Annotated in this window: 65 protein-coding genes (2 of these 65 only partly in view); 5 read left to right on the plus strand and 60 right to left on the minus strand. The window is 40.3% G+C overall.

The window, feature by feature from the left end:
• From rny to recA, 3 genes are all read right to left on the minus strand, one after another.
• Positions 1-768, minus strand: the start of a protein-coding gene (gene rny / locus ACO9K6_RS01085; protein WP_424765679.1) for a ribonuclease Y. 777 nt of this gene lie to the left of the window's left edge; only the first 768 of its 1,545 coding nucleotides appear in the window; its start codon is at positions 766-768; its stop codon lies beyond the left edge, outside the window.
• Between the two features lie 182 nt (positions 769-950).
• On the minus strand, positions 951-1,655 hold the full coding sequence (locus tag ACO9K6_RS01090; protein WP_424765680.1) for a regulatory protein RecX: 705 nt from the start codon (positions 1,653-1,655) through the stop codon (positions 951-953).
• Between the two features lie 84 nt (positions 1,656-1,739).
• Positions 1,740-2,789: a recombinase RecA gene (recA, locus tag ACO9K6_RS01095; RefSeq protein ID WP_424765681.1), complete on the minus strand. Its 1,050-nt coding sequence runs from the start codon at positions 2,787-2,789 to the stop codon at positions 1,740-1,742.
• 216 nt (positions 2,790-3,005) lie between these two features.
• Here recA and ACO9K6_RS01100 point away from each other — a divergent pair, with 216 nt between their 5' ends.
• A complete protein-coding gene (locus ACO9K6_RS01100) occupies positions 3,006-4,721 on the plus strand; it encodes a recombinase family protein (protein ID WP_424765682.1) in 1,716 nt (571 codons plus the stop codon).
• 55 nt (positions 4,722-4,776) lie between these two features.
• On the opposite strand, the gene ACO9K6_RS01105 is transcribed toward ACO9K6_RS01100, so the two are convergent.
• The 5 genes from ACO9K6_RS01105 to ACO9K6_RS01125 form a co-directional block, all read right to left on the minus strand.
• Positions 4,777-5,433, minus strand: a complete 657-nt coding sequence (locus tag ACO9K6_RS01105; protein WP_424765683.1) for a M15 family metallopeptidase — start codon at positions 5,431-5,433, stop codon at positions 4,777-4,779.
• Positions 5,430-5,855: a phage holin family protein gene (locus ACO9K6_RS01110; RefSeq protein ID WP_424765684.1), complete on the minus strand. Its 426-nt coding sequence runs from the start codon at positions 5,853-5,855 to the stop codon at positions 5,430-5,432. The genes ACO9K6_RS01105 and ACO9K6_RS01110 overlap by 4 nt, the downstream gene beginning before the upstream one ends.
• Before the next feature lie 4 nt (positions 5,856-5,859).
• Positions 5,860-6,051 (minus strand): hypothetical protein, encoded by a 192-nt coding sequence (locus tag ACO9K6_RS01115; protein WP_424765685.1) that lies wholly within the window; start codon positions 6,049-6,051, stop codon positions 5,860-5,862.
• Complete coding sequence (locus ACO9K6_RS01120) at positions 6,052-7,956, minus strand: phage tail spike protein (protein ID WP_424765944.1); 1,905 nt, start codon at positions 7,954-7,956, stop codon at positions 6,052-6,054. It lies immediately after the preceding gene.
• 82 nt (positions 7,957-8,038) lie between these two features.
• Positions 8,039-8,194 carry a hypothetical protein gene (locus tag ACO9K6_RS01125; protein WP_424765686.1) on the minus strand — a complete coding sequence of 52 codons (156 nt, stop codon included), beginning with the start codon at positions 8,192-8,194 and terminating at the stop codon, positions 8,039-8,041.
• A 51-nt stretch (positions 8,195-8,245) separates the two neighbouring features.
• On the opposite strand from ACO9K6_RS01125, the gene ACO9K6_RS01130 reads away from it, so the two are divergent.
• The gene (locus ACO9K6_RS01130) at positions 8,246-8,950 is read left to right on the plus strand and encodes a hypothetical protein (RefSeq protein WP_424765687.1); all 705 of its coding nucleotides are present in this window, start codon (positions 8,246-8,248) and stop codon (positions 8,948-8,950) included.
• A 46-nt stretch (positions 8,951-8,996) separates the two neighbouring features.
• On the opposite strand, the gene ACO9K6_RS01135 is transcribed toward ACO9K6_RS01130, so the two are convergent.
• The 18 genes from ACO9K6_RS01135 to ACO9K6_RS01220 form a co-directional block, all read right to left on the minus strand.
• Complete coding sequence (locus ACO9K6_RS01135; RefSeq protein WP_424765688.1) at positions 8,997-9,140, minus strand: hypothetical protein; 144 nt, start codon at positions 9,138-9,140, stop codon at positions 8,997-8,999.
• 3 nt (positions 9,141-9,143) lie between these two features.
• The gene (locus ACO9K6_RS01140; protein ID WP_424765689.1) at positions 9,144-9,467 is read right to left on the minus strand and encodes a hypothetical protein; all 324 of its coding nucleotides are present in this window, start codon (positions 9,465-9,467) and stop codon (positions 9,144-9,146) included.
• A gap of 12 nt (positions 9,468-9,479) precedes the next feature.
• Complete coding sequence (locus ACO9K6_RS01145; RefSeq protein ID WP_424765690.1) at positions 9,480-10,952, minus strand: hypothetical protein; 1,473 nt, start codon at positions 10,950-10,952, stop codon at positions 9,480-9,482.
• Complete coding sequence (locus ACO9K6_RS01150) at positions 10,912-11,712, minus strand: phage tail domain-containing protein (RefSeq protein WP_424765691.1); 801 nt, start codon at positions 11,710-11,712, stop codon at positions 10,912-10,914. Before ACO9K6_RS01150 ends, ACO9K6_RS01145 begins: the two co-directional genes overlap by 41 nt.
• Positions 11,709-13,646 (minus strand): phage tail tape measure protein, encoded by a 1,938-nt coding sequence (locus ACO9K6_RS01155; RefSeq protein WP_424765692.1) that lies wholly within the window; start codon positions 13,644-13,646, stop codon positions 11,709-11,711. Before ACO9K6_RS01155 ends, ACO9K6_RS01150 begins: the two co-directional genes overlap by 4 nt.
• A gap of 359 nt (positions 13,647-14,005) precedes the next feature.
• Positions 14,006-14,329: a hypothetical protein gene (locus ACO9K6_RS01160; protein ID WP_424765693.1), complete on the minus strand. Its 324-nt coding sequence runs from the start codon at positions 14,327-14,329 to the stop codon at positions 14,006-14,008.
• A 60-nt stretch (positions 14,330-14,389) separates the two neighbouring features.
• Entirely contained in the window at positions 14,390-14,983 is a 594-nt protein-coding gene (locus tag ACO9K6_RS01165; RefSeq protein ID WP_424765694.1) for a hypothetical protein, read from the minus strand.
• Positions 14,984-14,996: 13 nt separating this feature from the next.
• Entirely contained in the window at positions 14,997-15,365 is a 369-nt protein-coding gene (locus ACO9K6_RS01170) for a hypothetical protein (RefSeq protein WP_424765695.1), read from the minus strand.
• Entirely contained in the window at positions 15,358-15,684 is a 327-nt protein-coding gene (locus ACO9K6_RS01175) for an HK97 gp10 family phage protein (RefSeq protein WP_424765696.1), read from the minus strand. The genes ACO9K6_RS01170 and ACO9K6_RS01175 overlap by 8 nt, the downstream gene beginning before the upstream one ends.
• The gene (locus ACO9K6_RS01180; RefSeq protein WP_424765697.1) at positions 15,684-16,010 is read right to left on the minus strand and encodes a head-tail adaptor protein; all 327 of its coding nucleotides are present in this window, start codon (positions 16,008-16,010) and stop codon (positions 15,684-15,686) included. The genes ACO9K6_RS01175 and ACO9K6_RS01180 overlap by 1 nt, the downstream gene beginning before the upstream one ends.
• Positions 16,000-16,347, minus strand: coding sequence for a phage head-tail connector protein (locus ACO9K6_RS01185; protein WP_424765698.1), 348 nt, complete (start codon positions 16,345-16,347; stop codon positions 16,000-16,002). The genes ACO9K6_RS01180 and ACO9K6_RS01185 overlap by 11 nt, the downstream gene beginning before the upstream one ends.
• 62 nt (positions 16,348-16,409) lie before the next feature.
• A complete protein-coding gene (locus ACO9K6_RS01190) occupies positions 16,410-17,507 on the minus strand; it encodes a P22 phage major capsid protein family protein (protein WP_424765699.1) in 1,098 nt (365 codons plus the stop codon).
• A 31-nt stretch (positions 17,508-17,538) separates the two neighbouring features.
• A complete protein-coding gene (locus ACO9K6_RS01195) occupies positions 17,539-18,102 on the minus strand; it encodes a phage scaffolding protein (RefSeq protein WP_424765700.1) in 564 nt (187 codons plus the stop codon).
• 117 nt (positions 18,103-18,219) lie between these two features.
• Positions 18,220-19,140 (minus strand): phage minor head protein, encoded by a 921-nt coding sequence (locus tag ACO9K6_RS01200; protein ID WP_424765701.1) that lies wholly within the window; start codon positions 19,138-19,140, stop codon positions 18,220-18,222.
• A complete protein-coding gene (locus ACO9K6_RS01205) occupies positions 19,127-20,539 on the minus strand; it encodes a phage portal protein (RefSeq protein ID WP_424765702.1) in 1,413 nt (470 codons plus the stop codon). The genes ACO9K6_RS01200 and ACO9K6_RS01205 overlap by 14 nt, the downstream gene beginning before the upstream one ends.
• Before the next feature lie 4 nt (positions 20,540-20,543).
• Complete coding sequence (locus ACO9K6_RS01210; protein ID WP_424765703.1) at positions 20,544-21,767, minus strand: PBSX family phage terminase large subunit; 1,224 nt, start codon at positions 21,765-21,767, stop codon at positions 20,544-20,546.
• Positions 21,757-22,194, minus strand: coding sequence for a terminase small subunit (locus ACO9K6_RS01215; protein WP_424765704.1), 438 nt, complete (start codon positions 22,192-22,194; stop codon positions 21,757-21,759). Before ACO9K6_RS01215 ends, ACO9K6_RS01210 begins: the two co-directional genes overlap by 11 nt.
• Before the next feature lie 74 nt (positions 22,195-22,268).
• A complete protein-coding gene (locus tag ACO9K6_RS01220; protein WP_424765705.1) occupies positions 22,269-22,826 on the minus strand; it encodes a recombinase family protein in 558 nt (185 codons plus the stop codon).
• A gap of 518 nt (positions 22,827-23,344) precedes the next feature.
• Between ACO9K6_RS01220 and ACO9K6_RS01225 the strand changes: the two genes are divergently transcribed.
• On the plus strand, positions 23,345-24,058 hold the full coding sequence (locus tag ACO9K6_RS01225) for a hypothetical protein (RefSeq protein ID WP_424765706.1): 714 nt from the start codon (positions 23,345-23,347) through the stop codon (positions 24,056-24,058).
• A gap of 121 nt (positions 24,059-24,179) precedes the next feature.
• On the opposite strand, the gene ACO9K6_RS01230 is transcribed toward ACO9K6_RS01225, so the two are convergent.
• The 5 genes from ACO9K6_RS01230 to ACO9K6_RS01250 all read right to left on the minus strand — a co-directional run bounded on the left by ACO9K6_RS01230 (position 24,180) and on the right by ACO9K6_RS01250 (position 30,233).
• Positions 24,180-24,683, minus strand: a complete 504-nt coding sequence (locus ACO9K6_RS01230) for a type II toxin-antitoxin system PemK/MazF family toxin (protein ID WP_424765707.1) — start codon at positions 24,681-24,683, stop codon at positions 24,180-24,182.
• Positions 24,684-24,707: 24 nt separating this feature from the next.
• Positions 24,708-24,908 carry a hypothetical protein gene (locus tag ACO9K6_RS01235; protein ID WP_424765708.1) on the minus strand — a complete coding sequence of 67 codons (201 nt, stop codon included), beginning with the start codon at positions 24,906-24,908 and terminating at the stop codon, positions 24,708-24,710.
• Between the two features lie 430 nt (positions 24,909-25,338).
• Positions 25,339-26,430 (minus strand): hypothetical protein, encoded by a 1,092-nt coding sequence (locus ACO9K6_RS01240; protein WP_424765709.1) that lies wholly within the window; start codon positions 26,428-26,430, stop codon positions 25,339-25,341.
• A 305-nt stretch (positions 26,431-26,735) separates the two neighbouring features.
• Complete coding sequence (locus ACO9K6_RS01245; protein WP_424765710.1) at positions 26,736-26,963, minus strand: hypothetical protein; 228 nt, start codon at positions 26,961-26,963, stop codon at positions 26,736-26,738.
• A 588-nt stretch (positions 26,964-27,551) separates the two neighbouring features.
• Positions 27,552-30,233 carry a hypothetical protein gene (locus ACO9K6_RS01250; protein WP_424765711.1) on the minus strand — a complete coding sequence of 894 codons (2,682 nt, stop codon included), beginning with the start codon at positions 30,231-30,233 and terminating at the stop codon, positions 27,552-27,554.
• Positions 30,234-30,328: 95 nt separating this feature from the next.
• Between ACO9K6_RS01250 and ACO9K6_RS01255 the strand changes: the two genes are divergently transcribed.
• Complete coding sequence (locus ACO9K6_RS01255) at positions 30,329-30,823, plus strand: hypothetical protein (protein WP_424765712.1); 495 nt, start codon at positions 30,329-30,331, stop codon at positions 30,821-30,823.
• Between the two features lie 215 nt (positions 30,824-31,038).
• Here the strand turns inward: ACO9K6_RS01255 and ACO9K6_RS01260 are convergent, their stop codons facing one another.
• The 4 genes from ACO9K6_RS01260 to ACO9K6_RS01275 all read right to left on the minus strand — a co-directional run bounded on the left by ACO9K6_RS01260 (position 31,039) and on the right by ACO9K6_RS01275 (position 33,914).
• Positions 31,039-32,100 carry a hypothetical protein gene (locus ACO9K6_RS01260; protein WP_424765713.1) on the minus strand — a complete coding sequence of 354 codons (1,062 nt, stop codon included), beginning with the start codon at positions 32,098-32,100 and terminating at the stop codon, positions 31,039-31,041.
• Between the two features lie 299 nt (positions 32,101-32,399).
• Positions 32,400-32,627, minus strand: coding sequence for a DUF5659 domain-containing protein (locus ACO9K6_RS01265; protein WP_424765945.1), 228 nt, complete (start codon positions 32,625-32,627; stop codon positions 32,400-32,402).
• Between the two features lie 57 nt (positions 32,628-32,684).
• Complete coding sequence (locus ACO9K6_RS01270) at positions 32,685-32,918, minus strand: hypothetical protein (protein ID WP_424765714.1); 234 nt, start codon at positions 32,916-32,918, stop codon at positions 32,685-32,687.
• Between the two features lie 747 nt (positions 32,919-33,665).
• Positions 33,666-33,914, minus strand: coding sequence for a hypothetical protein (locus ACO9K6_RS01275; RefSeq protein WP_424765715.1), 249 nt, complete (start codon positions 33,912-33,914; stop codon positions 33,666-33,668).
• 170 nt (positions 33,915-34,084) lie between these two features.
• Between ACO9K6_RS01275 and ACO9K6_RS01280 the strand changes: the two genes are divergently transcribed.
• The gene (locus ACO9K6_RS01280) at positions 34,085-34,297 is read left to right on the plus strand and encodes a helix-turn-helix domain-containing protein (protein ID WP_424765716.1); all 213 of its coding nucleotides are present in this window, start codon (positions 34,085-34,087) and stop codon (positions 34,295-34,297) included.
• A gap of 457 nt (positions 34,298-34,754) precedes the next feature.
• Here ACO9K6_RS01280 and ACO9K6_RS01285 read toward each other — a convergent pair whose 3' ends face one another.
• From ACO9K6_RS01285 to dpsA, 25 genes are all read right to left on the minus strand, one after another.
• Positions 34,755-35,072 (minus strand): hypothetical protein, encoded by a 318-nt coding sequence (locus ACO9K6_RS01285; RefSeq protein WP_424765717.1) that lies wholly within the window; start codon positions 35,070-35,072, stop codon positions 34,755-34,757.
• Positions 35,073-35,110: 38 nt separating this feature from the next.
• Entirely contained in the window at positions 35,111-35,467 is a 357-nt protein-coding gene (locus ACO9K6_RS01290) for a hypothetical protein (RefSeq protein WP_424765718.1), read from the minus strand.
• Positions 35,468-35,509: 42 nt separating this feature from the next.
• Entirely contained in the window at positions 35,510-35,758 is a 249-nt protein-coding gene (locus ACO9K6_RS01295) for a hypothetical protein (protein WP_424765719.1), read from the minus strand.
• Positions 35,759-35,812: 54 nt separating this feature from the next.
• Complete coding sequence (locus ACO9K6_RS01300) at positions 35,813-36,025, minus strand: DUF3006 domain-containing protein (protein ID WP_424765720.1); 213 nt, start codon at positions 36,023-36,025, stop codon at positions 35,813-35,815.
• A 23-nt stretch (positions 36,026-36,048) separates the two neighbouring features.
• Entirely contained in the window at positions 36,049-37,086 is a 1,038-nt protein-coding gene (locus ACO9K6_RS01305) for an MBL fold metallo-hydrolase (protein WP_424765721.1), read from the minus strand.
• Positions 37,087-37,194: 108 nt separating this feature from the next.
• A complete protein-coding gene (locus ACO9K6_RS01310; RefSeq protein WP_424765722.1) occupies positions 37,195-37,344 on the minus strand; it encodes a hypothetical protein in 150 nt (49 codons plus the stop codon).
• 264 nt (positions 37,345-37,608) lie between these two features.
• Positions 37,609-38,856 carry a competence/damage-inducible protein A gene (locus tag ACO9K6_RS01315; RefSeq protein ID WP_424765723.1) on the minus strand — a complete coding sequence of 416 codons (1,248 nt, stop codon included), beginning with the start codon at positions 38,854-38,856 and terminating at the stop codon, positions 37,609-37,611.
• Positions 38,857-38,947: 91 nt separating this feature from the next.
• A complete protein-coding gene (pgsA, locus tag ACO9K6_RS01320) occupies positions 38,948-39,523 on the minus strand; it encodes a CDP-diacylglycerol--glycerol-3-phosphate 3-phosphatidyltransferase (RefSeq protein WP_424765724.1) in 576 nt (191 codons plus the stop codon).
• A gap of 278 nt (positions 39,524-39,801) precedes the next feature.
• On the minus strand, positions 39,802-40,296 hold the full coding sequence (locus ACO9K6_RS01325; RefSeq protein WP_424765725.1) for a YajQ family cyclic di-GMP-binding protein: 495 nt from the start codon (positions 40,294-40,296) through the stop codon (positions 39,802-39,804).
• Positions 40,297-40,328: 32 nt separating this feature from the next.
• Positions 40,329-41,249 (minus strand): helix-turn-helix domain-containing protein, encoded by a 921-nt coding sequence (locus ACO9K6_RS01330; RefSeq protein ID WP_424765726.1) that lies wholly within the window; start codon positions 41,247-41,249, stop codon positions 40,329-40,331.
• 18 nt (positions 41,250-41,267) lie between these two features.
• The gene (locus ACO9K6_RS01335) at positions 41,268-42,035 is read right to left on the minus strand and encodes a DUF3388 domain-containing protein (RefSeq protein ID WP_424765727.1); all 768 of its coding nucleotides are present in this window, start codon (positions 42,033-42,035) and stop codon (positions 41,268-41,270) included.
• A 190-nt stretch (positions 42,036-42,225) separates the two neighbouring features.
• Positions 42,226-42,477, minus strand: a complete 252-nt coding sequence (locus ACO9K6_RS01340; RefSeq protein ID WP_424765728.1) for a DUF3243 domain-containing protein — start codon at positions 42,475-42,477, stop codon at positions 42,226-42,228.
• A gap of 110 nt (positions 42,478-42,587) precedes the next feature.
• The gene (gene ymfI, locus ACO9K6_RS01345; protein ID WP_424765729.1) at positions 42,588-43,334 is read right to left on the minus strand and encodes an elongation factor P 5-aminopentanone reductase; all 747 of its coding nucleotides are present in this window, start codon (positions 43,332-43,334) and stop codon (positions 42,588-42,590) included.
• Complete coding sequence (gene yfmH, locus ACO9K6_RS01350) at positions 43,331-44,617, minus strand: EF-P 5-aminopentanol modification-associated protein YfmH (protein WP_424765730.1); 1,287 nt, start codon at positions 44,615-44,617, stop codon at positions 43,331-43,333. Before yfmH ends, ymfI begins: the two co-directional genes overlap by 4 nt.
• A 3-nt stretch (positions 44,618-44,620) precedes the next feature.
• A complete protein-coding gene (yfmF, locus tag ACO9K6_RS01355; RefSeq protein ID WP_424765731.1) occupies positions 44,621-45,895 on the minus strand; it encodes an EF-P 5-aminopentanol modification-associated protein YfmF in 1,275 nt (424 codons plus the stop codon).
• 149 nt (positions 45,896-46,044) lie between these two features.
• Positions 46,045-46,830: a spore cortex-lytic enzyme gene (sleB, locus tag ACO9K6_RS01360; protein WP_424765732.1), complete on the minus strand. Its 786-nt coding sequence runs from the start codon at positions 46,828-46,830 to the stop codon at positions 46,045-46,047.
• A gap of 121 nt (positions 46,831-46,951) precedes the next feature.
• Complete coding sequence (locus tag ACO9K6_RS01365; RefSeq protein ID WP_424765733.1) at positions 46,952-49,630, minus strand: FtsK/SpoIIIE family DNA translocase; 2,679 nt, start codon at positions 49,628-49,630, stop codon at positions 46,952-46,954.
• Positions 49,631-49,699: 69 nt separating this feature from the next.
• Complete coding sequence (locus ACO9K6_RS01370; protein WP_424765734.1) at positions 49,700-49,924, minus strand: YlzJ-like family protein; 225 nt, start codon at positions 49,922-49,924, stop codon at positions 49,700-49,702.
• On the minus strand, positions 49,921-50,673 hold the full coding sequence (locus tag ACO9K6_RS01375; protein ID WP_424765735.1) for a ClpP family protease: 753 nt from the start codon (positions 50,671-50,673) through the stop codon (positions 49,921-49,923). Before ACO9K6_RS01375 ends, ACO9K6_RS01370 begins: the two co-directional genes overlap by 4 nt.
• Positions 50,674-50,835: 162 nt before the next feature.
• Positions 50,836-52,515 carry a ribonuclease J gene (locus tag ACO9K6_RS01380; RefSeq protein WP_424765736.1) on the minus strand — a complete coding sequence of 560 codons (1,680 nt, stop codon included), beginning with the start codon at positions 52,513-52,515 and terminating at the stop codon, positions 50,836-50,838.
• Between the two features lie 456 nt (positions 52,516-52,971).
• On the minus strand, positions 52,972-53,847 hold the full coding sequence (gene dapA, locus ACO9K6_RS01385; protein WP_424765737.1) for a 4-hydroxy-tetrahydrodipicolinate synthase: 876 nt from the start codon (positions 53,845-53,847) through the stop codon (positions 52,972-52,974).
• A gap of 28 nt (positions 53,848-53,875) precedes the next feature.
• Positions 53,876-55,090, minus strand: coding sequence for an aspartate kinase (gene dapG / locus ACO9K6_RS01390; RefSeq protein WP_424765738.1), 1,215 nt, complete (start codon positions 55,088-55,090; stop codon positions 53,876-53,878).
• 59 nt (positions 55,091-55,149) lie between these two features.
• Complete coding sequence (locus ACO9K6_RS01395; protein ID WP_424765739.1) at positions 55,150-56,184, minus strand: aspartate-semialdehyde dehydrogenase; 1,035 nt, start codon at positions 56,182-56,184, stop codon at positions 55,150-55,152.
• 28 nt (positions 56,185-56,212) lie between these two features.
• Positions 56,213-56,803, minus strand: a complete 591-nt coding sequence (locus ACO9K6_RS01400) for a dipicolinate synthase subunit B (RefSeq protein ID WP_424765740.1) — start codon at positions 56,801-56,803, stop codon at positions 56,213-56,215.
• Positions 56,800-57,671 carry the 3' portion of a dipicolinate synthase subunit DpsA gene (gene dpsA, locus ACO9K6_RS01405; RefSeq protein ID WP_424765741.1) on the minus strand. It continues 28 nt past the right edge of the window, so the window shows 872 of its 900 coding nt (coding positions 29-900); its start codon lies beyond the right edge, outside the window — the gene reads right to left on this strand; its stop codon occupies positions 56,800-56,802. Before dpsA ends, ACO9K6_RS01400 begins: the two co-directional genes overlap by 4 nt.

The raw sequence follows: 57,671 nt of genomic DNA on the forward strand, positions 1-57,671 counted from the left end.
TCTTATCGGGTCGAACCCGGACAAAATGACCGCTTCCGGTGTATCGTCGATGATTAGATCGATACCGGTCAATGTTTCCAAAGCACGGATATTACGGCCTTCACGTCCGATGATACGGCCTTTCATTTCCTCATTAGGCAAAGTAACAACGGAAACCGTAGTCTCTGCCACATGATCTGCCGCACAGCGTTGAATGGCTAGTGAAATAATGTTGCGTGCTTTCTTATCGGCCTCTTCTTTCGCTTGCTGCTCGATCTCTTTAATCATTTGTGCTGTTTCATGTCGTACTTCCGCTTCAACATTGGATAAAATAATCGATTTCGCATCTTCCGTCGTTAAGCTCGATATACGCTCCAACTCACTAAGCTGCTGCTTGTAAATGGAGTCTATCTGCTCTTGCGTTTCATCGATCCGTTTTTCTTTGTTGGCTACTAACTCTTCTTTGCGTTCCAGCGCTTCTAACTTTTTATCCAACGACTCCTCTTTTTGGAGCAAACGTCTTTCCTGACGTTGAGCCTCGTTGCGTCGCTCACGAATGTCTCTCTCGGCTTCGGAACGAAGTTTGTGGACTTCATCTTTTGCCTCTAGCACGGTTTCTTTCTTCTGAGCTTCTGCTTCCTTCTTCGCATTTTCTACGATTTGGACCGCTGCTTGCTCAGCACTCGAAATTTTAGCCTCGGCAATCGACTTTCGAATAAAATAACCAATCCCAAAGAAAATTGCGCCAACAAAGAGACAGATCAAGATCCAAATGACTTCTGTAGGCATCTTGTTCACCTCCTTGCTGCATACCAAGGCACTGCTTGGGATGATATTAGGTTTTCAACCGGTTTCCATACCGTTTCAACAGTTACTAAATTTGACGAAAAAAATCGCATTGAATCAATTTTTGGAAGGGAAATTGATTCAATTATAGAAGGAATACAACCTCATTTTATCTTTTCATAAAATCAATTGTCAAGCATTAGCCCATCTTCTTCATTGCAAGTATCGTTTTCATCCACTTTCCCCACTTCATTTACCGCTTCTCTCACGATATCGCCAGGGAACCCTCTGCGCATTAAAAAGGCAACCAGCTTACGTTTTCGCTCCATTCGCTCCCCTTTCAAAGAACGCCATTTCTTCGTTGCGGCAAGCAGAGCCGCTTTTAATTCCTGTTCCCGATCGAGCCCGTCGGTCGCCTCATCTGCGGCTTGTTTCGACACGCCTCGCTGCCGAAGCTCCTGCTTAATCCAGCGTCGACCTTTAAGACTGTTTTTAAGACGTCCGGCTGCGAATTGACGTGCATATTGTTCATCATCCACAATATGCTCCTTCTCTAAACGGTCAAGCGCATATTGAATATTCGATTCCTCAAACAGCTTTTGTGTCAAATATTGCGCGATTTGCTTCCTTGTACGCGGCTTTATTCCTAAATAGGCTATGGCGAGCACGTACGCTCTGTAACGCTCGTCCTCCGACCGAATTTCTTCAATCTGGTCAGCTGTCAGCTGCAGCCCCTTCATCAGGCGATACCGAATCAGAATATCCTCATGAACGGACAATAACAGCTTCTCTGATTCGCCAGCAAGATGATATAGTCTCCTTTGCTTCTTATCTTGTCGTACGGATAAGATCATCCACTCTTCCGTATTATCCAAATCGATAGTAATCACCTCGTATTTCCTTTATAAACAAGCTTCGCCGCCCCTTGTGGGACGGCGAAGCTGCATGTGCGATATGGAATACTTCGATATCGATTAATCCAAATCTTCGAACTCTTCGTCTTCTTCCTCAGCCTTGAAGTTGGCTTGCGTTGCAGCAGCGGATAAGTTACTCGCTTCGCGAATTTGTTTCTCGATCACATCTGCAATATCTTTATGATCCTTCAAATACTGCTTGGCATTCTCCCGGCCTTGTCCCAAACGTTCGCCATTGTAGGAAAACCATGCTCCGCTCTTCTGAACGATATCCATTTCGACACCGATATCCACCAGTGTACCTTCCTTGGAAATCCCTTCGCCATACATAATATCGATCTCTGCCTGCTTAAACGGAGGTGCCACCTTATTCTTGACAACTTTAATCCGAGTGCGGTTACCGACCATGTCATTGCCTTGCTTCAACGTCTCAATACGCCGAACATCAAGACGTACGCTGGAGTAGAACTTCAATGCGCGACCGCCTGGCGTAGTCTCAGGGTTCCCGAACATGACGCCAACCTTCTCACGCAGCTGGTTAATGAAGATCGCAATCGTCTTCGACTTGGAGATAGCTCCGGACAGTTTGCGAAGCGCTTGAGACATCAAGCGCGCTTGAAGACCCACGTGGGAATCGCCCATATCGCCTTCAATTTCCGCTTTCGGAACGAGCGCCGCAACCGAGTCAATGACGACGATATCCACCGCTCCGCTCCGTACGAGCGCCTCAGCGATTTCCAATGCTTGCTCGCCAGTATCAGGCTGCGAAAGCAGCAATTCATCAATATTAACACCCAGCTTGCTGGCGTATAGAGGATCAAGCGCATGCTCCGCATCGATAAATGCAGCTTGTCCGCCGATTCGTTGAACCTCGGCAATAGCGTGAAGCGCAACTGTTGTTTTACCGGAGGATTCCGGTCCGTATATTTCTATAACACGTCCACGCGGCAAGCCGCCGATTCCCAATGCGATATCTAGAGCAAGTGAACCGCTAGGCACGGTCTCTACCTGCATGTGTGTGGATTCACCCAGTTTCATGATGGAGCCTTTACCAAATTGCTTCTCAATTTGACGTAAAGCCATTTCTAATGCAGCGCGACGATCCGACAAGAAACTCACATCCTTCATTATTTATAACGTTACGATATTTATAACTTTATGATACCTTGTTTCGGCCAGGTTGCCAAGCATTTTTTTCGAACATACATTCGCCTTTTGGATTCACCTCCTAAAATGAACATAAAAAAACCGCAGCAAAGTAATCTTTTATACTAAATAAGTTTTATGGTATAATCGAGCTATATATTTTAAGGGGGGACAATATTAATGAAGCAAAAAATTGTAGCTTACATACGAATTAGCACGAACCATACTGAGCAAAAGCATAGTTTAATCTCACAGCGCCATTACTTTGAGCATGAAGTTTTAAAGCAAAAAAGCGAATATTCCAATTGTGAAATGTCTGAAATTTATGCCGATGAGGGATTGACTGCAACTAAGTTTATGCGTCCCTCTTTTCTTCTTATGGTACATGACGCTGGTGTTGACATTGATTATAAAGATAATCGTAGAAAAAAAGGTAAAATGCGATTTGAAGCATCTAAAGATCGAGAACCTAAATTTAGCCGAGTTTTGGTTACTAATATTTCAAGAATGAGCCGCGATGTCGTAATTGTTGACGTTTTACGCGAACTTGCAAAGAAAAATGTTTATGTTGATTTTATTGATAATGGATGGACAACTGAGAAACAAGCAGACTGGACATTCATTACTTTGTTTTTTACACTTGCTGAACAAGAAAGTCGTGACAGGTCTGAAAAGGTCAAATCAGGTCTAGCTAAAACTGCAAGCAGAGGTAAACTATTCAGCGTTCACAACTTGTACGGATACGATTATATAGATAAGAAATTAGTAATCAATGAAGCTGAAGCTGCACATGTGCGTACAGTATTTAATATGTATGCTGATGGAATTGGAGTAAGACGAATCAGCAAGTACCTTGCAGACAATAATATACTTACTCGCAAAGGTGAAAATTTTAGCGAATCGACTATACGCTTAATGATTGCCAATGAAAAGTATGAAGGCATATTATACCGTAATAAGCATGATAATGGCGAAGTACACATGCATAAACGCACATTAAAGGATAAGTCTGAATGGATAAACGCAAGCGACATCGAACATGCTGATATGATACCAGCCATCATAACTTCAGAACTATTTGAACGAGTACAGGATATCCGTAATAACAAAGTTTCAAGCACAAGTAAGCGCGGAATGAATACAGGTACAAGCGAGTACGCTGGATTACTTATATGCGCTCAATGTGGAAGCAAGATGATTAAGAGTACACAATACAATAAAAATAAAGAAGCCTTATACCATTTCTACTTATGTAGCAATAAGAAGAATAATGGTAAAAAGGCATGTAATATGATACGTGTTCATGAAGATTGGATAAAACAAATATTTAGCGAATTTGATAATGAAGATATAAATAGTATGCTAAACGATAATAAAGATGATTGGATTATCGATTTAAATAAACTCAAAAACAAACTTGAAAGCAATATCAATAATCAGGACAAAGCAGAAGCGGACAGATTACAATTATTATTGGCTGATATATCAGAAAAGAAAAAACGTTTAGCAAAATTGTTTATTATGGGCAAATTTACTGATGAAGAGTTATACGAAATGAAACAGGAAATCGATACAGAATATGCAGAAATAGAGGAACAATATAAGCATGCGACATTATCTAATGAAGATTTACTTAAATCACTAAAGGATATTGATGATGTAATCAGCAATGTGCGTAATTTTTCGTTCAAAGGTACGATCAATAATCGAGAATTGTTACAAGAAGTGGTTATTGTTTATGCTGTTGGCAAAAATTCTGATATTCTGTCTTTCCTATTTGAACTAACTATTTTTGATAAATTATATGATATTGTTCGAAAATATTTCAATGAAGACGATAGAATTTTTTATTCTACCAAAGACTATACAATGGAACTATTAAAAACTAAATCGTAATTCATAAGGTAAAAAAAGCCGTACAGGACAATTATCCCATACGGCTCTTTACCATCTACATCCTCGACATCACAATCAGATTAAGCCAACTCAATTCGCTAATCGTCAATTGCTTTCTCTCTGCCTTTTCAATCCAACTCTTATCAGTAATAATCTTATTATCATACAGCTTCTGCAAAGAATCTTTAGCCATTTTCCATTCACTATCTGATAGTACCAAAACATCATCATCCTTTTCTTTAACCACTGGTCTTTTACCATTCTTTAAATCAACAATACTCAAACCAAATGTCATTTGAAAATGTGGATTATCCTTGAATGACTTCCAATCGCCACCCCACTCGAATCCAAGATTCTTTGCTTCGGAAACAACCTCCATCCAATCAGCCGTTTTATCATTATCAGCATCACGCTTCATATCCCAAAAGACTTGTTTGCCATCGGATGAAAGCAATGCAAAGTCGATTGCTAATCCATAGTTATGATACGATGATCCACCTTTAGCATTCGTAACTATGTTGCCTTTAGTTGTCCTTCCTTGAGCATATAAAGCATTCTGCTCAGCAATGGAGCGATAACCTTGAGTAATGAGTATTGGAACTCCCTTATTATATGAAGCAATCATTAATTGCTCTGCTGCTTCTCTAACGCCAGGATGCAAACCGAAAAAATTAGAGGCTGATTTTGCCTGTACCTGTGATAGTGTAATCATTGCTTTTCTCCTCTGTCCTTCACAATAGCAATAACCTTCTTCAAGGGTTCAGGGAATGGTAATCCCATACGAGCGTAATTTTCAGCTAGACTGACAAGTTCATTAGCTATCCAGAACCAAATAACGCCTATCATAATCCAATCAACGCCAATTGCTTGATCCGCATAGTTTGCAAGCCATAGAGATAATATTATGAAGCATTTTTTACTTAATCCCTTGAACCCCACTGAGCTGCTTAAACCTTTCCCTTCGATAATACTCGCTGCACAACCGGATAAATAATCAATAGCCATGCAGATAAACATAAAATGTAGCAATGGTGTCATGCCTCCAAGCGCATACGTAAAAATAGAACCAAAAAAAGCCGATACTCCGTAGAGACCAGCTTCCTTGGCAGTTAATATTTTTAGTTGTGTAATCATTAATTTAACCGCTCCCAACCTCAATCATATTTCCATTCTCATCCTCGTAACCTAATACATCTTCAAGATTAAAGATGCAGTTGTCATATTCGCTTATCAATACACCACTTCTTCTTACAGCAAGTGTCTCAATAAGCACATCTCTAAATCTGACATCTAATGGATCAATACTATTTCTAAATGTAATCATAAACATTTATGCCACCACCATGTAAGAAAATTCTATCGCCCAATACTTGCGCCATAATATTGACGTTGCAGACTCTAAAATATAATGGCTACCATATCCTTTTACTTCAAATGTTCCAGCAGAAGTATCAACATTAACCACGTCTAAATAGTTTCCCAAATCTACATAAGGGGCATAATAGCTATCTCCATCTCTAATAGCCATTGTGTAAGGCGCTGATGATTTAACAGATACAGAAACAGTGAAGTTCTTGTTTTGAAAGTCGGATGGCAACGTTATTACTATGTTCGGAATTCCATCACCATTAGCTGTTCCATTTGCATATCTAGTGCCTCCAGTATCAAAGTAATTTCCAGTTGATCCAGTTTCAGCCGAACCAGTAGCTGACAAATAATTATATGGTTTCTCTACACCACCCTTGAGTCTAAGGAGTCCATCGCCGCTTAATATAGTCTTACTTCCATCGGTATGATATCCGACAACACCGTATTTACCTGTCTCCCATTCACCCATGCGAATTACTTCACTTGTACCATCTGTTATATGAAAGCCATCGCCATCTATATAGGCTGATCCATCTGATTCAATTCTGACATAAGATGCTCTAAGGATACCTGTGTTGATTTCATCCGCAATAACACCGTTACCACTACTCATCGTTCTCCAATTCCACTCACCATTACCAAGTTTGTTACTTGCAAGCGCAATTATACCGCAACCAATAAATACTGCTCCAAAAGTTGGACTGTTTATATTATTGTTTTCGATGAGGAAACCTTGATCTTCAAATACTTCAGCTGTCTGATACTCACCAGAAGCGACTAATTGATTTTTAAGAGTGTTAATTTTACCGCTAAGCCATGATGTATCAACTTTGCCACTTGAGTCCGTAAATCGATCTACCCGATTACTAGTCTCATTAAGTTTAGATAAAGCATCTGTTACACTTGGTATAAAATTAGCAAGTACAACAGTTGATTTCTCAGGTTCAAATGGATAGTACTCATACTCCACAATTCTTGCGGATACACGCAAATCCAAATCTTCATCATAAATATGAATGGTATCTCCTAATCCAAAACTCTCGCTGTCATCGTACCCGACTGCATTTTTAAGCTCTATTACATCAGCTTCATAATAAATGTACGGTGTATCATGCTTTGAAAGGTACTCTATAGCCATCTGCTGAAGTGTAGTCGTATCAGTGACATCTTTAAATACGATCTCTGCTACTTTTGGTCTGGGATACAGGTTGATATTTGAACTATCAATAGGATCAATTGTAATGTCATCTTTTCCGTATGCGTAAAGTCGAGTGACGATATTATCCGATTTAACTACTCTCTTTATTGATCGTAAATTTTTTCTATAGCGAAACTGTACGCCATTATCATTTCCAGTTTGCGGTAACAATGTAATATTGAAGTTATCTCGCTTCAACTCTCCACCTGTTGCTATTAGCAATTGGTTCAATGCAGCAATCACACTTTGACGATTAACAATTAAATCATAGTTTCCAGTAATTGATACGGTATTCGCACTGAATCGTGTTCCTACCAGTAGTTCATCAATTAAAAATTGTACTGTAGCATCCGATTGCTCAAAGTTTGTTTTATATTCATTAATTAATTCATAAAAAATATGCTCACACTCTACATGAGCGATAAGCATATCATCATTAGTTCTCTCTTCGGTTATAGTGCGAATAATAAATAATTGACCATTAATCTTTATGTAATTTTCTTCTGATAAAGCTTCAAACTTCTTATCCGTTCTTGGTAAAGATAATGTAAGCAAATACTCGCCATTTAGACGTTCGAATATTCGAACATTATAGGCATTCTCTAAGATTGCCTCTCCAAATGTATTGAAGTTAGTCTCTAGCTTGTCATATATAATTGGATAATTAATACCCTCTCACCTCCATTTAAATAAGCTTATAGAGAATAAAAAAGAGCACCACTATGGGTGCTCACTGCTGAATAGTATGGTCCTAATTCAAAGCTTCTTTAAACTTTTTTAGTAGATCCTCTTTTTCTTTCTTCAATTGCAAAATTGATTCCTCTGAAATATCTGGATAGCAAAATTCTGAATCGTACCATCTTTCCAAAAGATCATGAAATATCTCTTCAATTTTTTTCGTATCCATATATTCACCTGCTTAAGGTATAATTTAATCCAGAGAGGGGGTGTGATGAACATGTCATTTGAAGAATCAAAATTACTGTTGAATCAAGCAAAAATAACTCTACAAGAAATAGAATCATCTTATGATCATTATTTATCATTAAAAGATGTTTCAGTGGAATTACAGTTAAAAATTAAAGACTTTCTTGATAAAGTAAACCCTGCATTAGATTACGCCGCTTTCAAGATTTTCACTACATACTGTGCGAAGTATGTTAGCCCTGAAAAGCTGAACAGAGCAGAATCGATAGTATATTTTCCCTATAAAAAAAACATTACTGATTTTGAAGATTATTTAAAGAAAGTTTTTCCTAACTTAGTAGCTGATAAGCCAGATATTGTAGATATATTCAAGAAGTATCAGCCGTTTCCTGCACGTTCCAAGTGGCTTTATTATTTAAGAGAACTTGTTTCGCATAATAAACATAGAAACTTTACCAAACAATCACTTAGGCAAACCACAAATATAAATTACTTGAATCTTCCTGGAGGTAATCAATTAATTGGTGTTACTTTAGTCACTGAAGGGAATGGTCAGCCAATTTCTATTAATGGTCAACATGTAGATCTTGAAAACTCACCACACAATATGGGTTTTAATGGATCTATTGAAACTGACTTTATTTTTAAAGATATCGATCAGCCGGTACTTAAGACGTTGAAACGAATTTATGCTAGTGCACCTACTGTAATAAAAGATCTTGAACAGATTATTTAGAGAGGGAGTATTCCCCTCTCTTTTTCTATTACTGAACAGTATGGTCCTACTGTCCTGTTGATGCGTTTAATTCTTGTTCGATTTCCTGCCTCTTCGCGGGCCCGTACTTCGCTTCGATTTGCGCTAAGGTTAATTCCCGACTGGTTCCCTGATTCTCTTTCAAAATCACGTAATGCGCCCAAAAACTCATAAATTACACACCTCCCAAGAGCAGATCGCCGAGCATAACCGTCATTTCGTTTAACTCTTGTCGCAATGTTTCGACTTCTGACGGTGGGTCATGAGGGCGAGCCGCCCATTCATCATCCAATTCCGCTTGCGTACGCTCAGCCATCGCGCCGTTTGTGATTTTGTACTTGTATTGCATCCGATCTGTTAATAGAGGGACTTGGAAGTGTCTTCCTTCTTGACCTGACAGTTCTAAATCGCCTGCCTTCGGCTGTTCGAACGCAGAAGAAAAGCCGTGGATGATTATCCCGGCTTCGTTGGTTTGTATATAGTGTTTGTATCCGTCCATTAAGTTGCCTCCTTATAACCTAGCATCAGCTACATATTGAAAAGATCGCCTTATACTTGTTGGGCCTGTAACAATATAATTGGACTGAAATCCATTTTCAGTGGTCCCTGTAATAAACGCACCTCCAGCTAACGTTCTATCAGCTGCTCCATCGTATACCACGTTTACTGCACCTGTCGAAGGGCTGTATATGGTTACTGTTGGAGAGGATACTCTTTTTCTTGCGGCAAAGCTTGTCCAATCATATACAGCTCCATCATTTGTTCCGTTTTCGGTTGTCTGCTGAATCGCCCCCGCAAAAGCACTAATACTACCTGGCGCGACTATATACTGGTAACTTTTCTCCCAGAAAAATTGACACAATGCCAATTCCTCCGACAACGATCGCGGCTGCGATGGAAGTGCTACTTCTCCTGCATTGACCACCACATCGGCAAAGTCGATTGTTCCCGCCGCCCGAAATGTTTCAGGCGTAGACGATCCTACTCGGGATTGATTGGATGCATCCCAAGCATATTGAAGACTAACCCTGAGAAAATCATTATTATCTGAACCGAAAGTTTTCCCCAATAATGTATTCGTTTCAAATGTAAAACTATATTTTTTCCAGCCCGAAGTAAGCGTAACATTGCTTCCGTTAATAATTTCAGGAGCGGATGGTGTACCGCCTGTACCATAATTTTGAATCAAAAACACACCAAGCCTCTTGCCTGCTACCGATGATCTCGCCCAAAAGGATACCGTTATTTTTCGTCCGTTTCCGCATAAGTAGCGTGTTCCAAACAGGATCGGTTGTGCGGTACGGAAGTCAGAAGGGTTTGTTCCTGCTCCATCAAAATTAACTCGATAATGATGGAACACTCCCGCAATTTCTCCAGCCAGGAGCCTTTGTTGAGAATGCGTTATAGTTGCTGGCGCTCCACCCCCAGTGTGCGCCTGCCATTGATCTGCAACATACTGCAAATTATTCGGATTTGTTGTCACGGTTCGCTCTTGAAAGATATTGAACAGACCGTTAATGATAGCGTTCTGAAAGATACCTGTCCGTGCGTTCACAGTTTTCTCCAACTGCGTATTAGTGCTTTCTAAATCAACTTGATTCGCCTTCTCCGCCAACTGTGCATTAAGGGATGTGTATTCAGTATCGAGTCTAGACTTCAAATCAAGATATACTTCACCCTCAACTGGCATCCTCGCGTCCGTTATTTCCAATGAATTTGCAACAACTACCTCTCGTTCCGAGTCCAGCCGATCCTTTAAAATCGGATAAGTTACGCCCGATGAAGAAAGTCGTGCATCTACGATTTCGATGTTACTACTACCTGCATCAGCAACAATATTATCGACACGTGTATTCACCTCTTGTATTGCTTCGTTTATAGATTGTCTACCAACATTTAGAGGTGTATTAATTGGTATAATCTCAGCCATTTCATCATTCCTTTTACATAAATTTTGCTCTAAAAATAAAAGAAACCGATGCATCTACATCAGTTCCAGTTATATCTATTTCGTTTATTCCAGGTATTAATTCAACAAAATCACCCGATGAATTGACAAGAAGATTAGTGTTTCCTGCCTTAACAGTCATTTTGTCATTGTCAATCTTCATGACACCTGAGAAAGCTTCGGAATAAACAAACGTTTTACCATTTGCCGAAATATTTATATTAGCAAAGCTACCATTGATCTCAATGACTGGTGATACAGACACATAACCAAAGTTGTTTACGTTTATAGTCGTTTGACCATTAATAGTAAATACAAATTCATCATCAAAAGTAATATCGCTGTCCATACTCAATTCCGAATCCCACGTTATCTCTGTTGATAATTCCGTTTGATATGCGTAAGAATCAAAAGCAACTAAAGGTAACGTAAATGTTCCATATTCGGCTATACGCTCAATAGGCATATCACCTGAATATCGAACATAGTACATCTTGTCCGATTCAGTACTAAATTTAAGTTCCAGTGTTTTTGGTCTGCCTTTATCATCAAGTAAGTGCCTTATTAGCTGTCTAATAGCTAATTGTAACTCTGCTGTCGATTTGGTTTTTACAAAGGCACAGCCGAGATCAAATTGTCTAACACCTAAGTCACTCCCGAAATCATAAGCACCATTTTTCCCCGATATTAACACAGTTCTATCAATGGTTTGAGGCAATATAGGACGTTGATTATCCTTTAATAATACTAGTCCTAACTCAGTAAATGATTTATCTCCTAACCAAACTTCTGTCATGTTAACAATCCTCCATAAGCTCTTGAACGACTTGTTGCTGAATTAGCTTGATGTCTGGATACACTGGTCGCTATCTCTTTACCGTCTAAATGAATATGCGTATGTACAACAGTTTCACCATGATTAGACACTTTATCAAGAGGTGTTACTTTTGCACCCTTAATGCCAGAAAGCAATTCAGGCCCTTTTTCCCCTACGATTACGGAACCGTTATCTAAGATGTTTCCACCTTTAGCCAGCATGGGAATAGTAGGGATATTAAATCCGAATGATCCACCTACACCCGTCAGTTCCTTCACCCAGTCAGGCACGTCAACTTTTACTCGATTCAGACCCTTGATCATGCCGTTTACGGCTCTTATTACGCCATTGACTACACCTTTAACAATGTTTTCTATACCGCCAAAGATACCCTCGAATATCTGGACAGCACCTTCCCACATCTTCTTCCAATCGCCTCGGAAAATACCATCGATGACTTTTATAACTCCACTAATAACATCTACAACAGCGGATATTACCGCTCCAATGACATTAAAAGCGGTCTCAACTATCCCTTGTATAATCGGAAAAACAGTCTGGAATATAACCTTAATCCAATTCAGCAATGTTCCTAAAGTTTGCTTAATCCCTGCTCCATTTTCATCCCAATACTTTTTAATTGCCGCTAACGTCTTCTGTATAAATGGAACAAGCCAATCCATAATAGGCTTAATAATAGTATCCTTCAACCATGTCCAGACTTTGCCGAATCCTTCAAGAACCTTTCCTGAATTACCCATTGCATCAGCAATCCATGCTTTGATCTCAGGCATCTTACCCTGTAACCAGTTAGCAAATTGATTTAGTATAGGTAACACTTTTTCACCTATCGGAATTAGAATACTCGTTTCAAATTGCCGTTTGATACCAGTCATCGCTTCGCCAAATGTGTTAAATTGAAGTTGATTTATCTTATCAAGGGTATTAGCGCTCATATCAGTTGCAGAGTTAATATTAGCAAGAGCAGTTATAGCGCCAGCTTCCAGATCCTCAAACTGCGTACCAAACAAAGCGACTCCGATTGCATTTTGCTGTAATGGATCTTTAACACTAGCTAGTGCTGTTGTCACTTGTTGAAAAGCTGCTTGAGCTGACTCCCCACCTTTAGCAAACTGAGCTGACATTTGTTCGCCATTCATAGATAATGCTGAGAAGGCATCAAGTGAGCTTTTAGACATATCCTTAGAACGAATAGTAAATTCCTTTATTGCATCTCCAACTTTATCAATAGAGAAGGAACCATTTTTAGCACCTTGAATAAGTGTATCTGTAAATTGTTCGGCAGAGAATCCTAAAGCCTTAAACTGTGGACTATACTCGTTAAGAGTGTCAAGCAGATCACCATTCTTATTCGCTCCATTTTGTGCACCTTGAGCCATAAGAGTATAAGCCTGCTTGCTCGTAATTCCAAAATTCTTCATGAGTGAATTAGCAGTTCTAGCTGTCTCATTAATATCCATATCAAAACTATCTGCAAGCATCAAAGCATTCTGAGTTGTTTCCTCAAGCTCTTTACCAGCTAATCCAGTAGTCTTTGCAACTTCAGACATTGCCATCGCTATATCATTAAAGGATTCGCCATATCCCTTTTCATAGATGGATAACAGAGAATCACGCATACCTTTGATTTCATCATCAGTTGATCCAGTTTGTTGTTGAAGCTTATTTAAAGCCTTCTGTAATTCATCAGCAGCTCCTACAGACTTAACTCCTAAAGCAACAACCGCAGTAGCAGCCATTGCACCTACAGCAAGTGCAGCAGCGCCTACAGCGACACCAATCGTACCAAAAGTACCAGCTAATCCCTTACCTTTATTATCTACTCTATCAATGCGGTTACTAGCATCATCATCATTGATGAATATTGATCCAAACAGTCTAAATATCTCCAAATCATCACTCCTTTCTACAACAAAAAACCGCTATATTTTAGCGGCTGGTTGCGGATTTTTATTAAATGCAGATATGATACTATTCACGTCTTCCATTATATCTTCTTCTGTCCTCGTATCTTTTGTTATCTTGTTAACCTTCTCTGGATTATAAAACTTATCGAATGGAATATGGGATGATTTATCCATATTTATATACTTCATTAGCCACATATTCCGTGCAATTTCTTCACGATTCTTTTCCAAAACCTTTATGATCATTTTGATTCCATGTAAGATTGGTCTATGATTAAAACTTTTGTTGATTATTCCAGATTTGCAAAGGTGAAAGAATATCTCATCATATCCTAAACCTTTGCTTATTTGAAAAAATCAACGACACCTTCCTGCTTAACAATTGATGTTAATGCCTTAACTGTAAATCCAACAGGCATTTTCTTTATTTCTTCAACAGATAATCCAGATAGACTAGAAAGTAATTGATTGATCTCATCTTTAGCCTTATATAGTTTTTTACCTAGTGCTGTAATAATCTCCATTCCATATTCCTCTTGCGATTTCTGAACAGGTTTACCTTTAACTTCTTTACTATGCGATGGAATCACGATATCCATTTTGTCAGCAATTTCACTCAATAGATACATATCATCATTAACAATCGCTCTAAATTTAATTTCACTCATTATATATTCGCTCCTTTTTTATGGAAAAATAAATAGGGTATCCGAGGATACCCAACATGTTTATACTATTGGGGCTACGACTGTTTTAGGGTAGTAGATTACAAATGGAGGATTATCTAGATTCTCAGTATCATAGTGTCCACTAAAACGAATAGGAATTACAGATTCATTCTTATCTTCTGTGGTCAATGTGAAACCATCAGTAGATAGTGCATTTAACACTTGGATAATTACAGGCTTATTATTGCCTGATAATCGACCAATCCAAGTTATATTATCGATGTAATCTGAGATAGCGATTGTATTTTTACCTTTAATAATATCGTAATCTGTATCTTTAATAGTATCTACTTCTCCACCAGTTAGAGCAATCTTCATTAAATCCGCTGACATCTCAAGCATATTGGCAAGTATCGAAACGTCCCATGAATCAATCACAGTCAGTCCTTTAGCACGTCCTTTCACCCCATCAATTTCCAGTGAACGAACCTCAGGAGTAGCTACAAATTCACCACCTCCACGAGTAGCACCTAGCAATTTTGCCGATGCTGTTTCGGGTGTATCAATCTCTACATTATAATTTTTGTAAAATGCACCAGCATCCAGAATCAATCTTTCTGCTGTTTTTTCATTAAATCCGCTGTAATTTGCCAATCAAATCATCTCCTTATTGTTGTTTATTATAATATTTAACTTGATAACGCAATTGTCTGCGTCTTATATTCACATCTTGATCGGGAAGCATGAGTCGATTAATACGGTATATTGAACACTGAAATTCGTCATTGATTTCATATGTGCGATTCATAGCCTTATCAATATTGTTAGTAATCGTCTCTAATTCCGTTGTATCTAATGGTTTATTGTCCCAGATGTCGATCTCAAGAATAAAGTCCTCTCTATACTCTGATCCGCCACTAGTTGGGAGGGAATAGGTTATATAGGGGAATACAGAGCCATTTGGAACAGTTTCGAGGAATACTTTAGGATGAATAGCTTTGAGCGTGTCAAAGATATATTGAAGCAGATTAATCAAAGCGCATCATCTCCTCTGCTAGTTGTTGTATTCTGGCTTGATTATCTTCAGCAGCTCCAGTTACCACTCTTTGTGCTACTTGTCTGCTAGTTCCCTTCTCAACGAATACAGCATATTCTACATTCGAGCCAATATGGACTGTCATATTTTCTTCATCAACTTTATGATTCCATGAACCTTTTAAGTTACCTGTGTCAACAGGAGAACGAACAACAGCTTCACCTTCAACGAATACGCCAATAGCTTCAAGCGTCCTATTGATTCTCCGCTTGATTTCCCTTATGACTTCAGGACGAAATGATTCATATCGGTTAGCCATTATTGATCAACCCCTTCATAAACAAGCAGGATTTCAAGATGATGGTTCATACCCATCGGATTATCTGGATTAAGGATTCTGTATATTTCCCCTTCACAAACAGCCCTATCTGTTGACTTGATTTCATATCCCGCTTCACTTATTAATATATGAGTGGCAGAGTCAGCAAATTGAGCAGCAATGTTTTTCTCATTGCCTGATATTTGATCGATAAGTCCATTAAGCGTAATATGATTAGCCCAATTCTCCACATAACCACCAATACCATTAGGAACGCTTGTTTTGCGCTGGATGATAACGGATTGATTGTAGTAGTCAGCAATCATGAGGTTTACCCCACTTCAATTTACGATACTGGTTCAGACCATTCATAACTTCAACAGGGTAGCCACTTGCAGCATCACCCTTTCCTCCATACGTAACGGAATATCGACTAATTGATTCAGATTGAATACCTGATTTAGATAGATTATTAATGTCATATCCAATCATCTTAGCAGCCCATAGCTTTAATCCAGCAGGAAAATTATCAGTGTATGATTGCCCTGTATATGTAAAGATAAACTCCTCAACAATTGGAATTTGAAGGGTAATCAAGGCATCTTTAGTATCATTTTTAATCTGAAGAAGCGTTTTTGCTTCCTCTAATGTGATTATAGACATTACTTACCACCTCACAAAAAATAAGAGGATATGACATTAAGCCATACCCTCTCCATATATCACTAGCCTAGTACTCGAACAGCAAGTTCAGGCTGGAGCGTCTTAACTCCGTATAGAATGTCGAACGACAACTCATTGATTTTCTTCGACATGCTGTAGCCTTGTGTAACTCGAATCGATAGCCCTTCAAAGTTAGACACGTAGCCATTTGCTCCACCAGTAGGCAAAGCAAGAGGACGAGAAACAAGACTGAACGCATTCTTATGGAATGCTAGGTTAGCAGCATGATTTGCAACAACTGTGATAGCAGCTCCAGCAGCAGTAACTGCCAATGCTGGATAAATTGCCAAAGAAGCTACAGTAGTTGTTGAAGCTGTAACATCGGCAGTAACAACATATTGTGTGCTATCGCCAGCAATGGTAAACAAATCACCTTTCTTTAGCGTACCACCAGATGGTGCAACAGCGGCAAGAGAAATTGTTTTAACACCTGCTGTACCAGTAGCATTACCTGCTGTAACAGTGCCTTTTACATGTGATTTAACATTTTGATCCATGTAATTATCCAAGCCTAACACACGACCAATCGAGCCATTACGTAGTGCATCAGTGGAACCTGATTTATCCAGTCCAACAAGAGCATCAAGCACTTGGAATTTAGCGGTAGCATTGGGATCGAAGATAGTAGAACGCATAGACATAGGTGCTTTATTTGTATTCAAAACCTTTGCAGCGTTCGCAAAATCGGACAATGCAGATGGAGTTGTTCCAGCGATACCGCTAAAGTATGGAATATCTACATAAAGCCCAAGTAAATCAGAATCAATTTTCTGTGCCAATGCTTCCATAGCTGGATTAAGAATTTGTTGCCCAAAATCATTAATATTTAGTGTCATTTCCTTAGCGGAAACTTCAACATCAACAGTAGCAATCTTATCTAGCGATACTAGGACTTTATCTTCTGTGATTCCTTGCGGGGAAGTCATACCGCTGAACTCTTGCGCTACGAATGTATTAGGAACTTTTACGCTAATCGTATCGCCTTTTTGAGCGAAATCGTTACTGTGATCCTTATAAACCAAAGAAGCAGTTACCAAATTGTTACGAAGGCGTAGAAGCCCCTGACGTGCGATATCCTGTACAGTTAAAAAGTTACTCATAATTTAAACACTCTCCAATTTTCATTTTAATTTAGTTTGTTTTTAATGCTTGTGCGAAAAATTCATCATCCGACAACTTGCTAGTATCAGGATTTGGATTTGGATTGCCTCCATTATTTGGATCGCCACCGACAATCTTTGTCTCTCCAAACAAATCCTTATAGGTTTCTGTGATTGCTTTCAATTGATCATCAATGCCACTAATTGTTCCATCTTCTTTTATCTCAAGTTTCGATTTATCGAATTTACCAGTGAGCAAATCAGGGAATTTGGCTGATGCTTTAATTAGTGCGGATTCAATAGCACTATTAATTTTGACATCTTTAATCTTGATGTCAGAATCCTTCAATTGAGCTTGCAATGCTTCCACTTGCTTAGTTAATTGTTCATTGCCAGTAACCTTTGTCTTCATTTCATCAAGTTGAGTATTGAGAGCTTTATTCTGTTCGATGTATGTCTTTTTCTCATCATTCAAACTATCGAATTTAGCTTTTGGTATCCATTGACCATCAGATACAATAGCGACTTTCTTATCACCCAACTTTTCAGATACTTGTGAAAACAAATCGTCACCTAATAGTTCTTTCAAATCCATTTATATACACTCTCCATTTAGTTTTTTTGACGTGTAACCCTCCACGCATAGGATGTTCATTAAGCTGCGAACAAACAGCAAATAGCCTAGTTTTATGTCATACGGCAGGACGGATTACTATAATCGATTCTTCTCCCACTCATCATAAGTGGTATATGGAATCAATACAGATTTACCTCTTTCATCTCTAGCTCTACGTACAGTTGGCTCATAGCTGATTATTTCAGTACGAACAGAACATCTGCAATTCACATCATCTTTAGCTGATCCAAGAGAGCCAGGTATCTTACCTTTGCCACCAGAGGGAGAAGTGAAATCATCATCAAGCCCAACTTTGACACCATCTAATTTTCTATGAGATGAACGTGTTCGACTGTCAAGAGATGCATCCCACACCTTGACCATATTGACACCTTTGGATTCAGCATGCTTCATGGATTGGAGTCTTCCTTCCTGCTGAACTCGATGGGCTTCTGTTTGAACAACACGAATAGCCTTAGATACGTCTCCCTCTAAGGTTTCCTTTACACGTTTAGCCATTTTGCTATATCCTTCACCCTGAATGAGACCTTGTGCGATATCCGACTTGATACGATAAATAATGTCAGTCCGATTCTTTTCAAGGCGTTCAGGAAGAGTTAAGCCTGATACTGGATTAATAATAGCCGCTTTAATGACATCTGGATTTAACAATGTATAGGCTAGGGCAACCTGTTTACCAGTCTCAAGAGCAAACGCTGTCCGATAATATGACTCAGCAAACTGTTCAAATAATGATTCATTCAGCGCCTTAGCATTTGCTTTATATAGAAACTTAATCTCATCCATGATAGCTTTCTCTAATGAATTGAAGCGGTTAAACTTTTGCATATCGGCAAATGAAACATCATCACCAAACTTTTCATAAATGGCTTGAAGCTGTGAACGGATATTCTTAAGGGACAATGAATATTGCTTAACTAATTCCTTCTCTGTGGATGAGATTAGTTTCTCTGATAATTTATCAGCTTCAGCAAATTTATCATTAATCTCCTGCATTACCATCACCTAAATCTACATAAGCCGCTTTTTCTTCCTCTATTCGCTGTTCCTCATCCGATGCGCTCCAAGGATGTTTCTCACGAATCGAGCGATTAGAGATAATGCCAACAGACTTATGAGCCGAATCAATGATTTCTGTATCGTTCATAATCAGAGATTTGTGGAATGTAAAGTTAACATTACGATAATCGTAGTTGGTCTTGTGCTTAAGGTTAATGTAGTGAGTCACGAACCAGAGAAATTCCTGAAGCGAACCTTTAGCTTTTGTAATCAATTCGTTAGCGTTGATATCTAGATTCGCAAACATAAATTTCAGAGCAATACCACTAGGACTATTACCGAATTTATCTGAGTTAAAGTTGACGGACATACCTGAAACGTAGATGTTCTCTTCTAGTCTGTCTAAATGGCTGTCTCTGGCTTCTTTCGGAATGGTTACAGATTTAGCTTCAGCTCCACCATTCTCATCAACTGAAATAGCTTTGTATGCTTTAAGATTCTGCATAAACTCATACAAATCCTCACCGCCATAACCTTTCAGTACCCAAATTGCCTCTTGGATATCATCAAGATTATTCGACATATCAGATACAGTCTTATCGTAATCATCAATAAGTGAACGACTTAACACAAGATCAGATAGACAATCATCGTTATTTTCCAGGATTATGAATGGGATCTTCCCCCATGAGTTGGGAATAACTGCTGATGGATTTAAAGTATTATAGGAATACCAATGATATTTAGGATTAATTAACTCTGAGTCATCAAGCCTGTAAACATTATCATCCTTTTCATCTTGAATAAAGTATGTCACCTTCTGATTGTCCCAATATTCAACCTTGTAACGCTTAATTGTCTTATTGTTGCTGATAACACGGTCAATTGTATAGTAACGGATGATACCCTGTAATTCCTCTTGATAGCTACCATCCCAAATAGGAATGATTTGCTCAGAAGGGATAACAGTGTATTTAAACTCACCTTTTGCGTTAATGTATGGATGAAGCCAAGATTGTCCTTTTATAGATGCATCAGATACCCAACGATTACTCACGTCATGGAAATAATCACCTAATGTATCATCAATCAATTGATTAAAATTATCATCATCTGTATTGAATGTAATCGGCTGTCCAGTAATATAGTTAGTCTTTAACTTAACCATTTGTCTGAAAAATGGATGGACAATTTTATTATTCGATTTGGATTTATCCTCATGCTTTATACCGCCTATGTAATAATGCTGTTTACGATTAAGGATATCGTTTTTGACACGATAATAACGCATGCCATCGTACATATCTTGTTTAGCTTCTGATTGTAAATCAGATTTAATATAGTCAGCAATTACACTGGTATCCGAAATCGGACTATCTGCTGTTAATGGATTCATTTATTCACCTGCCTTTTGGTTTAAGTACTCTAATGCCTTTACCTGTCTTCAATCTCCAGTCACTTATAGCATAACGAATAGCATCTATGACATGATTAAAAGCATCCATAGGTTCATCGATGCTGTTTCCCTGCTTATCCTTTTTATACTCATAGAATCCAAACTCCTTGATAGCCTCAACACATGAAGGATGAATATAGATTCGCCTAGCCCTCATAAAGTCAATTCCATCCTTGACGCTTCCTTTACCCTTCTTAACCCCTTTGATACGGAATCCAGCACGTTTAAACTCCTGTATGCGGTCCGCTTCTGCTGAATCAGCTATAATCTGATATTCACGAGTTACACGCTTCTTAGCTTCTTCAATGAGGTCTGTATTTGTCAATTTAGTACGATAAAACTCCTCTAGTATGTAAATATCATCACCCTTGATACCGACACGAACAAGGACGCTCGGATCATGATACCCAAAATCCAATCCATATATTATCATATTATAATCTGTAGATAGTGTAGATATTTCTTGGACAGCGTAGTTTTCAAATATGACATCACCAAGAGTACCCCACTCACCTAGAGCATAAACCTTATAATAGCGAAGATTGATTTCTTTATACTTCTCTAGTTTACGTATGTATTCGGCATCGATAAACACATTATCCTTATATGTAGTCTTGACTACCTTTGCATCTGGGTCATCGTAGTCAAAGAACCTCTTCTTTAACCAATGAGTCTCAACAATTGGGTTAAACGAGATGATGATTTGTTTATAGTGCTTTGTGTTACCTCTTAGACGAATATCCAGCTGGTCTAGATCATCGGCACTCAGTTCTGTTGCTTCTTCAACCCATATTCCTGTAATACCAGCTATAGACTTTATCTTCTCAGGATCATCCAAACCTTTAAATATTGTCTTGTTACCATTTGGTTTGAAAGTAATTTCCATGCTAGTGGTATTGATCTTGAATAAATCAGAAAGCCCCCATTGGCTTATGACATCTAGGAATAGTTGGAACACACTCGTTCTGAGCGTATCCTTTACTTTCCTGACGACAAGAAACCGATGAGGACTTTCTGTAAGCATTCGAAATACTAGCTTCTGTACAGCAAATACACTCTTACCTGATCCTCCTCCACCGTATAACACTAGATAATTTTTATTGTTACGGTATAGCGGATAATAAACTGGATTTGTTATTTTAGGAAGGTTGCTCAGGTTAATCTTCATGACCATCACTCATACCAGGTTGTAAGTCATCAGGAATCTCGATGGAGTATTCCATTTTACCATTAAGATTCAAGTTATCGGTAAACATGCCATGGTAACGACCTAGCAACTCAGACGCTTTAAGCTTGTCTGTAATCTTTAGTTTAGGGTTTCTAATCGTTTCCCTTAATCCCATAATGACAAGGCTAATATCACCTTCATAACCCTTTCTGATCTCTTCTTTAATGGCTTCGATGGCTTCTTTTACCTTCGTTTTTTTGAGTAGACCATTTCCAGAACTATATGCTGTTTTCTCTTTGTATCCAGCAGCTATAGCAGCTTGTGTAGCATTGAATCCATTCTTGAAATACTCATATATGAATACTTCCTGTTTCTCTGGCAGTTTAGTTTTCGTGAATCCCCTATTTAAATCCTTTGGATTTGCCATATTATTATCACCCCTTTCTGAAAATTAAAAAAGCCATCTCAATGAAGAGATGACTTGTAAATATAGCTGATATTCTATTGTGAAGATTTTCGTTGATTGATCGCTCTGTATAAAGTAGCTTTGCTTATTCCTGTTATCTCTAAGATGCTGGCTACATCTTCATTAGCATCGTATAGTTTCAAAGCTTGAGTTATCTTCTTCTTATCTGTCTTTGGCCTGCCTCCGCTTCGTCCTCTTGATTTACTAGCGGCTAGTCCTGCTTTAGTTCTCTCAACAATAACATTTCGTTCAAACTCAGCAAATACAGCTAACATGCCAAACATTGCCTTACCAGCTGCTGTTGTAGTATCTATATTATCATTAATCGAAACTAAATCAGCACCCTTATTCTGAATCTCATTTAACACCTGAATAAGTTTAATTGTAGAACGTGCAAGCCTATCCAATTTGTAAACAACAAGCGTGTCACTTTTTCTTATGTCATCTAAAGCTCTTTTCAATTCTTGCCTGTCGTCTTTAGCTCCGCTGGCTTTCTCTTCATAGATCTTCTCACAACCAGCAGCATTTAGCGCATCTAGTTGTAAGTCCAAAGTTTGATCTGCTGTTGATACCCTTGCATAGCCTATTTTCATACCGCACCCCCACTATTCGATAAAGCAATAGTATCATAAAGAAGTACGTTAATGCAACTAAGTTAAAGAAACGAGAAAAGAAACTATAAGTTAGCCAATAATAAGAAAAAAATGACTATAAATAAAGAGGAGAATATAGTATCATAAACAATCGTTTTTGAAACTCAAAGTGTGATCAACTATATAAATGATGGAAAAAATTTCTGGGGAGGTTATCCGTTGGCTTGTTTATCAAATATTCTCAAAATAAATTGTCATACAATTCAATGAAATCAACACTTTTTTACTCACACACTATTTTCATTCATATAGTTATACTCACATTTAACCATCAATTTTTAATCATTTTTCACTGTTTTATTTATCGAATCTGTACATTCTAACATCAGATTGAGACAAGGAAACGGAATCACTTCTTTAAAGCGTCCACTTAAAGCAACGAACAGAATTGAATAGATTGTATAAATTTAAATGATCTATTAAAATGGAAATACATTGTAATAGGGAGTTGTTTATACTTGCTTGATTTTCTCGCGCGTTTAGACATCATATGGCTATATATCATTATAACTATATTTTTGCTTATACTGGGTATAACATCTATTCTTTCGTCAATCAGAACTTTTAAAACACAACTGTATTTTTGCCGCGAATTTATTGATAAATTTACCACTTACAAAAAAAGTATCTATGATAATAACGAGAATCATGAAGTTTACTTGTGGTTAGTAGGCAACTCTGCAAAAATGCAGCGTGAAATTGGTGGGTACGGTATTATGAGTCATATGATTGATGGAAACTTCCAATATAGAAACTTTCAAATAATTCTCAATCTAATACCACGAATAAGAGAAATACATCGTGAAACATCAGGAGGATATGGGCTAAGATTTGAATATTTACAATTAGAAAAGTTCATTGCAATGATCGGTGAATGCTTGATTAGATACGATACTGAATTAAACTATACTATCGGCAATTTAACAAAAGAATTAACAAATCCTTTTGTGTGGCTCCGTAAAGGAATACAAAGCATTGTAACATTCCCTATCATATTCTTTCACTGGACTGGAGTTATACAATATAGCTCATATTCAAAATTATCTGATAATTTTTTTGTCAAGTTCATAAGTTCATCTATTGTGATAATCGGTTTTATTAGTTCAATTATTACAATCGTCACAGGTTTTAATCCTTTCGTAGATATAACAAATAAAATTTTTAATAATTAGACAATCCTCACACAAAAACCCACAACAAAAGCCTCCAACTCATCAGTTAGGGGCTTTTGTCATATTATTATTCATTTCAACATAACAAAAAAGCCACTCTGAGCGAGTGACTTAATAAAATCTATTCGGCTTCTTCAGAAACATATCCCATCTCAGCAAGTCTTTTCTCGACTTCGGTCTCAATCATTTGCTGAACTGTATCAGACAGACTTAATGTCTCAATAAGTTGAATATCTAACTTAATCATATCTTTAGGTAGTATTTCTCCAACTTGTCTTTCAAGTCTGCTGCGTGTTACCGATCTAATTTGATTTGTCATAATAAAGCTATCTTTTGCAATAGTACCGTTGTAAGGCGAAACTGACTCATCATACTCTTTGCTTTTTAGGATGACATCAGAGGAGATAGCATCTTTTAGAGTTACTCCATCAGCTTCATATAGTGATGAAATTGGAACAACTGCGACAGTATTTCTTGGAAAAGTGCTACAGAATAAAACAACCACTCTATGAGGTCCACGTAACAATCTTGAGGGTCTATTGTTGTTCGATGCTTCATCATTAAAATTTACAAAAAATACTTGACCTCTTTCAAATTCCCTACCATCGTCCCAGCTAGTAGTCATAAATCTTCTCCCCTTATTAGATGACTAACCCTCTAGAAGTTTCTCTTGGTAGTGTTTAAACTTAAGTCGTTTGTTTTCTTTCTCGTTACCAGTGATGACCGCATAATGATCAATCCCAGTCTCTTTCTTTAATTCAGAAAGAGCTTGACGAAAAAGACTTTGTTTTTTATGGTTAGTTTTTTGTTGCTGTTTTGTTGAAGCAGTCAACGAATAAACCTTTCCCATACGATCACATCCTTAAGTGGGTTGTCTTAATAATAACACAACAAGGGGAGAATTAACAGATATTATGCCCAATTCTATCCAAAAATTACTTTTTCGAAAAAACTACCAAGTAAATATTATTCGACGTTCAGGGAGGAATCTCCTGCTAAATTATAGTATAATATAGGGAATATGAAACTATTGGAGGAAAAGCAATTATGAAGGGGAAAAGGCTCACCGACATATCAGAATTCGAGCGTCTAAAGAATTTCAAACGAACCGTTCACGTATACCAGGATCAAGAGTTCCTTGACGAAATTATCATCAAGGAAATAACCCCATTTGAATCTAAAGTTGGTGGACAGTTCCTCAGCGACATTATAATTATTGGTCTGGATAGCAATAATCTAGAAAGCAGATATGTATTGGGTAATTGCCAATTTTACTACGGTTAAATATTCCGCAATAACCAATAAATCTTACCATCCTTATATGTATCAATATAACGATTAGTCCTCTGGATACTACTGACAATGACTTTATCATTGAATCTGTAATGATAAGCCAACATGTCAGCTAGTGACTTGTCTAAATTAATTACATCAAACTCAGACTTGTGATCGAAATATACAATTAATTCAACTGGATAATTGAAATCGACTTTCAAATCAAAAAGACTAGGCAATTCAGCAAAGGGGAACTTTTCGATCCAGTTCGCATATTCATCAGTCTTTGCTTTGAGAAACCTTTTAAACTCACCTGTTGAGGCCAGATCATAATCATAATACATATAGTTTTCACTGAATCCATGACGATTAATAACATTCATCTTATCAACGCTAGGAATAATAGTCTCAATTTTATCCTTAAGCTGCTTATTTTCTTTGCTCAACTCTCTTTTTTCGGCACCGTTTTTCCAGTTCTTTAACTTATCCAAATCCTTAGCGACTTGACGCAATAACTCTTCAATCTTATGTATAAATGCTACATCTTTACCATATGTATCTTGCTTGTCCAGTAGCACACGTTCAATGTGCAGTAGCGTTGTAATCTTCTCATCTGCTGTCCATTTACTGATATACGTCTTGATATCATCATACACAGCAAACACGCTATTCTTTCCATCAATAGTGGCTTCCAACAAAGCAGTACGCCTTTTTTGTGGAGTTGCGAAACGAACAGCAGCATCAATTTCCTTATCGGTAGCTGATGGATCAATATAAACCTTTTTCTTACGGATTTGAGGAATGACATCGAATGCTAGGAATTTTTGGAATGCTAAAGCTAAGTCATTCTCTCCCTTCATTGCAAGCATGTATACATATTGTTCAAGAATATAATCGCCTTTACCCACCGAATGGGCATATCCGATTTCTTTTAAATATCCATTTACTCTTTCCCACCGAACATAAGTCTTTTCACCCTGAATACGAACAAATCCAAGATTCCGCGCTACTGCTTCAACATCTAATTCAATATTCATTGCATTTTCTCGAACCGCTACTTCAAACAATTCATTTTTAAATACTTGTACATTACTCATCTTCCTCGTCACCGTATCCTTTTTCATATTATTGTTTATGCACAAGCAAAAGAGAGCCTTCAACTCATCACTGAGCGGCTCTCGTTCCTTGCGTCATCTCAACTCAACTAATAGGAGTAACTTTTATCCACTAGCCCAATATCTCATAAGGATATGGGTATTATTACTGGTCACATGCCACGTTATAGGTTAAGGTGATCTCTGTATTTCTATCCCTCCTTCACGATGAAGGAGAGCATTTCTTATTTTGTACAAACAAAAAAGAAGCCTTCAACCTAATTATAGGCGGCTTCTTCGAATGAAGATTATATTTTCATTTCAGATTGTATTAATTCGACTAGTTCCCTGGCTGATTGTTCATTTAATTGTAATGTCTGACTTGCAGCACCTTTAATTTCTCTGTTCTTTGATCCCCAAGTTGTAATTTGAAAATACTTTTTACCTTGAGAGGTAAATGTATTAAATCCAGCTTCAATTTCACCTTGGACTTTTGAATTTCTCGTGATTTCTTTAAAACTTGATATCTGTGCCATTGCTAACCCTCCCTACATTTTTCTACATAATACCATAAAAATATGTAATCAGTACTTAGCAAATTTATCGGCTGTAATATATTGATAAGCTATACGTTATTGCATATTTGTCTTACTATATCTTAGTCTCCATCTGGAGATTATCTGCAAACCACCAACACAAGGCTGGCGATTATCGGAGGAACGATAACGGTATTCTCATTGACATATAGTCGAGCGTTATCTATATCTATCCATATTTTAGCCGTGGATAGATGAGGATCTGCCATTTAGGCATAGCGCGGATAAATAATGTTAACATTTAATCATATATCTAAAATGATAATCCGTCAAATCAAAAAACTCATAAAAAATGAGATTTAGGAACGTATCCATAGTCTCAAAAATGCGATATATAGTATCACTTATATCACTGACTGTCAAATCAAAATATACAGAGGGATAACCGTCCTACTCACTCAACGGCTTATCTAGAGGCAATATTGGCACCACTTGCACTCGGTCATCCCTCTCCATATATCCATTTTCAAACATGTTAAAAAACCTATATATTTACTGGATTTTTAACATGTTTAAGAAATAAAAAACTTACTTCTTAACAAAATTATTTATAAATAATGTTTTCTTCGCCTGATACAACATGTTAAATGATTTAATTGTATTGTTATCAACCTTATTACTTACAATATTTTGAATGATAGCATACATTGTATCTTCATTAATCTTAATCTTTTCAATCAATTCTTTAGCCGTTTTCATTGTGTCAAGTTGATCAACATGTATTTCTCGCTTCTGCTCCTTATCTGCGCCCTTTTTATGACTGCTTCTAATTTTATTATTCGCATCATCCAACAACTCATTGATAATATGCTTCTGCTTGTTATTCGCTTTACCAGCCTTCAATTTTCGAATAAATAACTTAATATTCTTATCATCTTTCCTGTCTGCATTTGGCAATCCACTAAATATAGTCTGTAAATAATCCATAGGACAGTCAAAATTTACTGTGTTAACTTTTTTATCAGAATATTGCTTAACCACGTCTTTGTTTCGTATCGCCCACCAAACAGGAATCGCCTTCTCTTCTCCTAGTAACTGCTTAAGTAACTTATTGGCATCTGCTAATATCTGACTAATTGATACAGAAGGAATCCTTTTGGCGTAGTCAATAACCAATCCTTGGACAATACTTAATACGCTAAGCTTATCTAGCATATCCGTTATATCCTCTCTTTTTGCTTTAGCATCCCAAATATGTGAACAAAGTAATGCTGCAATATTGGTCACTTTGCCGATATAATCATTATTTAGTTTGTTATCTATGTCCGCCATATCTTTATTGCAGACGCTGTACTCGTTTGGTTTAGTGCCGATATTATCAGCTTTGCAAACCAGATATTGCTCGTCACAGTCTTTAGCCACTTTGGTCAAAGTTGGGTTATCCGACATCCACATTGCGTCCGAATCTGCATCTGCCCCATTTAAACGCTCAAATGTCGTAGCTCCAATATTATTAATGACGACAATATTATTGCTGAGATTCGGCATGTAAACTTCGATCTTCTTATGATATGTGTTTACCGAAAATAAGACGTTACTAGCTGATGTGTGTGGCGACCTCATGCCGATTACTTCCTTACCCCAAGTAAACGCCTTACAGTATACTTGCTTATCCCTGAGAGCCATAGTTGCACCTGCGAACTCGTTTATACTGGCATAAAGCATCTCAATAGGGTTGCTCAACAATACCATGTAGTCTGCATTAGGAATCTTAAGTTTTCCTGTCTTAACACGCTTTACATATTCACTGATCATATCAGACTTCCAATTTCGCCACATTATAGTTCCAGTAATATCATTGTTATGTCGGTACAATGCTACCATCATATCATTACCGTTTGTCATGTCAGCTTTGCTAATAAGATAATCAATAAATGTCGCATCATCATTTTTAAGTTTATTAATGTATGCCAATTCAAATTCAGATAATTCCTTCAAATCATCAAAACTGAGTGGGAGGCTGTTCAAATACTGATAGCTCATTTGATGAATTGGTTGACCGCATTCGGTATATCCTAGCTTTGTCGGCTTCTCAGTCTTCACAACTCCGAATAAGTTTCCTTCCTCGATGACTTTACCCTTCCAGTGAGAATACATATCCTTTTTTTCGCCAACAACATGAGCAATTTTCTGGAATTTTAATGCCGATGGAGTTGTTATCATATGTACGTTTTTAGCCAGGATCTCATTACCATATGTATCCTCTAACAACCAAGTTTCATAATCCACTTCTAACTCTTTTGCTCTATCCTTCATAAACTGCTGAATATCAGTTCGAAATGCTGCCGCCTTGAACCAGTGCTGACGAAGCAATTTCATCGATTTATCTGTATCAGTAAAATAATCCTCACTAAGTAATGCTTGACCATCCCATATAGTATTGGCAAATTCACCCATACCTTCATTATTAACAAGTAAACCTGTCTGTTCATCCACCGATACCAAGTTTGCTTTTCTGCTAAATGTATCAACATAATCGTCAATAATAAGAATGTTTTCCGGATGAATCTCTAATGTGTCAATTATGCTGCTGCCCATTAGACTCTCATATGCAAGGATGGATACGAAATCAACATCAGATCGTCCATCTAAATCAAGTCCCATCCGTCTCCATTGCTTCATATCCTCGTATAATTCTTTTCTGATTGCTAATACCTTTCCAATCCTACTCTTTGCAGAGCTTCTGGAACTGATTAAATACTCTACTTTTTCAACGTTTCCATTTTTATCATTGTATTCGATGAAGAATCCATTTTCATAAATAGCATATCTGAGGTCATCTATCCCCATTTCATCCCAGTGCATTGTTTTCAATTCTTCAATAACAGACTTAACTTTTTTTATACTGTTACTCCGAGTTTCAATTTTTTGTTTGATACGTTCCTCTTCTTTTTTCCCATTTGCTAAAGGAAGCTTATCAGTATACTTTATTAACTGTTTTTCGATATCACTCAATTTGGTGTTGAGCTTCTTAATTTTATCAACAACAGGTATAACTGCTGTCTTAAAACTGATATTGATGACATCGTTACTGATGCGCTTACCTGAAGGTAATACATTGAATCCATGTCTAAATAATGATTCTAACTCAAGAGATGTAGGTATCATACCAACATGTCTAATATAAAGCGGTTGATTATGATGGTTATGTAAATGGATATCGCTTGCCTCGATTGATGGAATGTAAACTGATTGGTGTAAATTGGTCAAATAGAATTCCTCCTATATAATTTTTAATATTCTATTGAAACGATTTAATATCTCTAACGTATTTCTAATTAGAATTTTGAATGGGGGAAAATACCATGAGTTCCTTAGTACAAATTATCAGCGGTTCTTTAGCTATTGGAACTTTTATTGGCGGAATATTAAAACTTATTAGCATACTTAAAATCTCACGAGTAGAAAAAAATCTTCTCACTGATTACAAAAAAACTACAACTGCTTTCTTACAAGCGCTAATGATTATTGGCTGTGTCAGTTTTATTGGCACTACCATTTATGTAATAATTAAACCTGATGCTTCGGCAGAAACAGTTGCATCGTTTATTTTAGTATCATTCCTCTATACCTCATTTTCTTTATGGATAATATATCAATTCGTTTCATTTTTTAAAAAAAAGAAGACAGTTTACTATGTTGAAGATGATGCGGGTGTAAGATACTATATCCATAAAGCAATCTCTGAAAATGAGATTATCTTCAGTCCTAGCATAAATTATAACAACGATACAACTGATATCTTGATTCGACCGAAGGAATATCTTTATGATAAAGTAATTAAAAGAACAACTACTTAACTATATCTCATCAAATAATATTAGCTGCCTAAGGAAAGATTAATATATTGGCTTTACTTTGATTTTTAGGTAAGTTGTTCTTGATATGTGATCATGATTACTATCCAATATACCTTTTCCTTTTTTCTTTTGTTTCAACATTACTCTTGATTCTGTGATTCACTCCAATTCAACAGCACATTTGGCAAGTTTCAAAGGATTTACGTTGCCTTCTCTTAACCGAACGGCAATTCCTCATAATCATAATCATCTTCAACCACACCACTTTGAACATCTAACTCTACCTGTTGTTTGTACTGATCATCATCAACAATCTCCAACTGATATGAGTCTTGCAAATACTCACGTTCCCATGTATCTAAATCATATTTACATTCAGGATCATCATTCATCGACTCAATTTTTAACTCGCATTTTTTTACGAAGGTTGTTGCTACATGCTCGTCTTTTGCTAATCGATAAACAAAATAATCTTCATATTCCAATTTTTCATATTGTCCATATTTATCCTTCTTGCCCCATCTAGATTCCTTCAGCACATTTTTCAACTCTTTAACCGTCAAGTTATCACTATAGAATGCATTGTCTCTGATAATTTCCGTATCTTTTCGTCTTCTGACTTTATTGTCCACTTTTATATTGATGTGATTTGAATGTAGTCGCTTCTTCTCGTCAGTCATGTAACGATCCGAAAAATATACATTGACCTCTTGCTCTGGACTCCCCTCAATCCTGCTTCCGCTAAAACGGTAAATAAATTTACCATCTATCTCATTAATAATGTCTTGTATTGTTCTAACCGAGTGATTTTTGATACTATTGAAGTAGTTACATTTAGATGAAATAACGTCATAGCTCAATTTGTTTCCATCAGAAAACCTATTAACATCAGCATATATGTAAAATTTCAATTTGGATCTGTCTAAATCCTCATTCAAAAACTCATCTAAAACAGAACTATCTATTCCGCTATAACCCTTTTCTAGGTTGATAACCTTACCTGTGATAATATTCGTATATTTTGTCAACTCATCAATATTACAATTGATGTATTCTTTGTTTTGGAGAGAAACAACAACATCTCTAATATAAAATTTGTTCTCGCTATCGTTACCTTTTTTAAATTTCAAAATTTGACTAATCAAATCAATTGTCGTTGCAAACTCATCATCTACATTGCGATATTTGAACAGTAATGAAAAGGTTATAGTTTCATCTGGAGACAACTTTTTATCTCCATTAATAGTAAATGCATCATTCGGAATTTTGATCATCATTATATAGAATCGTCTTCTTTCATTTTAAATTTTGAATATAGATCTAACTAATAAATAAAAATAGAAATATCAAATTTTCCTCATGTTTAAGCTGCTCTTATCTTTTGAACTTGAATTTTTCTTTTCTCAAGCGAAGCGTCAATTTTTCATCCATCACCTTGTTATAGTAGTATTAATTATCTAAATACTTATAAAGATATGTTCTTGGCACCACAGCTACATTTTTGTAGTAGATAATTGATAATGCACTACGATTATGTAGTAGATGTTGATACAATGTACTACAAATATGTAGTAGATTATTTCCCATTAAATAATGTACTACGATTTTGTAGTAGATTATTTTTGCTTAATACACTCATTAACGCTTTAACTTTAACTGTATTGTGGAATACGAATACTTTCTTAGCTGCATCGTTTAAGTCTTGATTGCATTGAACGTACATTATTCCATTGAACATTAGCCATCCAGCCATACGTACACTATGTATAATGATTGTGTTATTCAAGTTTGTTTTAACCTCCATTAGATTTATGTGAGATGACACCCACCATCAGTTTGTAGATGATGGATGTCATTTTGATTATCTAGAACAATGAGACAAGTACGCGCTTTTTCCATCAGGAGATATTAGAAACTCGCTTTCAATTGTTGGTTGATATACAAGATCACCATTCATAAACTTCTTTAATTCTTTATCTATATGAGTTAGATTGACTTGGCATCTTTTTTGAATTTCTCTAGGCGTTAACCACTCGTTATCATTTTCATATAATACTCCCAATACTTGGCATTGCGTTTTCGTTAATTGATCCATCCATAGTTCCTCCTGAGTTTTGTTTGATTAAATGAAATATGAAAAAGTGATAAGATTATTGACAACAGATAGCTAGCATGATAAATTATAAAAGCAAGGTTTACATGTATAAACTATATATCATTCCCCAATCTCTAAAATTGGGTAAGTAAAATCATAGGCAACACACTCCTTTAAAATAAAATATTAGAGAGTAAATTCAAGATTACTCCCTGCGGTCACTCTACCATTTTATTGATTGAAAAATCAATACTTTTTGTCGTTCCACAAAAATATATTTTAGCTGCTATTTATTAGTGGCTTTTTTTATTTTCGTGGAGTTTCTATTCCCTTTATTATCAGTGTAGAGAACGACCCACCCCTTCGTCAATTTACCTCTCAATTATTTTCCTTGAAGCTAGGCTAGACATGACTTTACGGCTCTCATTTGTCGTCTAAGCTGCGTCAGTCTACCTCTTATCTGAATGAGACGATCAAGGCTCGTCCTCCTGTCGCAAGCCTCTCTGATAAGTTGCTTAATTTCGCTTTCTTCTATTACTGAATCCAGTTTTGGCTTAACATCAGCTTTGCCCCTACTCTTACCTTTCCTGATTCCTTCATCGTTAAATTCTATATCATAATGTACGATATGAACGTAAGGCAGTCTAATTTGTCTCATAGTTCACCTCCCATTAAATTGCAACCTGACAGCCGATAATCCGACTGCCAACGCTCGAAGCCTAATGCGGTTTAAAGTCCCTCCGAGGACTAGTGAACCAATGCCTTATATGCTTCTGTGACTCCTACAACGTTATCCAAATCACCGTCAAACACATTGACCCATGCGTTTAGTTCCTTTTCGTTTGTAACGTTGCTGTGAAGGAATTGGAACGTCTCTGATTCCTGCTCAACTCCACAAGCTTTGATTACGAAAGTAAGGAAGTCTTGAACGTTTGTTTCCCAGGTTTCAAGAAGTGTTTCAAAGTTAGTGTTGGATTGGATGAATTGATTAGTCATTATGTATCGGCTCCTTTTCAACATCTGCCCTTTGTCAGAGTGTTGATTGTATGTTTCTTTAACTTTCTAAAGTTATTCTACACCAATATCAAATACTAAGTCAACGATTTTCTTTAACTTTCTAAAGAAATGATTTATAATATAGAAAACACCGATAAGGGGATATAAAAATGGGTTTTAGTTATAAACCGTTATTCAAGTTGTTAGTTGAAAAGGATATGACAAAGGAAGAACTACGTGAGGCTATAGGAGCTTCATCTTCTACTATTGCAAAGATGAGTAAAGGGGAAAATGTATCGATGGAGGTCATTAATAAAATATGTGCATTATTTCAATGTAAAATTGATGATGTAATTAAATATGTTGAAGAGGAAAAGACATGAATAAGAAGTGTCAGAACAATAGATAGCACAAAAAAGACTCCTTATACAATTTGTGCGAGGAGTCTTCTTCTTTTTGCTTATATCAGCATAAAAAAACTCTTTATTCGACTAGATGACCATATTTATTTAAAATCATCTCCATCCAATTCTCAACAATTAGATTAAATTCCTCCTTTGAGTTGTAATGATTATTATCGGAGTACATGACAACAATTTGCATCTCTTCTTCCGGAATACGATTTCGTATACGCTTCTTTTTATCTTCTTTTATGATGACATCTCCTTGGTGTTCTAAGATTCTTATTTACTTATACGGTATCATCATGAGCTATTGTAGGAGCTCAATATTTACATATATTATATTCAGTATATCCACCACAATAAAGTCAACTTACACCGTATAATGCTGGACATATGATAAGCAATACGATATATTCTTCTCATTGTCTTTTGTCCTTTATTTACGAATTGCATCTTTAATTAGTTCGTCAATTTGAGGATAAAACATTTTTCCTTTGTTTAATGAAAAGTATATAATATTCAGAGCAATCATCGTTACTCCAAAGTATACAAGTCTTCCCACTTCTGATTCTTTCGGAATAATAAACTCGTTTGTAAAACCACAAACAAAAAACGCAATAATAAATGCGATTATTTGAAAACCAATTGCTTCATAATATTTTTGATCCGCCTTTTGATTGCGCTCCACAATGGCAGAAGTAAGCATAAATTCGTTATATTTCTGATCAATTTCTCCTTCACTCATATTAGCCACAGTCAAAACTCCCTCCTTCCTGCTATGAAACCAATCTTTTACTGACCTTTTATTGCTCTTATCATTTGTTCGAGACTTTTTAAAGAAGGTGCGATTTTTCTGTACATTTTCCCATCAGAAGTTTTAATTCTATCCTCGCGCCATGGAATATTTAATAACCGTTTTATTAATACATCATAATTCCCCATAAGTATAGTCCTTGTTCCAGTATCTGTTGTTGCCATTAAAATACTTGTATTTTCGTCAATCATACCTTTAGATACAAATATGGAATACTTTTTATTATGAATCGCATCATGTGCAAACTTTGCAGGAAAGTAGATATACCCATTATTAGGAAATGGCATCCTAATCATATCACCTATTAATTCACTTTCGCCCAGTTGTATGGTCATAATAATTCTCCTTTCTTCCTCATTAAATCTCCGTTTTATATCCTATAGATATTTCTCTAAGTCGATAATTTTACTTTGAAGTATTTTATATACCTCTGTATCATCTCCAGTACAGTACGACTTATCTTTTTGCAGTTTCTTGCAAAGGTCAACGCAAGCTTTAATTTGTTTTTCTGACATGTCTTCTTTAATGTCAAACATCTCACCATCTGAATTCATCCAATATCCATCAACGCTCCGAATAGGTGGATATCCTGTTTTGAAAATTTGCATGTTTGTTTCATTTGACATTTCAATACCACCTTTAAATTCAGTTTTTTATAGTATTGAATCACTTACGAGATATCAATCTTCCCAGACATCTTCCATTAACTCTTTAATCTGTTTTTCCCGTTTTTCTGTTCCAATTTTATCTGTTGTCCATATTCCATCGACTAATTTAACAACATCTCCAACTTTAACGGATGAATTAACATCATTCTTGCTAACATCCTGAGACTGACCATCTACTTCTATGACCACAAATTTACCTTCAAAACGATCAACTATGCCTTTCATTTGCTATCACTCCTATTTTGTAACTACTCACAAGCAACTCCATCTCCATCTCGATCAAGCTTAGTGCTATAACCAGGATCTCCTTTACGAATTGGAGCCTTCCCAGCTTCCCTAACTGCTGTACAATTTGCATAGACAACATTGTCTTGTTGTGGCTTCTCTGATGGCTTAGGTGTAGTTTTAGGAGTCTGTGAAACTGTTGGCTTTGTTGTCACTACATTCGACTTCCACTCGGCTTGTGAAGTAGTAATTTTCTTACCATCCGTTGTGAAGATAATCGTACCTTGTTTATCATTACGATAAATCTTGGTCTTCTTGTCTGTGAGTCGTTTTATTATCTCATTTGTGGGATGACCATAACTGTTGTTACCAACTTGTATAACAGCATGTTTAGGATTGACCGCATTCAGGAACTTTTGAGACGTAGATGAATTAGAACCATGATGGCCTACTAACAGTACATCAGATTTGATATTCTCTTTTGATTTAATAATGTCATTCTCACTCTTCGATTCTGCATCACCCATAAACAAGAAGGATGTGCTACCATATGTAAGCTTAATTACTGCGCTCATCTCGTTAGAATCATCGTATGTCCCAACTGGAGCAATCATTTTAATAGTTGCGTCTTTTTCCCAATCAAGTGTTAATCCAGCTTTTGCTGTTGTTACTTTAAGATTTTTCTTTTTGATGGCAGTTAGTACATCTTCATACGTTTTGGTTGTCGAGACTACTTTGGGCATATAGATTTTACCAATAGCAAAATTAGATACAACAGCATCCATACCACCTACATGATCAGCATCTGGGTGAGTACCGATTAAGATATCAATCTTCTTTATCTTCTGTTTCTTGAGATAATTAACTATCGTTTTTTCTTCGCTGTTGTTACCAGCATCTATAAGGATTGTCTTACCAGATGAACCAATGATTAATTGAGATGCACCTTGTCCAACATCGATAAAATGAACCTTTAGAGTTTTAACCTGAACCGCAGCATATACAGGTATTGCTGATAAGACAATTACAAACATTAGTGCAAATGCAAATATTCGTTTCATTAATACTTCCTCCCTTTCCAACAATTATACGATGGAATGGGTAATATGTCTCAGTTTGTCGAAACAATTTTATACAAGCGATGCACTCTCAATATCCCTAATAGCGAATCATTCACCATCGACCATAAAGCCCTGTACAGTCAATTCTTCTAACGGATGGTACAATTGCACTCTTATCTCCTTACGATGGCTTAGAGAGTCACCTACGGCTTTTGAGATACTTTCCCACATTCCGTTACCTGTTAATTTTTTCGCCATTGAAAGCACCATCCTCATTTAGTGGTGTTTTCATTATATGCGAACGTTTGTTCTAGTATCAATCTTGACTTTATATATTTACAAACAAATAGAAAAGAACCCATTCGCGATTGAATAGGCTCTTTTCTTCGTGTTAGTATCCACACAATATAAATCTTTTGTATCAGCAAAGTAATCTTCGCCACGGTTCTTCCGATAACTATTTACAAGTATAGCGGTCCCTAGTACAATTGACAACCTGTATTTTGGTTTATTTGCAGCCTTCTAATCCCTTAACGCTAGCCATAAACGGTACAGCCCCGCCTTGACCGCACGCAGTCGGATCATATCTCTGCCTCCGCTAAGATGCATTGTATGCACGACCGTTGGTTTGCCGCGCTCCGCTAGTCCGAAATAAACAAGTCCAACCGGCTTGCCCTCTGATTCCGCAGGACCTGCTACGCCAGTCAGAGACACGCCAAAATCTGCGTCAGCAAGCTCCCGTACCCGCTCCGCCATCAGAGCAGCCGTGGAGTCGCTAATGGCGCCTGGCGCCCCTTCACCCTCAAGCTGTGTCATCGGAATGCTCAACAGATGATGTTTCATTATATTCGTGTAAGTCACAACTCCGCCCAGATACTCTCCGCTGCTTCCAGGAACGTTTGTAATGAGCTCGGCAAACAGCCCACCGCTGCAGCTTTCCGCGCTTGCCAGCTTTCGCTGTGAGGCTCTAAGTAAGCCTACAACCTCTGCTTCGAGCGGGATATCCTGCTGTGAATACAGAAACTCGCCTATTCTCTCTTTAATTTTTTTCACGGTCGCATCGATCTTCTGATCGGCTTCCGTCGCGGTGGCTGCTTTCGTTGAAATGCGAATAGCTACCTCGCCTTCCTTGGCATAGGGCGCAATGGTTGGATCCAGCTGACCATCGATTAAATCGATCAGCTTTGCTTCCAGATTCGATTCGCCAATGCCGGCAAACTTCAGCAGCCGGGAAAATAACGGCTGCTCCTCGCCGAGTATCGAACGCAGCCAAGCCGCTCCATCCCCTTCCATCATCGGCTTCATTTCCTTTGGCGGACCAGGCAGCAGCATGTACAGCGTACCGTCTGCAACCAGGCCGTTGCCTACAGCCAAACCAGTCGTATTCTCGAGCGGCTCGCTTCCTTCGATCATCAAGGCTTGTCGACGATTGCTTTCCACCATCTGAATGCCTCTTGAGCTGAACAAGTGCTCAATGCTATTCATTGACGGCTCGTGAATGATAAGCTTCCGATTCAAATAATCGGCTAGCACATCCTTCGTCAGATCATCCTGAGTCGGTCCCAGTCCACCTGTGAACACGAGCAAATCCGCACGGCTTCTTCCGATTTCAATGGCTTCCCTCAGCCGCTGGGCATTATCACCTACAACCGTCTGGAAATACACATCGACGCCTAACGCCGCGAGCTTCTGAGACAAATATTGCGCGTTCGTATTTACGATTTGGCCGAGCAGCAGTTCTGTTCCAACCGCTATGATTTCTGCTTTCATTCCATTGTTCCTTTCAATCAAATAATGTGATGCCTACATGAAACCAATAGGCAAAAGCACCCTTCCGTTTGACGGAAAGATGCTTTAATCATTACTCTACCGGAATTAAATGCTTGTTCTTCACAAAATAATCGATACCTGAGTATACGGTAATGATCGCCCCTGCCCAGCTAGCAATGACATCGAACGGGAAGTCGATGAAGGCGAACGGGAAATTGTTAATTAAGAGCGCAATAATCATCGTAATTTGAACCGCTGTCTTCCATTTTCCCCATTTGCTGGCCGCCATAACAGAGCCTTCGAGGAGAGCTACCTGACGCAAGCCCGTTACTGCAAACTCACGACTAATAATGATAATAGCGATAAGAGCATTCAGCTTGTCCATCTCGACCAGCGAAATCAGAACCGCTGCAACAAGCAGCTTATCTGCTAATGGATCAAGAAGCTTGCCCAAATTGGTGACGATCTTGTTCTTGCGCGCGATATAGCCATCTAAGCCATCTGTGCTTGCTGCCACAATAAAAATAAGTGCCGCTGCGATTTGGTTGTATGTAATGGAGAAGTCATCAAAGTTAAACGACCCCAAATCCACTTTTATAAGCAGGAAAAACATAATAACCGGCACTAAAAATATTCTGGCTAATGTAATTCGGTTCGCCAGATTCACGCAATTCCCTCCTTGGATCGTTCAAACTCATAGGTGTGCGTTATGCGAACCCTACATTTGTCATTCCTAACGATTCTCTTTGTACCAGCCGTATCTGCTACTGACTTCGTTCTCCCTGTCATTTATTTATCCCCCAGATCCTTCTGCGAACCTATCTAACCCAGTATAATACATGGTCATACACGTGTCAAAAAGCAGACTTTCTTATAATAATGCCTCATGAATTGCCATAAAACGAAAAGCCTCGTTCCATGTCTCTCATGAAACGAAGCCCCATCTTAAGACCGGTAATTCGTAAACTGCAATTCTACAGGGAGATCCGCTTCTCTAAGCATTTTCATAACTGCTTGCAGATCATCAAGGCTTTTACCCGATACTCTTAGCTGATCACCTTGAATTTGACTTTTTACTTTAAGCTTGGAATCACGAATTAAGATGTTTATCTTTTTGGAAACATCCTGTTCAATTCCCTGTCTGAGCTTAATGCGCTGCCGCACCGTTCCAGCCGAAGCGCCTTCGATTTTGCCATAATCTAAATTTTTGATCGGTACGCCACGCTTGACCATCTTGGATAATAAAATATCCAGCACGCTCTTCAGCTTATATTCATCTTCTGAAGCGACAACAAGCTCTTCTTTTTCTAATGCGATGCTGCTTTTGCTCCCTTTGAAGTCAAAACGTGTCTCAATCTCTCGCTCTGCTTGTTTGATCGCATTAGCCAATTCCTGCATATCTACTTTGGACACGATGTCGAATGCATTCTCTGAAGCCATATTCGATTCCTCTCCTTTAACCCAATTCGTTTCTATTCCGATGCGGCCTGACCGTTTGTCGTCTCTCCAGTCTCCGCATTTTCAGCAGCTGACGCTTCTGCTTCTACTGGAGCTAGCAGCAGCTTCTTGAGACTCGCGCGGTCGCCATCAGGAACTAATACACCGTCAACAGTAATTTCCGTTAAATCAGCACGTCCCGTGTTAATAAAGAGCGTTCCGGTTAGCTCATAGTTTTGAATTGAGCCATCATCCGCATTACTGGAAAACAGCTTGTTCCCTGTACTGCTCCCCTCACGGACTTCAATCCAGCTTTTGCCCCCGGAAATTTTAATTTCGACCTTATGATTTCCTGCCGGTCCGATGACGTATTGATCCGCTCGTCCAACCTTGCTGTCGAAGGTGACCGTTGTTGGAGGCAGTGTAGGCGCAGGCGTTGCAGGACTAACATCCGGTGTAACGTCGTCCGCAGCCGTATTATCATCCGTAGCCGTTGCCGGCGGCTCCGAAGCATCTGTAATATTCGTATTTTGATCTACTGTTTTCGGTTCATCTGCATCTCTGTTAATGACAAATACCCATACCACAACAACGATCAAAATGAGGAAGGACCACATCACCACATTGAAGCCTATTTTACCGAGTCTCTCAGAGGATTGCGACTTCACTCGACGCGGCGGGCGAACCGTTGCCGGCTCCGCTATTTGTTCGGCAGCAGGCGGTGCCGGCACCTCATGCTGATATAAACGCAGCACTTCTTCGGGATCAAGCCCGACCGCTTCTGAATAATTTTTCACAAATGCCCGGACATAGAATGGGCCAGGCAAGATGGTATGATCTCCACTTTCAATCGCTTCTAAGTAACGCTTTCTAATCTTAGTTGATTCTTGAATATCGTCAAGCGATAAGCCTTGTTTTTCTCTCGCGTTACGAAGCAGTTCGCCTAAATTAGACATGGGAGAGCCTCCTTCCGGTTAGAAATCGTCTGTATAATTTGTTGTGAACGTTTCATATGAAATTTCCTCGTCGGGTGTATTTCGCAGCTCAATAATAATGTCAAAATGACTGTAGTCGTATTGGGACTCCTTGATGAAAATATCCGGATGCTCGATAACCTTCGTTGAAGGCATAGCCATAATTTCCTGAAGCAAGCCGTAATGCTTTTCGTTCGACCGGATTGTGCTTACGATGCCGTCAATAATGAAAATATTATTGGGCTGCATTTCATCCTCTGAGAGCTGACTTCTTACAGTCTGACGCAGAAGTGTAGAGGAGACGAATGTCCACCGCTTGTTCGAGCATACGCTCCCGGCGATTATGGATTCAGTTTTGCCTACCCTCGGCATCCCTCTCAAACCAATAACCTGATTTCCGTCACGCTTAAAAACTTCACCTAAAAAATCAACTAAAATACCGAGCTCATCGCGGGTAAAGCGAAAGGTTTTGCGATCATCCGAATCGCGTTCGATGTAGCGGCCGTGACGTACGGCCAATATATCAACGATTGTAGGCGTTCTCAGTTTATTAACCGTTATATTATCAACCTTTTGAAGCATTTTGCCGAGCAGCTCGATCTTTTCATCATCATTGGTTTGCAGAAGCATCCCGCGTGTGCGGTCCTCTACCCCGTTTATTGTCATGATGTTGACTTCCAGCATCCCGAGCAAAGACGCGATGTCGCCGAGCAAGCCAGGGCGGTTCTTATGTATTTTATACTCCATATACCATTGTTTTGATTCCAACACGGTCACCATCCTACTTGGTCATTGCGAAGAACGTAATAATGCAAATGTTCATCATAAAACATTATTCTACATTTTTCGCCACAATCCTGCAACTCAAACGGAAACATTGCAGAAAAGCCTCCTGAAAGGGAGGCTTTCCTGCGTTTGCTTCTGTTGACGAAAATGTCGTCACCGCGCCGAGGAGCTGTTAGGATTTTTGGACGAGCTTAACCATCAAGCCGGCGATCGTTTTGCGCTCTGCCTCATCGCCCACATCCCATAGCTCCTTCAGCACCCGTTCTTCCTCATTTTTCGGATCTACCTTCTCATCGAGAAAGGTGCCGATTTCGAAAGCAAGACTCGCAATGGTATCTTCCGTCATTCCGATCTTTTTCGCTTGCGAAATACGGTCTGCCAAAAAATGCTTCCAAGTTGCAAAATTTGAAAGGACAGTTGACATGTTCCTTCGCCTCCTAAAGGTGTAGAAAAGAATCATCAACAAACCTTATGTTGCAACAAAGCGTTTTAAATTATACAGACAGCTTAGAACTCGTATTCCCTTCAGGAGCTTTAAGTGTGCCAGCCCCCATTGGGGCTTATAACTTGTCCTGTAATATAGGAAGACTCTGGCAAAGAGAGAAAATATACGAGCGATGCAATCTCATCCGTCGATCCGAATCGTCCAATCGGTATTTCCTGCCGCAGCGCCGCCCTCTCTTCGTCATTAAAGCCACCCATCATCTCGGTGTCTACCGCGCCGGGAGCCACCGCGTTGACGGTAACCCCAGCCTGCGCCAGCTCCTTGGCCAATGCCTTCGTGAACGCGTTCATACCGCCCTTTGTCGTCGAGTAAAGAACTTCACAGGAAGCTCCGGACATTCCCCATATTGATGAAACGTTAATGATCCGGCCATATCTTTGGGCGATCATATTCGGCATAAATAATTGAGAGCAAAGAAACATGCCCTTCAAATTGACTGCCATGACGTCATCCCATTCTTCCTCCGTTACATCCATCAGCATACCGTAATGCGAAATGCCGCCATTATTCACAAGGATATCCGGCAGCATTTGATGACTCTCCAGCTTTTCCCGCATTCGCTCAAGCTGCTCTTTAGATCGCAAATCCGCTGAGATCGTCAAGACGTTCGCACCAAGAGCCATGCAGGCACGTGCGGTTTCATTCGCCATTTCGTGGGAATGCAAATAATGAATGACGATATTGACACCCTCCGCAGCAAAGCGTTTTGCAATCGCTGCCCCGATGCCGCGGCTTCCCCCGGTAATCAATACGGTCATTTCTTGTAACGTCTTCATTTTACGGGTGATTCAACAATAGACACGGCAAGCTGATCAAAATCGAAATGCTCGCGCAGCCGTTGATTGACATCTTCCAGCGTACAGCTTTCGTAAAAATTGAGCACATCAAACATATTGCTGTCGCGGAAGCGATATCTTGTAAATTCACCGGCAATTGCCTCTGGGGAGTTCAGCATGCGAAGATACCCGCCGATTTTTTTGCGTTTGGATCGTTCAAATGCTGTTGGTTCAATACCGCTGACTAATGATGCCTCCACAGCCGTCCGAATTTGAGCAATCAGCTCATCGGGATTAGGCGTATCTCCGCCGATAACGGAGAAGGCATAGCCCGTGCTTGAGTTGTATTCATGTCCGAATGCATCCGAGATCAATTCCGTATCATACAGCTGCTGATACAGCTTTGAGCTTGGTCCGATTAAGGCATCAAGCATCAGCTTGGTCGTCACTTCTTGCCGCAGCAGCGCCTCACCGGTTAGACCGACTTGCTTTTCCTTGAACCCCAACATACATTTAGGCAGGGAAACAGGCAGTGCTGTGACTTTACGGGCAAGCTTCACCGAGGCTGGCTCCGGATCGAAAAATCTTTTTATTTCGTCTTGAGGCTCAAATGATTTGCGGCTTTGGTTTGCGCGGACAAGCTCAAATACTTCCTGTGCGTCAACACCGCCCACCACAAAGAGCAGCATATTTGAAGGGTGGTAAAAGGTCTCATAGCATTGATATAAGGTCTCCTTGTCGATTTGTCTAATCGACTCGACCGTACCCGCAATGTCAATATGAACCGGATGCTCATGATAAAGCGCATCAATCAGTCCAAAGTAAACTCTCCAGTCCGCATTGTCGCGATACATATTGATTTCCTGTTCAATGATCCCTTTCTCCTTCTCGACATTCGCATCCGTAAAGTAAGGATTTTGAACAAAGTTGATTAATGTCTCCAGGTTGGCTTTAATTTGCTCCGTAGCAGAAAACAAATAAACGGTACGGTCAAAGCTGGTGAACGCATTAGCTGAGGCACCCTGGGAAGCAAAAACAGCAAAAATATCACCTGTCGGCTCTTCGAACATTTTGTGCTCCAGAAAATGAGCGATTCCATCCGGCACCTTTACTGCAGCTTGATCTCCAACTGAAAATCGATTATCTACAGAGCCATACTTTGTTGAGAAGGTCGCGTAGGTTTTGTTAAAGCCTTCCTTCGGAAGCACGATGACCTCTAGCCCGTTATCAAGCACTTCCCTGTATAACATCTCTTGTACATTGGGATAATTAAGGGTCTGCATGCGTTATGCCTCCTTCCGATCACGCAAAAAGTAAATCGTATCCAGCTGCACACGCTCTGCAACCTTTACGATATCCGCTTCAGTAACCGCTTGAACCTGATCCAGAAGCTGTTCTGCGCTTCTTTGTTTTCCTGTCAGTACACTATTGAAATCATAAGCGATCATCTCGTATGCGGAATCCTGCAGCTCTCGCAGGTGATTCGAGATCATTGCTTTTGTCTGATTCATTTCCAGCTCAGAAAGCTGACCCTGCTCCATGCTTTCAAGCTGCTCTTTGATGATCGCCACTGCACGGTCATAATTCGCGAATTCAATGCCCGATTGGATCGTGCATATCCCTTTATGACCATCCAAACGAGATGCTGCATAATAAGCCAGGCTTTCTTTCTCACGAACATTCAAAAACAGCTTCGAATGCGGGTAGCCTCCCAGAATGCCATTGTACATAAGAGCAGCGGGGTAGGCTTCGTCATCATAGCCGACTCCTGTCCGCAGTCCCATATTCAGCTTGCCTTGACTAACGTCCATCTGCTCGGTAATCAGCTTTACGTCCTTAACTGGATGATTTACTTCAGGACGCGTGTAGGATGAAGCAGTGCCTGACTTCAGCTTAAACGCTTCCGACACAAGCTGCGTAACCTCAGCCAGTGATGTATCGCCAACGACATACAAGTCTAGCGCAGCTGTCTCCAGCCACTGCTCATAATGCTTATATAACCCTGTTGGCGTAATTTCGTCAATTAGCTCCAGCTTTCCGAGCGGATGCAGACGATAAGGCTCCCCTGCACACATCTCTTCAAGACAACGCTCGGCCGCATAACGAATTTTATCATTAACAATTGCCTCTAAGCGTTTCTTTAACGTTGTTTTCTCGGCATCAACATATTTTTGTCGGAAGCCGTTGTTGTCCACAAGCGGGTCAGTGAGAACATCCCCCAAAAAATGCAACGAAGCAGACAGGAGAGACGTGTTCGATGATACAAATTTGTCATTGATGACATCCATCCGGAATTGGACGATTTGAGAATCGCCTCTTTTATATACGTCAAATCCGAAGCCTGCGCCATATAAATCGTCAAGCTTCTCACGAAATGTTATCGTTTCAGGCGTATTTGCAGTACCTCTGCGGAGCACGAATGGCGTAAGCGCAACAGGCGTTACCGTTGCTTCATCAAGTGTTAGTCCTGCAAATAATGAAATGGCAAACGTTTTGAAGCGTTTAGTCGGCAGCACATGCAGACGTATACGCTGCAGCTGCCCTCTCTCGAATTGGGTCACTCAGCTTGCTCCTTTCTGGCGGCGCGATATAGAGTAAATCTATTCCAATTAGCAAATCCCTATACCATTCTAACCTATAAGAAATGGAAGAAGCAACCGATTCTGCGCTTCGCAGAATCGGCTGCTTCCTTTCCTAAACCACGTATTGATTACATACAGAAAATATGTTTTCCAATCGTTTTGATTTGTGTTCGAGTCCATATCCATGCCGAGGTAGCCGTATCAGGATTGAAGTAGTAAAGGCAGCCGCCGGAGGGATCCCAACCGTTTATGGCATCTTGAACAGCTTCACGCGCTTTATCATTCGGCGTAAGCCAAATCTGTCCGTCAGCAACAGCGGTGAAAGCTCTCGGCTGAAAGATAACACCGTAAATCGTATTCGGAAAGCTTTGTGATTTCAGCCGATTAAGAATGACTGCAGCAACTGCCACTTGTCCTTCGTAAGGCTCGCCGCGCGCCTCTCCATAGACTGCATTCGCCATAATTTTCAAATCATTTTCTGAAAATCCCAGCCTATTGGATTTCGATAAGCCTGAATTGTTGTCCGACGGGGAACCGTTGCCGCCTCCTGTACCGGATTGCGAAGAAGGAGGTGAAGTATCCGCAGTCGGTCTCCACGATTTCGTTGCTTCCCAAAGCTTTAGCTTCGTTTTGGCTCCAGCGACGCCGTCTGATTTCAAACCGAACTTCCACTGGAACCAGGTTACCGCATTTTTCGTTTCATCGCCGAACTTTCCATCAATTTTTCCATTGAAGTAGCCGAGGTACGTGAGTCTTCCTTGCAATTCATATACATCCTGACCGGAGGAGCCGACCTTCAATGTAGCATTGCTGAAGGTTTCGGTTGCTCCATTATGCTCGCTGCGCAGTAATGAAAAAGACCCAAACAGCAGCAGCACGATAATCGAGGTCATCACTATCAAACGATTTCTCATGTAGGGATCTGCCTTTCTCTTGCAAGTTAGTTCGCTTAAGGTAGCGTTGTTACCTAACTCTAGTATGAGAAAGTTGTCCTGCTTCTATGCACAATCTCCCGTTATTTGCAATCATCGGCAGTCAAGAGCTAATTCGCCCTGCTTGGTACTGATCCATCGTAATCAGCACCTCGCGCGGCTTGCTCCCCTCATAGGGGCCGACGATTGAGCGAGCCTCCATCTGATCGATCAGCCTTGCCGCACGCGTGTAGCCAATTCGCATTCTGCGCTGCAGCAGTGACACGGAGGCTTGCTTTGCGTCTAAAATAATTTGAACAGCTTGATCGTAAAGCTCATCGAGCATCTCATTGCCTGCTTCAGTTTCCTCCTCCACCTCAGGCACAAGATCCTCTTTGTACTCCGCTTCAGCTTGGCCTCGAGCATAGTTCACAAGAATTTCCACTTCCTGGTCCGATAGAAAAGCGCCTTGAACCCGAATTGGTTTGGACATACCGACAGGCAGGAACAGCATATCGCCACGACCTAACAGCTTTTCTGCGCCAGCCATGTCAAGAATAGTTCGTGAATCAACCTGCGAGGATACCCCAAAGGCAATTCGTGAAGGTATATTTGCTTTAATGACACCTGTAATAACATCGACTGAAGGCCGCTGTGTCGCAATGATCAAATGGATGCCGGCTGCACGCGCCATCTGAGCAAGCCGCGCAATCGAATCTTCAACATCATTTGCGGCAACCATCATCAAATCAGCCAGCTCGTCCACAATTACGACGATGTAAGGAAGCACAGCTGCAGGATTATCAGCCATAAGCGTATTATAGCCCTCGATATTGCGAGTTGCCGATTTAGAAAATAATTCGTATCGTTTCTCCATCTCCACCACGATTTTCTTCAGCGCGAGCGATGCGCGGCGAGGATCGGTGACAACTGGGGCAAGCAGATGCGGAATGCCATTATATACATTGAGCTCGACCATCTTTGGATCAATCATAAGAAACTTCACTTCATCTGGCGCCGCTTTATACAAGATACTCGTAATGATCCCATTGATACATACAGATTTACCAGAGCCAGTTGCACCCGCAACGAGCAAATGGGGCATTTTGGCCAAATTGCCGACAATGGTCTGTCCGGAAATATCCCGCCCAAATGCAATAGACAATTTAGAAACCGCATTTTGGAATGTAGCCGTCTCCATCACCTCACGCATCGTGACGATGGATACTTCCATATTCGGCACTTCAATTCCGATTGCTGATTTCCCTGGAATTGGCGCTTCCATTCGTATATCCTTCGCAGCTAAAGCAAGCGCAATATCATCCGTTAAGCCGACAATTCGGCTTACCTTCACGCCTGTAGCTGGCTGCACCTCGTAGCGTGTTACAGCAGGTCCGCGAACAACATCCAGCACCTTTGCTTTTACACCAAAGCTTTCTAAAGTCGCCTCCAATTTTCTTCGCGAATCATACATATCGGTTGCGTCTGCGCCTTTGCCAAGGAGATTAGGCTTATTAAGCAGCGAGAATGGCGGCAGCAAATATGGCTTATCCTTGTTCATTTCAGCTTCTGATTTGGAATGACTTTGAGCAGCTTCTTGCGAACCGCTATCTTGTGCGAGAACCTCAGAAATACTAGAACTTTCGGAAGTCGCTTCCATTATGTGCTCTGCCCCCTCTATTGGCAGCTCGTCATCAGTCATATCGTCTCCAACAGAGGACTCCATAATGGACGGTTCCTGCTTAGGCCAAGAATCGTTTGTCTCCTCCGGCTGTAAGCCAGAGCTGATGCCGAGATCCTTGTCAGAGCCCGCCTCCTCCCAAGGGGCGCGTTCCATATGCGCTGGAGGTGTATGAAGCGTCGAATCATTATACAGCTCATTACCTGATTTTTCCCATGGCTGCTCAAGCTCCGTTTGCCAAGCGGGTTTAACTCCTGCTGGCGCATTCACCGCGTTAGGCTCAAGCACCCACTCTTCCTGCGTTTCATTGCTATCCTTTTGTTCTTCGGCTTCGGATTCTTGTCTCCAAGAGAAAAATAACGATTTTCTTTTCCTTGGAGGAGAAGGAACATAGCCATCATGGTCGTCATCCATTGTATCGTCATCGTCTAAATCCGCTGAACCAGTATTTGCACTAGCTGCTGTCGAAGCGCGCAAAGAGGACCTTTTTGCCCATTTTGCACCGAGCAGCTTAAACATACGCGTCGATTTCGACGTAACGATTCTACCCAGCTCGACGGCTGACTTGCCAGTCATCAGCATGATGGAAATAATAAACATGACGAACATGATCAGCTTCGCACCATAATAGCCAAATAACGAGAAAAACAAAGAATATTGAACCGCACCCATATAACCCCCGCTTATTTGCTTGTCCCTGATCGGCACATCATTAGCAGGTGTCACATGAACAAGAGATCCATTCAAATCAGAACGAAGCTGATCCCAAATCAATTTTCCATTAAGCTCAATATCAAATACATCCTTCATCTTATGATCAACTTCAGAAATGGAGCTCATAAGCGTTAAAGCCAACACAAATACAAGCAAGCCTGTCCGCTTACTTGTCCAACCTCGCGGCCAGGCTCGCTTCACCATGACATAGAGCCCAATAAAAATACCGACTAACGCAAGCACAAAATAAAATTTGCCCAGCACTAGACCAAACAGTTTGGATAAGGAACGACCGACCGTCGCTTCCCCAGACAATGCAATGATCGAAATTGTAATGAGCAATATACCATATACTTCATATTTTAGGCTCGCGCCGATTGATTTTTTCCGTCTCTTTTTTTTAGCCAATTCAGTCACCTCTGGTAAAACATTATACCATAGGTGGACAAATGTTCCTATGAGACGATGGTACGAACATCAGTTTGCAGCAGCCTGAAAACTTACCAGCATGCCGGGCGTCAAATCCGGATTTAAATAATCATGAAGCCCGCACTCCAGCAGTCTCACAATTTTACCGATGCCAGGCGCGATGGGCATGACCTGCATTTTAACCCCATTCACCCACACCTCTTGAAGCGGATCCATTTCATTATTTATGCCGTCAAGAACAAGCTCAAGCGGTATGCTCGTATACAATGTCATTGGATAGGCACCCCATTCCTGTTGTTTTTATTTGCTTCTATACGCATATTCAGCTCTTTAAGCGCGTCTCCCAAGCCGCCTACCCTATCAATTAAGCCATGCTTTACAGCATCTGGTCCAATTACCGTTGTACCGATATCTCGTGTCAGCTCTCCCGTTTTAAACATAAGCTCTTTGAAAATGTGTTCCGTTATATTGGAATGAGAAATGACAAACCGGACGACTCGTTCCTGCATTTTATCCAAGTATTCAAACGTCTGGGGAACCCCGATCACTAATCCATTCAGACGGATCGGATGAATGGTCATAGTAGCCGTTTCTGCAATAAAAGATACGTCGCCAGCAACCGCAATCGGCACCCCGATGGAATGCCCGCCTCCAAGCACGAGCGTTACAGTAGGCTTCGATAAGGAAGAGATCATTTCTGCGATCGCAAGACCTGCTTCAACGTCACCTCCAACCGTGTTAAGAACAATCAGAACGCCTTCGATTTTTTGATTTTGCTCTGCTGCAACCAGCTGTGGAATGATATGCTCATATTTTGTCGTTTTGTTTTGCGGAGGCAAAACAAGATGCCCTTCCACCTGTCCAATAATGGTCATGCAATAGACATTCGACTCTGCAGGGGCAGGTGTGGAAACCTGTCCTAGCTGTTGAATGCTATCCACCATACCCGTCAGCTTCCTTTTATCATCCGAATTAGGATCAGGCTGCTGCTCCGATCGTAAATCCATTCTGGACTGCCACATATTATTCCATCTCCTTCGTTATAATGTAGCTCGTCATAGTATGGGGTCGGTTGTCGAATTTATACTATAAGAAACTCTAACCTATACAAAAAAAAGAACCGCTTGCTTCCACAGCGGCAATTGTGGAAAACACAAGCGATTCTTTGGCAATATATTTTTTGATTATACTTCCATAATGATTGGCAAAATCATTGGACGACGACGAGTTTGCTCGTACAAGAAACGGCCAAGCGCATCTTTAACATTCGTTTTCAATGATGCCCACTCATTTACTTTGTCGTTCATCAATTTAGTCAACGTGGAAGTCACGATGCGGTTAGCCTCATCAAGCAGCCCTTCCGATTCACGCACGTATACGAAGCCGCGTGAAATGATGTCAGGACCAGAGAGAATAGCTCCATCCTGCTTGCTTAATGTCACAACAACGACGAGTATGCCATCTTGTGACAACAACTTACGATCGCGAAGAACGATATTACCAACATCGCCCACACCCAAGCCATCAATCAGCACGTTACCAGCTTGTACCTTCGATCCTTTTCGCGCGCTGCCATTTTGGAATTCAACCGTATCTCCATTATCGATGACAAAAATATTTTCGCGTTCAATGCCAACTGCTTCACCGAGCTTTGCATGCTGCCTGAGCATCCGGTATTCACCATGGATCGGAATGAAATATTTCGGCTTAATTAAATTAAGCATCAGCTTCAATTCTTCTTGGCTGCCATGACCTGATACGTGTACGCCAGATACGGAACCGTTGCCATAGATGACGTTAGCGCCTAAACGGAACAATTCATCAACCGTACGGCCTACATAACGCTCATTTCCTGGAATTGGCGTTGCAGCAATAATAACGGTATCGCCAGGCAAAATATCAACCTTGCGATGCGTCGAGCGCGCCATACGTGTTAATGCTGACATCGGCTCGCCTTGACTGCCTGTACACAAAATAACAACACGATCGGCAGCAAGCTTGTTAACCTCTTCCGGCTCAATGATCATTCCTTCTGGAATGTTCAAGTAACCCAGATCCGAAGCGATGCCAACTACATTAACCATGCTTCGTCCTACGACTGCAATTTTGCGACGGGTTGCTATTGCTGCATTAATAATTTGTTGAATCCGATGAACGTTGGAAGCAAAAGTAGCTACAACAACACGCTGCGAGGACTTTCGGAAAATATCCTCCAAGTTGTCGCCGACCTGTGCTTCGGATGGCGTATAGCCTGGACGCTCAGCATTCGTACTATCGGATAATAATGCCAGTACGCCACGTTTCCCAATTTCTGCGATACGCTGTAAATCAGCGAATTGCTCATTGACCGGCGTATGATCAAATTTGAAGTCACCCGTGTGTACGACGGTTCCCTCAGGTGTGTCTAAGCTGACACCGACAGAGTCAGGAATACTGTGGTTTGTTTTGAAGAAAGAAGCACGGATGGTACCCAATTGAATTTCCGTATCCGCATTGATGAGGATTCGTTTCGTATCCCCAAGCATTCCCGCTTCCTTCAGTTTTCCTTCGATAAGACCTAATGTAAGCTTAGTTGCATAGATCGGTACATTTAGATTTTTTAAAACATAAGACAGACCGCCAATGTGATCCTCGTGTCCGTGCGTAATAATGATCCCGCGAACCTTGTCACGATTTTCCGTTAAATATGAAATATCCGGAATAACAATATCGATACCGAGCATATCCTCTTCTGGGAACTTTAATCCTGAGTCAACAACAACAATGTCATTGTTATATTGGATAACGTACATATTTTTCCCGATCTCGCCTACTCCGCCTAGTGCAAAAATGATTAGCTTATCCTGGTTGTTCTTTTTAGACAAGTGTATCTTAACCTCCTTAGATTTTGCGAAGCAAAATTGCTTCGTAAGTATGAACTTAGAATTGCGAAGCAAATTGCTTCGTAAGCATGTACTTTAAATTTTGCGAAGCAAATCGCTTCGAAAGCATTAACTTTTAGTTTTGTAGTGAAGCAACATCGCTTCGTATGTCTTATTCAGTTATTATTTTTGCGATGATAAAAGCTGGCACGTATTCATCCATGTGTGAATTACCGAGAAGTGAAATCCTCATCATTCATTATGTGCTGTTAGCGTCAGATGCCGCTCTGACGTTTTGTTGCTTCCAAATATTTGCCGCACGCAATCACTTGAGATCATTATACATGAAGAAAAAGCTGGAATACAAGTGAAACCCGTTAAAGCTGTTACCCAATATGCTACCCAAAAAAATAAAACCGATGCTGGATGCACCGGCTGCAATCAACGGATACCGTTTATTTATGAGATCAAATTGCGTAAGAACGCGGCTTCAGCCTCTGTAACCGTAACAAGCGGAAGTCTTACTCCGCCAACGGGCAAGCCTTTTAGACCAAGCGCATACTTTACAGCTACCGGATTAGGTACCGGATGCGGGCATCCAAATAATCCTTTGAAAATCGGATGACACTCACCGTTTATCTTAGCCGCCTCCTGAACATTGCCTTCCAGGTAAGCTGTAATGAGCTGCTTCATTTTAGCACCGATAAGATGACTGGCTACGCTAATAATCCCGTATCCGCCAACGGCCAAAGCAGGAAGCGTAGCGCTGTCGTCACCGCTGTATACTTTAAACCCGGCAGGCGCACTGCCAATAATTTGTGTCAGCTGATCCGTGTTCGCACAATCCTTCGTTGCAACTATATTGCTAATCTCCGCCAACCGCAATGTTGTTTCTACGGAAATATTTACCCCTGTACGACCTTCTACATTGTACAGTATGACAGGCAACGAGGTAGCTTCGGCTACAGCCTTAAAATGCTGATAAAGTCCTTCTTGACTTGGACGATTATAATAAGGCGCAACTAACAAAATGCCATCTACGCCGGCAGCTTCCGCTTCCTTTGTCAAATGGATGGAATGGGCCGTGTTATTGCTCCCCGTACCGGCAATAATCTTGCAACGACCATTCGCGTGCTTGACAGCAAATCGGAACAGCTCCAGCTTCTCCTCATCGGACAGCGTAGGCGATTCGCCAGTCGTTCCGGACACGACGAGACTATCGCTTTGCTGTTCTTCTATTAAATAATTAATCAAACGGCCAGCCGTTGGCCAATCGATTTGACCGTCCGTATCGAATGGGGTTACCATCGCGGTAATCAGTCTTCCAAAATCCATTTGAATTCCTCCTAAAAAGTGCGGCTGTCTATCGATGAAGCCCAAACTTCGCATGCAGAGCCCTTAAAGCGTTATTCATATCTGCTTGCCGGATGAGCACCCATATTGTAGTGTTTGAATCAGCCGATTGCATGATTGAGATGCCCTGCTCCGTCAGCGCTTCCACAATCCGCGCCATGACACCAGGTTCTCCATTCATTCCTCCGCCTATAACAGATACTTTGGCACAGCCATTTATCGCAGAAGGGGCATAACCCCCTTCCTTCAATACATGAACTGCACGTTCAGCATCCTTGTCGAAAACCGTATAAACGGCGCCGCTTGGCGTAACATTTATAAAATCTACGCTAATTTGATGCTTAGCCATGGATTGAAACACTTGTAGTTGAACATCACTTCGGCCAACAATCGCCTTCACCGATATTTGTGTAATACCGGAAACATGCGCGATGCCCGTAACATGACGATCCTTAACCAATAATTCCGCCCTGCGGTCAGCAGCATCCGTAACTAGTGTTCCCGTGTCTTCGGTGAACGTTGAACGTACACGAAGCGGAACCCTGGCATGCTGAGCAATCTCAACAGCACGAGGATGAATGACCTTAGCCCCTTGCCTAGCCATATTGCATATTTCCGCATAGCTGACGACAGCAAGAGGCCTAGCTTCTTCAACGATACGCGGATCGGCCGTCAATATCCCGTCCACGTCTGTGTATATATCAACCATCTCAGCACTCAGCGCAGCACCTAGAGCGGTCGCCGTTGTGTCACTGCCCCCACGACCAAGCGTAGTCATATCACCGTGCGCCGTACTGCCTTGAAAGCCCGTAACGATAACTACATAACCTTCACGGAGGCAACTAAGCACTTTATCAGGACGAACCTCTTTTATCCGGGCATGGCCAAAATGTTCGTCCGTCATTATGCCCGCCTGTCCGCCGGTCAGAACAACCGCAGGAGTATTGCTGGCGTTAAGTTGACTGCATAAAGCGGCCGCGGAAATGATTTCTCCGCAGCCAAGCAGCATATCTCTTTCTCTGTCCGGCAGTTTGTCGCCTTTGTCGCGGATAAGCTGAAGCAGCGTATCCGTTGCATAAGGATCGCCCTTACGCCCCATTGCTGATACGACAACGACAACGGAAAAGCCGTTACCGCGTTCTCTATTGATATGATGGATAACATGTTCTCTGGCATGATCGGTTGAGAGAGAGGTGCCCCCGAATTTTTGAATCAGGATGCGCATTCATTATCCTCCATACTCGATCCCAGGAAGAAGCGGCAAGTTACCCTTAGCTTAATACGTTAACCTTTTGCAATATGTTCTGCGATTTGTACGGCGTTCCATGCTGCGCCTTTGAGCAGGTTATCGGAAACAATCCACATATTAAGCCCGCGTTCATGGCCTAGATCGCGTCTTAGACGACCGACAAAAACATCCGGTTTTCCGGCAGCATCAGTCGCAAGCGGGTACTGCTGGTTGGCAGGATCATCTACAAGCGTGACGCCTGGCGCATCTGCCAGCAGCTGCTTTACCTCTTCCAAATCGTAGTTGTTTTTAAGCTCGACATATAGGGACTCGGAATGACCATATACGACTGGAATACGTACGCAGGTCGCTGTCACTTCAATGGTCTCGTCACCCATAATTTTTTTTGTTTCGTTAACCATTTTCATTTCCTCGAGAGTATAGCCGTTCTCTTGGAACTTGTCGATTTGAGGAATAGCGTTGAAGGCGATTTGATGTTTAATTGGCAAAGAACCTACCGGCAATATAGCAGGGTTTACTGCTTCGCCGTTCAGCGCCGATTGCGTTTGACGAAGCATTTCATCAATTGCTCGGCTTCCTGCACCAGATACGGCCTGGTAGGTAGATACGATAATGCGAGATATGCCATAACGATCCTGCAACGGCTTAAGGGCTGCCACCATTTGAATCGTGGAGCAGTTCGGATTCGCGATAATGCCTTGATGTTCGCTTACTTTCTCGATGTTCACTTCAGGTACAATAAGCGGCGTGTTTGGATCCATCCGGTAAGCATTCGTATTGTCTATACATACCGCGCCATGCTCGACTGCATGGGGAGCAAGCGCCTTCGACACATCGCCGCCTGCGCTGAACAATGCGATCTCTATACCTTTAAAGCTATCCGGAGTAGCCTCCTGTACCGTAAGCTCTTGGCCTTTAAATGTAATTTTCGTGCCTGCTGAACGAGCAGACGATAATAGCTTAAGCTCTTGTATTGGGAAGTTTCTTGATTCTAGTAATTTCAATATTTGTTCCCCTACTGCGCCCGTTGCCCCTACTACAGCAACATTAAACAATTTCTGATCCGGCATCTGATGGCTTCTCCCCTCTAAACATGTGTCACTGTATACGTTCGACAAGCAGCGGCTGAAGCTGTTTTCCCTGAAGAGCAGCTTCGCAAGCTTCCAAGATCAAATCCATTCTTGCAACAAGCGAATTTGGCTTCTGCACCGGATTATCCTGGCCAAACGGAACGAAATAAATATGTTTAGCCACTAGCAGCTTCGCTATGTTAGCAGCATTTAAACCGAGTCCATCATTCGTCGAGATAGCAAGCACGAGCGGCCGGCCATTGCGCATTTGCGCCTTGGCTGCCATTAGTACCGCGCTGTCTGTAATCGCATTTGCCAATCTGCTCGTCGTATTGCCTGTGCAAGGCGCTATGACAAGAACATCAAGCAGCTTCGATGGACCAAGAGGCTCTGCCTGCACGATCGTGGATATAAGTTCATTGCCTGTAATCAATTTGAGCTGTGTCTGCCAATCCTCTGACGATCCGAATCTAGTATCCGTCGTCATGATCGTATTCGAAACGATCGGCACCACATTGGCACCTGCATCGACGAACCGCTTAATTTCTGGCATCACCTCAGCAAACGTACAGTGCGAGCCAGATAACGCATAGCCAACCGTAATTCCATTCCAGTTCATATCCCAATCCCCCGCTTTATCGTATCATCCGAAATCAACTGTGTTAAGCATTCCGCCATGATACGTCCAGCTGTTTTCGGTGCAACGATACCGGGTAGTCCGGGTGCAAGCAACGCTTTAATCCCCCGCTTCTCCGCAAAGCGGAAATCTGTTCCGCCTGGCTTCGAGGCTAGGTCGATTATGACGGCTCGCGAAGGTAAATTTGCTATAATTTGCGCTGTGATTATCATAGTCGGAATTGTATTAAAAAGCAAGTCAATATTGCTTACATGCTGCAGTAAACCACTGATGTAGAAAGGCTCAAAGCCCATTTCCGATGCTCTTGCGAACTGCTCTGAACGACGTACTCCCACCTTTACTTTCGAGCCTAAACCTTGCAGCGTCCGCGCCATTGTGAATCCTGTTCGACCAAGCCCCAGTACCATTGACGACGATCCATGGATGGTAATATCCGTGTTCTGAATCGCCATCATCAAAGCGCCTTCCGCCGTCGGAATCGAGTTATAAATGGCTACGTCATCACGATCAAGCAGTTCTACAATAGTTATAGCGTTCTGCTCGCAAAGCTGTCGCAGATACGGTTTTGCCATTCCCGTATACACGGTGCAATGTTTCGGCAATCTTGCAATATGACTGTCTGTTAATTGCATTTGACGATCACTGAATACAGCATCTATGAATCCCAGCTCATCCGTACCAACAGTAGGCAGCAGCAGCGCATCCACACCTTCGAACAGCTGCTCTTCATAATCAGCCTGAACGGCTCCGTCCAATGACGAATGCAAGCCGTCAAACCCGCATACCGTTACCAAAGCATCCAGCTCAGTCAGCTTGCGAATGACCTCCAACTGTCTTGCGTCACCGCCAA

Source organism: Paenibacillus praedii (assembly GCF_049725345.1).
Classification (GTDB): domain Bacteria; phylum Bacillota; class Bacilli; order Paenibacillales; family Paenibacillaceae; genus Pristimantibacillus.

Excerpts from the sequence above, each read along its gene's own strand:
- ACO9K6_RS01330 (WP_424765726.1), bottom strand. The coding sequence starts at position 41,249 with ATGTCTAATTTAGGCGAACTGCTTCGTAACGCGAGAGAAAAACAAGGC.
- ACO9K6_RS01200 (WP_424765701.1), bottom strand. The coding sequence starts at position 19,140 with ATGCAGGAGATTAATGATAAATTTGCTGAAGCTGATAAATTATCAGAG.
- sleB (WP_424765732.1), bottom strand. The coding sequence starts at position 46,830 with ATGAGAAATCGTTTGATAGTGATGACCTCGATTATCGTGCTGCTGCTG.
- ACO9K6_RS01255 (WP_424765712.1), top strand. The coding sequence starts at position 30,329 with ATGAGTTCCTTAGTACAAATTATCAGCGGTTCTTTAGCTATTGGAACT.
- dapA (WP_424765737.1), bottom strand. The coding sequence starts at position 53,847 with ATGGATTTTGGAAGACTGATTACCGCGATGGTAACCCCATTCGATACG.
- ACO9K6_RS01210 (WP_424765703.1), bottom strand. The coding sequence starts at position 21,767 with ATGAAGATTAACCTGAGCAACCTTCCTAAAATAACAAATCCAGTTTAT.
- ACO9K6_RS01235 (WP_424765708.1), bottom strand. The coding sequence starts at position 24,908 with ATGGGAAAGGTTTATTCGTTGACTGCTTCAACAAAACAGCAACAAAAA.
- ACO9K6_RS01395 (WP_424765739.1), bottom strand. The coding sequence starts at position 56,184 with ATGCCGGATCAGAAATTGTTTAATGTTGCTGTAGTAGGGGCAACGGGC.
- ACO9K6_RS01230 (WP_424765707.1), bottom strand. The coding sequence starts at position 24,683 with ATGACTACTAGCTGGGACGATGGTAGGGAATTTGAAAGAGGTCAAGTA.
- ACO9K6_RS01280 (WP_424765716.1), top strand. The coding sequence starts at position 34,085 with ATGGGTTTTAGTTATAAACCGTTATTCAAGTTGTTAGTTGAAAAGGAT.
- ACO9K6_RS01100 (WP_424765682.1), top strand. The coding sequence starts at position 3,006 with ATGAAGCAAAAAATTGTAGCTTACATACGAATTAGCACGAACCATACT.
- ACO9K6_RS01375 (WP_424765735.1), bottom strand. The coding sequence starts at position 50,673 with ATGTGGCAGTCCAGAATGGATTTACGATCGGAGCAGCAGCCTGATCCT.
- ACO9K6_RS01160 (WP_424765693.1), bottom strand. The coding sequence starts at position 14,329 with ATGAGTGAAATTAAATTTAGAGCGATTGTTAATGATGATATGTATCTA.
- ymfI (WP_424765729.1), bottom strand. The coding sequence starts at position 43,334 with ATGAAGACGTTACAAGAAATGACCGTATTGATTACCGGGGGAAGCCGC.
- ACO9K6_RS01135 (WP_424765688.1), bottom strand. The coding sequence starts at position 9,140 with ATGAGTTTTTGGGCGCATTACGTGATTTTGAAAGAGAATCAGGGAACC.
- ACO9K6_RS01205 (WP_424765702.1), bottom strand. The coding sequence starts at position 20,539 with ATGAATCCATTAACAGCAGATAGTCCGATTTCGGATACCAGTGTAATT.
- ACO9K6_RS01270 (WP_424765714.1), bottom strand. The coding sequence starts at position 32,918 with ATGGATCAATTAACGAAAACGCAATGCCAAGTATTGGGAGTATTATAT.
- ACO9K6_RS01400 (WP_424765740.1), bottom strand. The coding sequence starts at position 56,803 with ATGAACTGGAATGGAATTACGGTTGGCTATGCGTTATCTGGCTCGCAC.
- ACO9K6_RS01125 (WP_424765686.1), bottom strand. The coding sequence starts at position 8,194 with ATGGATACGAAAAAAATTGAAGAGATATTTCATGATCTTTTGGAAAGA.
- ACO9K6_RS01220 (WP_424765705.1), bottom strand. The coding sequence starts at position 22,826 with ATGAAAATAGGCTATGCAAGGGTATCAACAGCAGATCAAACTTTGGAC.
- ACO9K6_RS01290 (WP_424765718.1), bottom strand. The coding sequence starts at position 35,467 with ATGACCATACAACTGGGCGAAAGTGAATTAATAGGTGATATGATTAGG.
- ACO9K6_RS01145 (WP_424765690.1), bottom strand. The coding sequence starts at position 10,952 with ATGCATCGGTTTCTTTTATTTTTAGAGCAAAATTTATGTAAAAGGAAT.
- ACO9K6_RS01175 (WP_424765696.1), bottom strand. The coding sequence starts at position 15,684 with ATGGCTAACCGATATGAATCATTTCGTCCTGAAGTCATAAGGGAAATC.
- ACO9K6_RS01295 (WP_424765719.1), bottom strand. The coding sequence starts at position 35,758 with ATGTCAAATGAAACAAACATGCAAATTTTCAAAACAGGATATCCACCT.
- ACO9K6_RS01340 (WP_424765728.1), bottom strand. The coding sequence starts at position 42,477 with ATGTCAACTGTCCTTTCAAATTTTGCAACTTGGAAGCATTTTTTGGCA.
- ACO9K6_RS01110 (WP_424765684.1), bottom strand. The coding sequence starts at position 5,855 with ATGATTACACAACTAAAAATATTAACTGCCAAGGAAGCTGGTCTCTAC.
- ACO9K6_RS01130 (WP_424765687.1), top strand. The coding sequence starts at position 8,246 with ATGTCATTTGAAGAATCAAAATTACTGTTGAATCAAGCAAAAATAACT.
- ACO9K6_RS01185 (WP_424765698.1), bottom strand. The coding sequence starts at position 16,347 with ATGTCTATAATCACATTAGAGGAAGCAAAAACGCTTCTTCAGATTAAA.
- ACO9K6_RS01215 (WP_424765704.1), bottom strand. The coding sequence starts at position 22,194 with ATGGCAAATCCAAAGGATTTAAATAGGGGATTCACGAAAACTAAACTG.
- ACO9K6_RS01370 (WP_424765734.1), bottom strand. The coding sequence starts at position 49,924 with ATGACATTGTATACGAGCATACCGCTTGAGCTTGTTCTTGACGGCATA.
- ACO9K6_RS01245 (WP_424765710.1), bottom strand. The coding sequence starts at position 26,963 with ATGGCACAGATATCAAGTTTTAAAGAAATCACGAGAAATTCAAAAGTC.
- ACO9K6_RS01325 (WP_424765725.1), bottom strand. The coding sequence starts at position 40,296 with ATGGCTTCAGAGAATGCATTCGACATCGTGTCCAAAGTAGATATGCAG.
- ACO9K6_RS01265 (WP_424765945.1), bottom strand. The coding sequence starts at position 32,627 with ATGGAGGTTAAAACAAACTTGAATAACACAATCATTATACATAGTGTA.
- ACO9K6_RS01115 (WP_424765685.1), bottom strand. The coding sequence starts at position 6,051 with ATGTTTATGATTACATTTAGAAATAGTATTGATCCATTAGATGTCAGA.
- ACO9K6_RS01140 (WP_424765689.1), bottom strand. The coding sequence starts at position 9,467 with ATGGACGGATACAAACACTATATACAAACCAACGAAGCCGGGATAATC.
- ACO9K6_RS01240 (WP_424765709.1), bottom strand. The coding sequence starts at position 26,430 with ATGAGTAATGTACAAGTATTTAAAAATGAATTGTTTGAAGTAGCGGTT.
- ACO9K6_RS01260 (WP_424765713.1), bottom strand. The coding sequence starts at position 32,100 with ATGATGATCAAAATTCCGAATGATGCATTTACTATTAATGGAGATAAA.
- ACO9K6_RS01190 (WP_424765699.1), bottom strand. The coding sequence starts at position 17,507 with ATGAGTAACTTTTTAACTGTACAGGATATCGCACGTCAGGGGCTTCTA.
- ACO9K6_RS01180 (WP_424765697.1), bottom strand. The coding sequence starts at position 16,010 with ATGATTGCTGACTACTACAATCAATCCGTTATCATCCAGCGCAAAACA.
- dapG (WP_424765738.1), bottom strand. The coding sequence starts at position 55,090 with ATGCGCATCCTGATTCAAAAATTCGGGGGCACCTCTCTCTCAACCGAT.
- ACO9K6_RS01315 (WP_424765723.1), bottom strand. The coding sequence starts at position 38,856 with ATGAAAGCAGAAATCATAGCGGTTGGAACAGAACTGCTGCTCGGCCAA.
- ACO9K6_RS01150 (WP_424765691.1), bottom strand. The coding sequence starts at position 11,712 with ATGACAGAAGTTTGGTTAGGAGATAAATCATTTACTGAGTTAGGACTA.
- ACO9K6_RS01195 (WP_424765700.1), bottom strand. The coding sequence starts at position 18,102 with ATGGATTTGAAAGAACTATTAGGTGACGATTTGTTTTCACAAGTATCT.
- yfmH (WP_424765730.1), bottom strand. The coding sequence starts at position 44,617 with ATGCAGACCCTTAATTATCCCAATGTACAAGAGATGTTATACAGGGAA.
- ACO9K6_RS01275 (WP_424765715.1), bottom strand. The coding sequence starts at position 33,914 with ATGACTAATCAATTCATCCAATCCAACACTAACTTTGAAACACTTCTT.
- ACO9K6_RS01300 (WP_424765720.1), bottom strand. The coding sequence starts at position 36,025 with ATGAAAGGCATAGTTGATCGTTTTGAAGGTAAATTTGTGGTCATAGAA.
- ACO9K6_RS01105 (WP_424765683.1), bottom strand. The coding sequence starts at position 5,433 with ATGATTACACTATCACAGGTACAGGCAAAATCAGCCTCTAATTTTTTC.
- ACO9K6_RS01310 (WP_424765722.1), bottom strand. The coding sequence starts at position 37,344 with ATGGCGAAAAAATTAACAGGTAACGGAATGTGGGAAAGTATCTCAAAA.
- ACO9K6_RS01305 (WP_424765721.1), bottom strand. The coding sequence starts at position 37,086 with ATGAAACGAATATTTGCATTTGCACTAATGTTTGTAATTGTCTTATCA.